Genomic DNA, 57,671 nt, shown 5'->3' on the forward strand with positions numbered 1-57,671 from the left:
GTAATACGTTTGAAAGTATCATCCTTTAATAGTTGAAAATTGGAGGGGTCAGCACCTTTATCGGTGATTTCACCAATAGCATTGCTATTAAATCCATTGGCTCTTACACCTTGATAATCGAAATCTGTCCGTTGTGCAGAGTAACCTAACAATGCAGAAATTTGGTGTTTCTCACCAAAAGTCTTGTTATAATTTAATGTCGTCTCAAGGAGCTTATCCACCTCATTTTTGGTTTTGGCATCCGCATAGGCAGCTGTGATTGCTTGTGGAGAATAAGGTTTATTATTTCCGTCAGAAATACTTGTTGGGCGGAAATAATCGTATTTTTCATCATAGGTAGACAATCCACCATTTACTTTGAGATTTAATCCATCGATAATTGAAAAGTCCGCGAAGGCATTATAAAGCCCTTTTTTACCACGGCGGTTATTTTTGACCTGAGTCACATAAGCCAATGGATTTTCGGGATTCTGGATACCATAATTATTTGCAGAAAGCCCGGCCATCAAGTACTGCGCATAAGAACCATCTTCGTTATATACGGGCAATGTAGGGAGATAGATTAGCGCTGCCATCGAGGGACTGCGGTCGTAGCGACCAGTGGTCACTTCGTTGTTGTCGTTGTAAGTAAAGGAAACATTGGCCCCGACAGTGAGTCTTTTACTAACCTTACTGTCAATATTAGCTCGGAAGTTAAATACTTTTTGATCTGTACCCAACATGATACCTTGTTGGTTTTGATACGAGCCACTTAGAAAGTAGCGATTTTTTTCATTGCCGCCATAAGTGGAGAGATTATGGCGTTGGAAAGGCGCATTACGGTAAAGAGCATCTTGCCAATCGGTATCGTATTTGGATTGTTTAGCTGCACCTGTTGCAAAATCATAATATTCTTCAGGAATACTTACAGAACCGGCATTTCCGACATTGCCGATACGGGTTTTATTATCATCATAACGGCGGCTGTCATTCCAAGTAATTCCTTTGGCTGCCAATAGGTCTTTGTAGGAGTTGTTACGACCATCAATCAAAAGGTCGATAAACTGTTCGGCATTCAAAACATCAATTTTTTTGGAGAGCTGACCAAAGCCACCCAGCACTTCATAATCGACATTGTTTTTACCTTCTTTACCACGTTTGGTGGTGATCAGCACAACGCCGCCAGCTGCCCGCGATCCATAGATGGCAGCGGATGCTGCATCCTTGAGGATATCAATGGATTCGATATCATTGGGATTAATATTTAAATTATTTCCGGCAGGATAGCCATCGATAACATAGAGAGGGTCCGAACCTGCGTTGATAGATCCCATACCACGTACGCGGATCTTGGTCCCATCATAAGGGGCACCACTTGTTTGCATTACCTGTACGCCGGCTACTTTACCAACTAAAGCCTGGGATAGTTTTGGTGCACTGAGGTTTAGTTCTTCCGCCTTGACGCTAGCAATTGCACCGGTAACATCAGATTTTCGTATTTTCTGATAACCGATAGAAATCGTTACTTCTTCAAGCGTGTTTTCATTGGTCTGTAGGACAAAGAGCTGCCCATTGGATTGTGCAATAGGTTGGACAAGATTGCTAAATCCGACATAGGAGATACCAAGTCTATCACCGATCTCCGCATCGATCTGAAAATTTCCTTTTTCATCGGATTGAACAGACTTTTTACTCTTCAGATTTTGGATCGTCGCCCCCGAAACTGCATTGCCCTGCGCATCGACCACACGGCCTCTAATGGGGTTTTGTACCTGTGGGAACCGAGCTTCGGTTAGTGTGAGAGGTCTGGCTTGAACAGCTGGTGAGCTTGCTGCAATGGCACATAACAACCAAAAGACATTGTTGGCTTTAATTTTCATAAGTAGTGCATTTGATTTATGGGTACAAGGTTACAAATGCAATATGAAGGTAGTATCAATAAAAGGTTAATAGTTTTTAACTAAACCGAGTTAGCAAACAATATAAACTTAACAATAGGATAACAATAATGAAAGCACTTAGCTCCTCTTCTTAGCAAAGCGCGCGCGAAGCAACAACCGCAACAGCATATACACAACGACAGCAAAAAGGATATTACCGATCAGTTTGAGTGGTTCAAAATTTTCGAAACTGGCATATTCATCGCTTTCGACATTGTATCCTGTCCCGCTTGAATAAAATTCCCAAGGAAATCCTATTGTTAATTTGCCATCCACAGGTAGATCATTCTGATAAGAAATGACAGTCAAAACGACAAAAATAAAAATCGTACCAGCCACCCCTTTTAGGATGGCTGGTAATATTAATCTTCTATTGCCAGGAATCATTGTATACATTGGGATAAATATAATGATTGTTTTTTTTACTAAACGCCAGCCATTTAACAAATACTGTTTGTGGATATCTTACTGAAAATCAGCCAAGAAGAAAGAATAGCTATTTTCGATATTTCTGACAACGAGTTTGTTTTGTTGAATAAAGCTATACAGGACATTTTTGAGATGTCGAGGGAAAATCTGTAAATGAACAAGACCGGTATGTTCGACCTGCCGAAACATTTGCAACGCTGTGGCACCATTTTCAAAGTAATTATTCTCCAGTAATGCTTCTAGTTTTTGTCGGATATGGAGCATGGCATCCGATTCAAGTTGAAGATCTTTCTCAGCTTTCCATTCTTCAAATTTTAATTCTGGCGCAGGTGGCTTTTTTTCACCCGTTAAAAAGGTCCAAGGCACCTCAATGGAATAACTCCATTTCACTTCATCCTCTTCGATTTTAAGACGCACCAGACGTTCTTGAGAAACTTCATATTCTTCTCGATGGAATTCCATCGCTTCGATCCATGAGCTTGCATATATCCGATCGAGACGAGGCGATTCTTGTGTTAAAAAATTTCGGACTTGAAACATTTTCTCAAAATCGAGATAGGCATGATCGGGCTTGCCCAGTAAGAATGAAAGCTCTTCGGGTCGCCACTCTTTTTCTATCCGCCGCTTGAGATAGGTATACCAAAGTTGGAAATCATGTGAATACATCATTCCGGAGCAGGAAGTTTTTATTGTAGATTCGGTATTCATAAATTAAGTTTATAATTGGTTACTCAAATAATTTAAGCAGTTCTTCTTTACTAATAGACTTCATCAGGTTGGCTTCATCCAAAATCACTCCTTCTGCCACTCGCTTTTTACTTTCTTGAAGTTCCAAAATCCCTTCTTCGACAGAATCCCGGCAAACAATCTTATAAGCCATCACATGTTTCTCTTGACCAATGCGATAACAACGATCTATTGCCTGAGCTTCAGCCGCTGGATTCCACCAAGGATCCAAAATGTAAACGTAGTCCGCAGCAGTAAGATTTAAGCCCGTTCCACCAGCTTTTAGGCTGATCAGAAAAACACGGCATGCATCTTCATTTTGAAATGTTTCAACCGCTGATTGCCGTTGCTCCTGGTTCATCCTACCATCGAGATAGGTGTACCCTATATTGTACTTTTCGATCCGTTGACCGGCGAGTTTGAGCATAGAAGTATAGGATGAAAAAAGAAGAATCTTATGATTGGGAGCTACTTCTTCCATGATTTCATCAATAAAATCCAATTTGATAGATTCATTGGCTAAACCGCAATCTTTCATTAATACGGGTGAATTACACAGCTGTCTTAATTTCTGTAATGCCTCTATAGCCAAGAATTTGGATTTTGAAGAGTCTTCTCGGTTTAAATTCTCTTCAATTTCCTCTCGATATTTTTTACGATAGTTATCATAGATTTTCCGTTGTCCCTCTTGCATATCCAAATACAGAATAGTCTCCGTTTTATCTGGTAAATCTATTGCGACTTGCTTTTTGGTTCTCCTCAGAATAAATGGAGCAATCATCTTTTGCAAATTCATGAGTGGCGTATCCACTTCCTGCCCCTCTCCCATAGACTTAAACATTTTATTAAAATTTCTGTAATTCCCAAAAAAGCCAGGATTAACCATAGTCATTTGTGCATAGATGTCCTGGATACCATTTTCAATTGGCGTGCCCGTCATCGCAATTCGAAATAACGCTTTAATGGAGAAAAGGTATTCGAACCGTTTAGAATTTCGATTTTTTACCAGCTGAGATTCATCCAAAATCATATAACTGAATGATTGAGATTGAAGAAAGGAAAAGTCTGTCATCGCTGTTCCATAGGTTGTCAGCACAATTGATGCTTTTGCTAATGTCTCTTGGTCCTTTCTTTTCATACCATAATAAACAGAATAACTTCGTTCCGGAACAAATTTTTCAATTTCATTTTGCCAATTGAATAACAATGAGTTAGGAACAATAACAATGGAAGGGTCTGCTTCTGGATTATTTTGATAATAGTATTCCAATAAAGTAATTACTTGTAATGTTTTTCCAAGTCCCATATCATCCGCCAGAATACCACCCCATTGAAATTCTTGGAGGAATCCCATCCAACTAAAACCAACCCTCTGATAGGGTCGCAACGTTGCTTTGACAGTATCCGGAACATCTAATAAAGGAATTTCGGTCATATTGGCTAATTTATCTCGCCGTTCTCTTGTACTATCATTAATAATCTTGGGATCTATTTTTTCTAATTTTGTCTGAAAAGATATCAATTGTGCCGAAGTCAAAATAATGTATGGATCTTCTACGCGTGCTTGGGCAAATAAGGGAATAAAAAGGGATTTCAAAGAATCGCTGATATAGATATGATCCCCATTATTGATCTTGAACCAATTTTTCTTTTCAAATAAATACTGTTCAAACTGACTCGGTTCTAATACTAATTTCCCCAGTTTAAATTTTATGTTGATATATATTAAATTTGATTGAGACTTCAGTTCTACTACTTCCCATTTTAAAGGGAAAGGATAGTAACTAGACCCTTTAATTAATCCCGTGAGTTTAAGTGTTATCTGATGATCTTGACATGCCTTTCGAAGATTATTTATCCAATTTGTTCGGGAAATTAGGGATGTTCGCAGCTCCCAAGTATGAGCGGAAACCTGTTCTTCAAAAGATTCGTGTTGATTTTTGATAAAATTGCTAAAGATGAGTTCCTCTTCTACATTTCGCTCTTGAACGCAAATTTCATTATGATCATAAGTTAAAACTGTTGTACTCGGCATCTCAACAATGGGCAGGCTAACTGTCCCAAAATCTATGGATGCTTTCAAGAGCAGTAGATCGTCCTGAAGCGACACCTCTAATATTTTCGTCTCCTCAATTGTCTTTTTAGTTACGGCATGATCTGTAAGCGTTTCATTTTTATAGGTTATCGGGAAGTGCTGAGCAATTGGACACAATAGCTCTTCGTAGAATTTAGGAATGTCTTGGCGCAACACAAAAATTTTGAATGCGGAATGCCTAAATTGATTCAGCAATTTTCCGACTTGCATATCGTCAATAAAAAGTACATTTTTGGAACCTAATTCCACAAAGAAGCTATGCACATCACTCAAAAACTTGATTTTCTTTAACAAATTACCTTTATAATAGGCCAGTACCTCCATCAATAAACCTTTTTGATTCTCCACGACTTGAATCTTAAGCTTAAAGTCGCCATTCGCAATTTTCAATTTATATGATTGATTGAAGGCAGAGCTATATCGGAATTGGTAGTGTCTTAGACCGAAATTATTTGTATGGGAATAGAAAAAGGTCACTTCATCGCGACACAATTGATTTGAAATGAGATCCCTCCATAAATCCATTATTTGATAATCCCGTTCATTTTGTTCAACGCCTGAAAGTTCATTTGGTCTGATCCTGTCAAATGCAGAAGATCCGAGCTGCAACAACTTCTTTGCGACTGCATCAAGCATCATCTCATGGCATGTAAGACGTCCGGGATGCGGCATGTCATCTTTTAATAGATAGCTTTCTTTAAAAACATCTTTTTTCTTTTCTCCACTTAAAAATGGAAGAAAAAAAGGTAACTGATCAATCGTATTATTAATCGGAATTGCAACAATAAATTTGCCTTCCGATTTACAAATTGGAGGCTCGATTGAAGATATTTTATTGCTAGCCACGTGACATAATTCCGATGCTGCATGAAAACCATAGATGCTCCCATATTCGGCTGTCGCTTTGATTTCAATTTTTGTTATTCTCTTATGTTCATCCTTAAGAGATAGACCAAATAATTCACGTTGGTCAGGATGGGGTAAAAACCATTTGGGATCGTATAAATGAGCAAAATAATATTTATTCCCACCTAATTTTTCACGCAATAAACCATAGACATGTTCACATAATGTCGTGTCCATTTTCCCACATGAACAATTTACTTTCAAATGATCGGCGGTCAACGTGATCAGGACACGAATATTTCCCTTACACAAACTCTCGAGCACATACCTATTATTAAATACACTTTCTTCTAGAATTATTTTAAAATCCCAAGTTAATCTTGCAGATTTTTCGTTAAAAAATCTTTTCAGATAAACGATAGACAGAGATTTTTCTTGCTTATTTTGCCATGGTATCGTTACATCTATTTCATTTTTCATTGGTTTATATTTAGTTATAATGGTTTATTTTATAAGTCTACCATACCTAGATGAGCATCTAGCCTTTTATTGTGAGCTTCAATTTATTCCCCGATTTCATTTCCATATACCTTAAGCTCTGCTCACATAGGTCAGCAAAAAAGGCTACAATCCGACTAGCGTTGGATTTAAAGTACTCCATTTCCAGCTGGTCTAATTCAGGAGGCAGCTCATGTACCCGCCCTTTCATATCTTTTAATAGCGCCTGATACAAGAGGGCTTCGGAAGGTTCTTCTGAGGTAAAAAAATCGCTTACCTTTTTATCACAGATACAGCTCCATTCCACCAACTCCTCCAATGTTGCATTCATTGGCGTGTAACCGATCCGTAGGTAGAGGTAGCTATGTATTCCGATCAGGACCAACTGATTTAACAACAGCACCGCCAATTGCTTGCTCGAAGGACGAGCATCAGAAAATATGGCCAGCAGATCGTGCATGAGCTTTGCATTACGTGTCCAGACATTTGTCGTTTTCAATAGGGTGTCGGGCCAATTTACAGGAGTTAGCGAATACGTCGGCTTATAGGCCGGATTGCGGTAGAGGACAACAGAGTCATTCCAGATCGTGTGCGAAAAGCGACTTCCTATATTTAATTTCGCTGCGATAAAGCTGCTGCTTAAAAATGAAATAACTGCTGTCGCCCGACCAAAAGAAACTTTACGGAAGTAACATTGTCCAACCCATTTTTTAATAACAACTACATAAATGCTGACATTTCCTACATCTTTTGGGGGATAGTCGAATAATCCCTTACCATGAGTTTTACTTACATAATAATTGAGCAACATGATCTGTTCAGCCTGATTATCCCGACGGATCTGATCGAGGAGCTGCTGTATATCCGACTGATACTGTTCAGGCCAGGGGAATGCGTGAAAAGTGGATGCAGCGACGAACGTTTCCTGGTGTACAATTTTAACTTTTTCTTCTTTCGCCAGTTTAGCCTTTGCAAGCTCCGCCTGGATAGCAGTTTCAGTCGCCAAATTCTTTTCGTATTCGGCCTGCAATTCCTCCATAAAGTAACGGAAGAGTTTTTCTATCGCCGTCTGCATAACGCCACAATGATCGTATAACTGAGAGGCTGCTATAGCGGAAATCTCCAAATCTTTATTTTGATTGACGGCATTAAAGGAAGTATCCAATAAGCGGAAGCGCTCTTTCTCTTCATCTTCTTCACCCATAAATACTTTTTTAAACATCGAGAAGTGTGTATCGAGGCTTCTTATCCTACTGTCCAGACTGTGTACATTATTTCCTTTCCCCTCCACCATCACTTGCAGCAATTTTAAATGGCTTTCCAGACTTTGATGGACCATAAATAATGCACGGAGATAGTTTGCCGTATCGGCAAATGTCTGTGCCGCCTGTAAAAATTCAGCGGAAGCAGCCAGCACTTTTTGATAATGTTTATCGGAGAGATCCAGTATACCCCTAATCTCTTTCGGTTTACTGATTGCGGTATTGTTTTCACCCGAACTAAAAATCTCGTGCTTGGGCAAAGCCGCATAACAATAGAATAAACTTCCCATCTTGATCTTATTTTTCAGTTCAGGGGTAAAAATCAACTCAAAAGAGATACGTTCCTGATCCAACAGACATAATTCCACAATAGGTTTTAATATCTTATGCGAAAGGCCGCTCACAGGCTTAAGCGTTAAAACCAGGTGCTGATATTCCTGATCCAAAAATTGATATTTAACGAGATAAACACGATCGAGATCCATACGTTGAACTAAACGGTCGATGATCAATTGGCGATTAATTTCCATAATAATGACTTAATGAACATAAAATTTTACAACATACAGCCTACTGAACAACAAATGGTTAGAACCTATTATTGTAAAAAAACAATAGCTATATTGGAAAAAAAATAGAAGTGACTACCAAGGTGATTAAATAGAAAATCAACAGGTAACATACATTTGCGTTTGCACCTTGGTTTATTTTAGGAAAGGTCAGCAATCAACATAAAAAATCGTATTGAAATTTCAAATGCGCTGGTGAAAGATAACTATCTGTTTGCCGACAAAGAGACAGATAAGTTATTCGTGCTTTATAATATTCAAAAAACACTATTACAATACAATAATATAGTTTATATATACAAATGTAGTAATTAGAAATATTTTATACAAATATTTTTAGAATAATATAACTTCTCTGCAGATAGCGCATATCACTTTCACTATGAGGGTCACTACTAACCCTTTATCGGCCCATTAGTGTATATGTAACATCGCTCAATTATGATATCCGTACCTAATAAGATACTTTATCGATACCTAATCAATACTTAATGTATACTTAGCCAATACATTTAGCCTGCTTTATACGGTTTTGGTAGTCCCTTTTTATTTCCCTCCTTTGAACAGGAAATATGTGTTCATTATTGTTATGTTTGAGTGTAAATCTCGAACGCGGGAACTTAAGCTCATGAGGTTTTTCTATTTATCGTAAACGAATCATAAATAGCCATTGGCGAATCGTAACCCGCTATTGAATGCGATGTCAATGTATCGTATTTTTATAAGAGATTAAAATAGTACCATTATGAAAAAGTGTAGCCTCTAACAAGCCGGAAAATGACCTTAAAAAACATATTTTTATTTCTTTGCGTTTCATTTCTGACCCACCCCATATACGGTCAGACCAACTGCAACTGTTCACAGGCACTCAAGCAATTAATCAGTAAAATCGAAACAGAATATCCGGGCTTTCTGGAAAAGGTAAAACAGCACAGCGATTTGTACCAAGCCAAAAAAGGTATTCTGAATAAAAAAAGTCTCCATGCAAACGACGAAGTATGCATTGCTCTTTTGCAGGAGTACCTTGACTTTTTTCAGGATGAACATATCGTGATAAGATCCTTGGCAGCAACCCGGAAGAAAACTGCTCAGAGCACAGAAAAACTAGCCGAAGCCGAAGAAGAGGTGGTGGCTAAAGCCATTAATCCAGACGTTTTTTATATTAAAATTGCCAGCTTTGCTTATGAAAATATTGCTTCCGTAAAGGATTTAATCAGCAAACATAAGGAGCAGATTGAAAATAGTAAGGGCCTTATTATCGACATCAGGGATAACGGTGGTGGCACAGACGACGTATATCAACCCATCTTACCTTATGTTTTGACAAACCCGATAAGGATTATGAGCGTCGAATTTTTTGCAACCCAGACCTTGATCAACGGACTACGGGAGTACGCCCTTAAAAATATGAAACCGAATGCGGACGCTATTTCCGAAGCGAAAAAGATAGAGGACGATCTAAAAGAATACAAGGATAATATCGGAAAATTTGTACTTTATGGCGATAAAAAAGTACTTATCGATACGATCACCCTCCATAAGAAAAGTCCAAGCCATGTCGTTATTCTAGCCAACAGAAATGTGGCAAGCTCAGGAGAAAATTTCCTATTCAGCTGTCGTCAGAGTAAAAAGGTAAAAATCATGGGAACCCCAAGTATGGGAGCCCTGGACTATGGATCCATACGGGAGTTTAAATTTGGCTGCGATAATTATCAACTGTATTTGCCAACCTACAGGTCGGCACGGCTACCGCAATACCCCATTGACAATATTGGCGTACAGCCAGATATCTATTTGGATGAATCCGTCCCTGATTGGATTGACTTTGCTGTGCATTATATCCAGGAGTAGGAATACATCATCAGGGAGCAAATCATAGTAAGGAGAGTATGAAAAATATTTTTAAAATGGGAATTATCAGCACATGCATTGGCTTGTTCTTCTCCTGCAAAGAGCAGGTCAGTCCTTTGTCTGAAGACTACTATAAAAAAAGTGGAGCAATCTATTTTATCCCCGGAGGCAATGGTTTTGAACGTGGCTCAAGAAAAACGGAGGCAGATGTAAATAGTTTTTCTGTGATCAAAGGTGTCTATGCACGTGATAAAGACAATATCTATGTTATGGGCTGTCCACAACAATTTGTAGATACAAAGACTTTTCGATTGAAAGGTAATATTCCCGTCGACCAGTCCCATGTATTCGTTTTCGATGGATCGACGACTTCAACTACACGAAAATGTAGCGAGCAACAACTCATCGCCATGAAGGGTGCTGATCCCGAAACGTATACTACGCTGTATGATACCGTCGCATCCCTATCTAAAGATAAATCACATTATTTCTACAATGCCCAACCATTAGCGGTTGACTATGCTTCATTTAAAATTTTGAATGAAAATTTTGTAAAAGACAAAAATGGGCTCTATGTAGTCACTCAGAAAAGTATCAATCCGCTCGATTATACAACGGATAAGATTGATGTGCTCAATGACGAATACATCATTTTGGATGGCAAAAAACTACTTTATTATCAACCCTATCAGGGTATCGGTGTGCTTGAAACAGCCTTACCTTCGACCAATAGCATCAAATTACTTGATAGAAAAACGGTCATTATTGATCAACTGGTTCTCATTGAAGGAAAGAAATTTGAATTCGCTGATGTTGATGCCGACAGTTTTAAAATATTGGAAGGAATTGGTGGAAACTCTTTTTGGTCCAGAGACAAAAATCATATTTATTATAATGAACAGCTCCTGACAGAGGCAGACCCAAAAACGTTTGAAGTTCTTAGGCGCGCTGTCGCCAAAGATGCCAGACATATTTTCGTCGGTGATAAAATCTTTGAAGGCCCCGATGTCAAAAGTTTCAGAAGTGTAGATAAAGCAGAAGTAAACCACGATTTTGAAGATGATCTGGGTCATAAGTATTGGTATCGGCCCAAGGAGGGGGGTGCAGAACTCATTCCGGTAGAGAAGAAATGATGCTATCGCTTGAATCTATTATTTGAAAATTGGTCGTCTAACGAAGTATAAGTTTATAATGTACTGATCTTCCAAACCCAATTTGTTCTAATATACCTTGCTCCTGCAGGTATTGTAGATCCCTTGTTGCAGTAGCTTTTGAGGTCCTCGCAATAGCCATATACTTTTTTGCGGTCACACGCTTATGCCAATTTCAAATTCTAATCGGCTCATCGAAAAAATAACACACTGTCAAAAGGCCCCAACTTCCTAATATTACAATTGATCAAGTCGCTTCATAATCACTGAATTCGGCTATTTTTCCAAAGGCTATTTTCGTCTACTTTAGCCTCAGGATCACAGCATTTTGCATGAATCCTATCATAAAGCGTTGCATTGGCACAATGAGCATATACGAAACTTTTTGTTGCTCCTTTAACAGTGAACGCTTTCAATTAAAAAGAAAAAAGATGATCAAATCAGTATTAGTAGGTTTAATAACTATTCTTTGTATGACAGCCTGTGCACAAGAGTCTACCATAAATCCATCCTTGGAATCTATCCATTGGATTCCGATGCAGACCCAGGACAGACAATTCGTCTATGTGGACAGCTCGCTCCAGAAGCAACTGACAAAAAAATTTTATGGAGCCGAACCTTTTACTCCTACAGGTTACGCCATCGTCTCAAATGAACAGAACCAACAGGCTTTAATTAATTCAAAGGGAGATTTTATCGAAAATTATTCCGATACAGATCTTGGGTTACAACCATTAGGCCACGTGACGCTACTTATGAAACGTCGGGAGCATGAGAAAAAACTACCTTTCTGGAATTGGAACTGGAATATCCTGGGTGGTGGTGTAAAAAAAACAGCGACCTATGTTAAGATAGAAATACGTGTGCTTGAGACCGACCAGATCCTGTTGGACAAAGATGTTCCCTATGACGAAAACGAGTACAATTCGGCCGCATACCCGCTAGATGACAAACATTTCGTCCTGAACGGAGACCTCTATCAGCTAAAAAATCAGTATTTAAAAAAGCTTCGTACAAAAATTGACATGCTTTTGGAAAATGGCCGATTTATTCCTCCTGCTGAAAATCGTTTTGAAATCTACGATATCAAACAAAAGCGGCCTATTTTTTCCAATCTGGTCGGTGTCGATAAAATAGATCTGAGCTGGAAAGGTCAGACCCTGCAATTGGACTCCATCAATCAGGACCGCTACGCACCGACCGTTCCCAAATTATTAAAAGACAATCGCTCCGGTGCGATCTATGCTTTCCCACAATATGATAAAGCACTGCCAAAACAGATCAAAGAGGCTACTACTGCACAGATCGCTTTCTTGAAAGAAGTTTCCCTTGTATATTCCGTTAACAACTCACCTTACTTTATTCTGGGCAGGTTCAATTACGACCATGAGGTCTGGGCCTATGACTGGCTGTATATCGACACAGATGGCCATGTATTGGATCAAATTAAAGTCAACGACTTCTTTATTTTAGATCAGGTAGGTTATTTGGTCTGGCCGGATAAGCCCATACTATTCACAAAGAGTACCCTTGAAAAAGGTTGGAAAACGGGAAAAATAAAATATGTTTATCAAAGCGAAGCATTATACCTCGTAAACGTCAAAAAAGGCGAGCAGGAGCCAACCATTGGGCTCTGGAATGCATTCGCGAAAACATGGGATTTACCCCCGAATTTTCAACACATAGCGATCTTGGATGGCAAGCAACAGATCTTTGCCTTACAAACACAAAAAGATGGCCCTTATACGCTGTACAACAACAAGACAAAACAGCAAATCGGAACAAAAAGTTATCACACGATCAGTCCGAATGGCCTGGTACGAGTGAGAGAAAATGAAAATGAAGAGAATTACTTTTACATCGATATCTATACCGGAAAAGAATATAAGCAATAATGTCATGTTTCTTAGCAGCGTCTGATTATAGTTTTAACATCAAGAAAAACCCCGTTGTGATTTCAAGCACAGACGGGGTATGAAAATGTAAAGGAAATTAAACTTTTTATTTCACGGCTTCCAGGAGCTTGTGGAAAATAGCAGTATTATCGTATACTCCACGGAATAAGAATGAACGGGCTCCATAGGCAAATACAGGAACGAAAGCATTCGTATGATCGTTGCTGCTAAAATTAACCATCACCCGTCCTGATTTACGGTCGGAATCGAGCAACGTCAGCCCGCCGGTTTCATGATCTGCCGTTACAACGACCAGCATGTCGGGATCCCGGTCTGCTAAGCGCAGAGCTTCCGCAATCGTTTTGTCAAGATCCAATGTTTCCATGACCGAATATTTGAGGTCATTCGCATGGCCGGCATAGTCAATCTGCGCAGACTCTGCCATCAGGAAAAATGGCTTCTCATCACGAGATAGAAATTTTATGCCATCCAACATAGACTGTTTTAAAACTGCCGGCCGACCGTCTTTAACGGGCTTTAAAAGCTCCTCCGACAGAAACACAATTTGCTTACCACCAGTTTGATTGATCTGATCCTTTACGATCGAAACACCCGCATATCCTTTCCAGTTCGTTTTTTTCTGTAACCAGTCTGGAGTTCCTCCCAAAATGAAATCCATTGTAGCATGTTGAAACTGCCCTAAGATAGATTCACTCTCATTCCGTTCCTGCTGGTGCGCATAGAATACAGCCGGCGTAGCATCTGTCACATCACCGATACTGATCACACCTGTTTTCCATCCCTGATCAGCCAGCAAAGCAGCAACGCTAGGAAGCGGCTTGCCATTCGCGTCGACAGCAATTGCACGGTTATTTACTTTCTGCCCTACAGCGATGGCCGACCCCCCGGCTGCGGAATCCGTATTATCCGAATTTAATGCCTCAGTCTGTGACAGTCCGACTGTCTTGATCTGTGTCATAGTGAGTGCACCGCCATTGGCCAGTGTTGCTGCTTTTACAGCTGCTAATCCCATTCCGTCTCCGATTAAAAGTAGAATCCGCTTCACCTTGCGATCCTGACCATCATATTGGAAACTTGGGATATAAACGGGCTCCGGTTTCGCCAATTGAAAAGATGACCGTTCATGTTGATCGAAAAATAGTTCTAAAGTCTTGGGATGATCAGTATTGATCCAGTACACGCCGAGATTAATAAGCTGTTGCCAGGCATTGGGACTATCGTGTGTTCCATAAAAACGAAACCGGAGCCCCAGCGAATCAGCCTTGGCGATTGCGTTCTTGATCGCTGGAATATTTTCGGGTAATCCCTTACCATTCCAATCCGTGTAATCCTTTAGATCAGCACTGATTAATCCGGTCTGTGCCAGGCTTGCAGCATCGTAGTTCCAATTGACTTCGCCATCAAAAAACAACCATTTGGGATAATCCTTAAATCCATCTGGTTTGGGTCTCCCACCCGTCACGATTACTTTAACTGCATTGGTATTTTTAAGCGGATTGAACAGATCACCATATTGCTCCAGTGCTTTGACAAGAACGGGTAATACCTGTTTATAGTTTTCTTTAACGTCGATGAGCAATTGTAGCTTTTTTGCTTTATCATCAAATGCACTTCCGCCATTTTTGTGGTATAGTTTAGCAACAGGATCCAAATAAAGCGTATTGAGCGTGTTCTCCATTTTGATTTCCTTTGCGTCATGCGCAACCATCAATTTACCATTGCGCAGAAAAATATCCGCTTCAATGGACTCCATTCCTGCGTAATAGGCTGTATAGAAAGGCTGGCTCTGCCAATAATCATTGTGACTATGTCCGGCATAGCTGATCACACTCTGTTTTTCCTTATCCCGGCTGAACATGAGTTGTTCAAACTTGTCATTCAGCGTTTGTGCAGAGGACCAGAGAGGTCCTCCACACAAATACGTCAGTATCAATATTCCTCCCAATTTACTTGCAGAGGTTTTTGGAAATCTTACCATCCTTCATTCTGTTTTATCACCCCGGCACTATTATCTACCTCTTGCTGAGGTACCGCCCATACATGATGAATTTTCGGGTCAAACTTACGACCGGCAAACTCAATTGGTTTACCTGCTCCATCCACCATGGCATAGGTATGAAGCGGCTTGGCATAGGTTACCTCGGCATCACCCCAGCGTACCAGATCACGGTGACGGTCTGCAAATTCACCCGCCAGCTCATTGCGGCGCTCACGTTTCAGATCAGCCAAAGTCATGCCTTGCTTTTCAGTAAGTTTGGCGCGCTTACGAATCATATTGAGTTCTTTGTCACCAGCTCCAGTCCCATTCAGCATAATTAAAGATTCCGCTTTAATCAACAAGATCTCCGCAAAACGGATCAAGGGCACATTTAGATCCGTCGCCATATGATCTCCGTTTGGACTCACATGTGTACCAACGGGATTGGAATGTGAAAACGGCTCCATATATTTATTAAACTGCATGTCACACGTCGCCGAGCCTGCTGGAGTAAACGTTCTTTCAACACCAAAAAACATAAATTTGTCACCAGGCTTCAAAATGGTGGCTTCTCGGCGGACATCGCCAGCCTCATAAGAATCGTAAAGTTCCTTAGTAGGCATATAATACCCCCATCCATTATAGAATCCCCAAGCTCCATTAGTCAGCATAACTCCTGGTAAAATAGATCCCCATCCATCTTTTCCAGTCGGTGTACTTGTAACCGACCAAATATACTCTGAACCCCAGTTATTTGCTGCTTTAAAGACATCCGCAAACGAAGATTCAAGTGAACGTTTACCCTGATTCATCACTGAGTCAGCATACAGAATCGCATTTTTATAATCCTTTTTATACAGATACATTTTAGAAAGCACAGCCCAAGCTGCGGCTTTGTGTGCACGTCCATAATCCACTTTATCTAACTCCTGAAAATAAGGCAGCTGATTCGCAGCAGTTTTAAGCAATTTTTCAATATGAACATAATTTTCCCCAATATTTGCTGCTCTTGGAGTCGCTTTGATATTATCCATATTTTCAACTGTAACTATCGGCACTCCAGCGCGATCATCAGCATAATTGGCTGCTAATTGAAAATACATATAGCCAGCATTGAAGTTGGCCTCTCCTAAAATTCTATTTTTAAGTTTTCCGTCCATCTCAATCGCAGGCACCTTCCGCAAAATCTGATTTGCACGCCTAATAATTGCATAACGAAATTGCCATTGCGGCTGAGTGTACCCCCCGCTAATATAATTCCGGTTGAATGTCCGAATATTTTCTGCCTGTGCATTGTTACGTCCCGTAACCATATCATCACTAGCATTAATAAACCAAAAGAATCCCCGGCCATAGAACTCTTCCTCATCATAATTGCCATATAATCCATTGGCACCTTTAATGGCATCCGCAGATGTTTTCCAGAAATTAAGTTCTGACGGTTCCCCTTCAGGAACTATATCCAATTTATTAGTGCAGGATTGCATCGAAGCACTCATGCTACAGGCCAATATGGATAATGTGATATAATGTGTTATCTTTTTCATGTATTATAAATTTTATGCAATAGTTATGAAAATATCCTTTTTTCTCCATCGTTGTCCAAGGAATTGGCTCCTATAAGAAACGATCCCATTTAACACGGGAGGATAGTTCATTTTTAGTCCATAGTTATTATTAAAAAGTTAAAGCCGCTCCAACGATGAATGTACGTGATTGCGGATAACGGCCTGAGTCCACTCCGTAATAGTCCATACCTACTTCAGGATCCATTCCCGTATACTTGGTCACTGTAAACAAATTGCTTGCTGTTGCATACACACGTAATTTTTGAACCTGGTATTTCTTTGTCCACAATGCAGGCAAAGTATAACCTAGCGTTAGATTTTTCAATCGCAAATAAGAGCCATTTTCAACATAGAAATCTGATACATTGGAGAAATTACCATTTAGGTCTTTTGTCGATACACGTGGGATATCTGAATTTGGATTGCTTTCCGAATAAGCATTCTTGATGCCCTCAAACATATTATAAGGCTGTCCAGAAGCAGCGTTTAAGCCCGTATATTTTAATGCATTGAATAATTTATTCCCTTGTACTCCTTGGAAAAACACATTGATATCGAAATTCTTATAGCTACCGTTAAAACTTAAACCATAATTAAATTTTGGATAAGCACTTCCCAAAAAAACACGGTCCTGGTCGTCAATCTTACCATCTCCATTTTGGTCTACAAACTTCATATCACCCGCTTGAGCTTGAGGCTGTATCTTTTCCCCTGCCTTATTTTTGTATTGTTCAGCCTCTTCCTTAGATCTAAAAAGACCGTCTGTTTTTAAACCATAATAAGAATACATTGACTCACCGGGCACAGTCCTCAAGGGTTTAAGTATACCACGGTAATCGACCTGTGAAGTGATAACTGGAGCTTCGTCAATAAGGGATATTACTTTATTGCTAACTTTATTTATGGATGCAGATATATCATATTGAAATGCACTACCTGATTTACTTGCATAAGTTAACCCCAATTCGATACCGCTATCACGAACAAGACCACCGTTAATTGTAGTTTTATTAATGCCCGTTGTCCCTGGTAGATCAATAGTCCAGAGCATTTTGTCTGTTTCCTTGACAAAATAGTCAACATTCATGGTCAAGCGATTGCTCAAAATCGCCGCGTCCAGTCCAATGTTCTTCTGTTTGGACTGGGCCCAGGTTAAGTTTGAATTTCCCATCACTGTACTGAAATACCCTTGAGACAAGGTCGGTGGACCGCCAAACCAAGCAGCTGCTCGGCTCATTAAAGGATTCACTGCTTCTGGGGTTATAGACGCCAAATTACCCAGAATTCCATAGCTTCCTCTAAGCTTTAACATATTGATCCAATCTACATCCCCTAAAAAGGCCTCTCTGTGTAATGCCCAAGCTCCCGAAATTGATCCATAATTCTGGAAACGATTTTGTTTCGCAACCAATGATGTACCATCTCGACGGCCAGTTAAGGTCAACATATAACGGCCATCATAATTATAATTGATACGAGCGAGATACGAAATAAGTGCAGTTTTTACGATATTATCCTTTAAACCATCCGGGTTTATACGTCCTGCATTAACCATATAACGTAAGAGTTTCGATTCATCATCAAAATCCTCTCCAACAACCTGTTGAGTTCTTGATTTTATCTCTTGATATGTATACCCCAACAACGCTTCTAAACGATGCTTATCAAAACTCTTTTCATAGTTCAACGTCTGTTCCGCCAATATATCTGTCATTCGGTAAGTCTGTTCTGTTAGCGAATTTGAGAAAACTGGCTTACCGATTTCAGGCACCTTTGTTTTAAACTCTTTAAAATCATTGAACGTTTTGGAGTACGCAAAATTCGACTTAAATCTAAGCCCATCCATTAATTTGACTTCGACATAGGGATTGATTAGTAAATTATGTACGGGATTATCTACATCCAATCGACTTAAGTATGCGACGGGATTAATCACATCGCCATAGCTACCCGGTCCATACTTAACCGGTAGTCCTGAAAATTTCCCATCTGCATCATACACCGGTACATTCTGAGGATAATGTAACGCAGATAAAATTGCTCCAGTATATCCCGAATTTGTGTTGGCGCCCTGCCCATTTGTATATCCATAAGAAATATTTTCGCCCAATTTCAGCCATGGTCTTATCTGGGTTTGCGAATTTATTCTAAAATTATATCGTTTACCATAAGTATTGATTAGAATTCCCTCCGCATTACGGTAATTGAATCCTGTATAGAATGATGATTTTTCATTACCCGCACTTGCTGACAGATTATAATCCTGTGTTTTAGCCGTACGAAAGATTTCATCCATCCAATTCGTTTGTGTAACCTGACCTTCCGGATATTTTGTCGCATCAAAAGCTGGGTCTCGCTGCACACCAGCATTATCGGCAGCTAAATTAGAAATCATAGCACGATCAGCAGCATTTAATGACCTAAGTAAATTATGCGCCTTTTGAACACCATATTTACCTTCGACATCAATTCTCAGTTCACCAGCTTTTCCACCTTTCGTTGTGATCAAAATGACCCCACCCGAAGCACGTGCACCATAGATCGAGGCCGAAGCATCTTTCAACACATTAATATCCTGAATATCGTTTGGACTTATTTGTGGTACGCCATTAATAATGACCCCATCAACAACGTATAACGGTTGCTCTCCATTGATCCCCCCCATTCCTCTTACGTTTACACGAGGAGTTGAAGTCGGATCACCACCCTCAGCTGTTACCGTAACCCCTGGAGTCTTGCCTTGAAGTACCTCACCTATTCCAGCCATCGAACGGCTGTTTGTACCTTTCAGATCTGTTGTAGCAACTGCACCAGAGACTGTGCTCTTCCGTTGTGTACCATAACCAACCACCACTACTTCCTCCAATTGACTGGCATCTTCGGTCAAGGTAACCGACAGGCTGTTTCCTGTCACCTGTTGATCGATTGATTTGTGTCCGACAAAACTGAAACGCAAGGTTTCACCTTGTTTGGCCGACAATTGAAATTGTCCCTGTGCATCAGTCATTGCTGTTTGTCCTGATTGAACGTTTTTGACTGTTACTCCTGCAACAGGCACCCCATTGTTCGCAACTACTTTCCCTCTGACTTGCTCCTGGAAGACACGACTTCCAACAGTAGACGAAATAGGCTTTTTGTTGGGAAATGCTTGTCCCTGATAGGCAATCCCAAGCGCGAGTGGTAGAATTAGAAATTTTCTCATATGATTGATAATGTGTGGCGAAAGTAAAAATTACGAGTTATCCGAATTTTAATATCATGTTAACAAAATGTGAACCTAGTCTCAGTTAGTTTAATTGGTCTATTTTTTTTGGCTTTCATAAAAATATAAATTTTATCTATGTTATCAAATGTATATACATAACATAAATTCGATTTAGCATATCTATTTTTTTACTTATCTTGTAATCAAAAAAGACAACAACCTGTATGATACCACAACTCAAAAGAATCGCGCTCTTGTCCTTACTATTTCTCAGCGCATCAATAAGACTTCTTGCTCAGAACGACCCAAAGGCAGACTGGTTTAAAGATGCCCGTTTTGGTATGTTTATTCACTGGGGACTATACAGTGCAGCGGAAGGGATGTGGAAAGGTGAACCCCTACGTTATATGAACAACTATGCGGAATGGCTACGCTACCGCAACCGGGTATCAAAAGAAGAATATGGCAGCTTGGCCAAACGCTTTGACTGGAGCAAAATAGATCCTGAACAATGGGTGCTCCTCGCTAAAGAGGCTGGAATGAAATACATCATCATTACCACCAAACATCACGATGGTGTAGCACTATGGGATACCAAAGTGGGTACTTACAGCTTACCCAAGCTCAGCGGTGCTAACCGCGATGTGATCAAAGAAATCGCAGCGGCATGTAAAAAGCATGGGATGAAGCTCGGCTTCTACTACTCACATTGGATCGATTGGGAACATCCCTATGGCTGGAACCACCAACAGGAACTCTCCGGGCATGTTACGGATGCACAGTACAACCAATACTGGCAAGAAAAAGTAATCCCCCAGCTCCGTGAGCTCATGAGTAACTATGGCGATATTTCATTAATCTGGTTCGATATGTGGATCCCCTATCAAAAATCCATCATTAAAAAAGAACAACTGCTGCAGGTCGTCAAGTTGATCCGTGAGCTACAGCCAAATTGCCTGATCAACTCGCGTCTCGGCCTTCCGACAGATGCCGAAAATGTAGATTTCGAAACGTTGGGTGACAACCAGTTCGGGAGCAACTTTATTGCACACCCTTGGGAAACACCCGGTACTATCGCCCACTCCTGGGGTTATAATGGTCAGGAAAACGAATGGAAATCAACCAGCCAGATTTTTCAGTCGTTGATCTCAAACGTCAGTCTCAACGGTGGGTTCACCCTTAATATTGGCCCCCGTGCTGACGGTACTGTTCCTTACGAAAGCGTAAGCCGTCTACGTGATGTCGGCGGCTGGCTAAATACCTATGGCCAAGGGATCTATGGCAGCACTGGTCTTTCGTTAAAAAACAACCACTTCGACTGGGGCTACTTAACCACCAAAACCGAACAGCATAATACCGTTGTCTATGCGCATGTATTTAACTGGCCGCTGGATCATAAGCTACGCATTACAGGTATTCAATCCAAACCATCCAATGTATCGCTAATAAAAGGTAATACCTCAACAACTTTAAACTATGATCAGAACCTGAGTTTAATCCATGTTGACCTACCCGCCGACCAACCAGATCATTATGTTTCAGAGGTAAAACTGGTCTTTGACGGCCCCTTGGAACTAGACAAAAATACCGTCCCTGAATCAACATTTGGCGGCTTTTCATTAAAATCAACCAATAGCCTGAATAACGACCTGAAAATCGTGCGCTATAATGGTAAAAATCCAACCCATGCTATACTAACAGGAAATACAAAGATCGACTGGGAAGTAACTATCCCCGAAGTAGGAAGCTATACCATCGACTTCTCTGCCCACAATCCGAACAAAGTGCCTATTCCGTTCGAAATTAGCGTTGCCAGTCAACAACTAAAAGGAAGTTTTGGACCTAACCAAAAAATGGTTGTCGAACCAAATGAAAACAACTACACCGAAGAATTTGTAGAAAAACGCATCGGAACGTTCAAATTTGATAAACCGGGAAAATATATCCTGACCTATAAATCCCAACAGCAGCTTCCGCTCTGGTTCAACTGGTTATGGCTGGAGAAAATAAAAAATTAAGTTCCTTCGCAGAAAACAATTTAAAAAAATCCGTAAAAACCTTTGGCTAATTGCCAAAGGTTTTTGTTATATTAACATAACTACACGCGTAATGTCTTTTATATAAAAGTTACCTACTTTAATATATTTTTATTATTTTGTAGTAAATGTTACCAATTTTGTAAATAAGGAATGGATAAATCTCCTATCTTTATACATGAGTAAATTGATCCTAAATATTGTTGATTAATGCATCTGGAACGGAACTCTTTATCTGCACCTTCCGCTCAAACGCAAAGTTCGGGATTAGAAGGATTGATTACAACTTCGGAAGACGGCACCATTTTACATATCAACGGGCGCGCATGCGCACTTTTAGCGTTAGAGATAAAGGATGCAAAAGGTAAAAAATTACATCAATTAATCACATTTTATTCATCTGAGGATGCCTCGCCTCTTACTGCAGAACAGACCCCATTTCAAATCGCTCTTAAAAACGATTCGTACGATCAAGAAACAATCTTAGGAATCGCAACAGGGGATACGTTTCGATGGTTTGTTTTCCAGATCAGCCCGTTCGCTAAAGAAAATAAGACAGGCCTCCTAGTATCTTTCATCGATGTTTCAAAAATTATCAATCAGAACCATGCCCTGAAAGATAAACAACATCAGTTGCAACTGCTGGTTGCCTCCCTCAACGATCTGGTCTTTGAAGTAACCGACACCGGAGTGTTTAAAAACTATTGGACCAACGATCCTGGTTTACTATTCTACCCTCCGGAGGAATTTCTAAACAAAAGCCTGACCGAACTCTTCCCGGCGGATCTGGCTATACCAACGACTCAATTGATCCAGAAATCATTACAGTTAAACCGGGAGTTTAAAATGGAGTTTCAGTCTCCTTCCGAACAGCATAGAGACAAATGGTATAGTCTACAGATCAAACCTATTCATCGATCGCAAAACCGGATCGCATTGGTTGTCTCTGACATTACAAAGCAGATTGAATCAACTGAAAAAATACGATTTAACGAACATAAATTCAATCAGGCCTTCCATTTCTCAGGGCTAGGCATTGCCTTGACAAATCTAGATGGCTATTGTATTGAATCCAACCATACATTGACCAAGATCCTGGGGTACACACAGGAGGAGCTTTCAACAACGAGATTCTCACACAACACACATCCAGATGATGTGGAACGCGACATCGAGCTCAGGGAAAAACTTATTCGTGGTGAAATTGAAACTTTTACCATACAAAAACGTTATCGACACAAACTCGGCCATTATGTATGGTGCTCTGTGACGATCGCAGCAGTCTTTGACAATGCCAATGCCCCCTTATTTTTGATCGTTCAGGTTCAGGATATTTCTGAATCAAAGAAAAATATCGAAATATTAAAGCGACAAAAAATAGAATCTGATCTGGTTAAAATGGATCTCGAAACCAAAGTCAGACAATTGGAAGAATTTGCGAATATCCTTGCGCATAACTTAAAAGGACCATTGAGCAATATGCCAATGCTCATCGATGAGCTGAAAGTCTCAACAGATGAAAATGTAAAGGCTGATTTTCTGGACCTTTTAAAGATCAGCACTGAGCAACTTACCGAAACGTTACACGACTTGGGTGAGATCCTTGAATTGAGGTCGAATAAATCACTTGTATTTGAAGACTGCGATTTTCTCCATGTATTTTATAAAGTAAAACAACAGTATATTGGAGAAATACAGCAAAAGAATGCCACAATTTCTGTCGAATTCAATGTGACCAATATCTACTATCCGAAAATCTATCTGGAAAGTATCCTCAGCAATCTCATCAGCAATGCACTTCGGTTTACAGCAAATGATAAAGCGCCATGTATTGAAATCAAGACTTCAATAGAGGAAAATGGAACATTATTGACCGTCAAGGATAATGGATTAGGTATCAATCTACCTAAATATAAGTCTCAGCTCTTCATGTTTAAGAAGGTTTTCCATCGTGGATTTGAAAGCAAAGGCATTGGTTTATTTCTTACCCGGTATCAAGTAGAATCATTAGGCGGTAAAATAGACGTGCAAAGTAAACCGAACGAAGGAAGCATCTTTTCCGTCAAATTTTTAGAAAGAAAATAATGAATCAGGAAAACAAAAGAAAAATCATCCTTATAGACGACAATGCGATCTTACGCACTATTTTTGGCTATATGCTCCAGGGATTTTCGGATTATCCACTTGAATTTTATCCTTTTAAAAATGCATTGGATGCGCTGGATTTTCTGGAATCACATGATATCAGCACATCTTCAGGACCAGCAATACTGTTTGTTGATATCAGCATGCCTTTTATGACCGGCTGGGAACTGATGGACGTTTTAGAGGATAAAACCGATTTCATCAATCAGACCAAGATCTTTATTATCAGCTCTTCCACCAGCCAGAGCGACCAGGAACAATTGGCAAATTACCCTTTTATAAATGGTTTTATTTTGAAACCTTTTGGCAAAGAGTTATTATATGAAATTCTGAGAGCGCCCCGTTAAAGCACATGTCTCTATGTCCCAAAACGTAAGATGAAAGGATTGTACAGAACGCCGTACCTATCATTGGCACAGCCGAACAGCGGACAGACCGACAACACTCAGCTTGTTTTTTAGAAAGTAAAAAAGGATATAGAAAGTGATAAAATACTACTTTCCATATCCTTTTTTACGTGGAATGTTAGATTGCCTTACATTTCTCTGCAAGCCAGTTCTTTTCGTCACTTGAAAGATGGGTTGATAACTGATCAAATACCCATTGATTGTAATTATTCAACCACGAAAGATGTCTTTTTTCCAACAGAGATTTCTCAATCAAGTCTGTCGCAATATAACAAATTGTCAATGTCTCAAAATCGAGGAAGTCACCGAATTCAGAGGATCCCGCTTTACGCGTCAACACCAGATTTTCGATACGGATGCCGTGTTTACCAACTCGGTAAAGACCAGGTTCAATAGAAGTAATCATGCCGGGTTCAACAGCAACGTCTATCGCGGCAGCATTAAATGTCTGCGGTCCTTCATGCACATTCAGGAAAAATCCAACACCATGCCCTGTGCCGTGTCCATAGTTACGTAATGTTTCCCACAGTGGACGCCGGGTAATGGCATCAATTTGATATCCTCGTGTACCTGCAGGAAAAATAGCCAACGAACCTTCTATCGTACCTTTCAACACCAAAGTATAATCCTCTTTTTCCTCTTGTGTAAGACCTCCCAGTGAAACAACGCGTGTAATATCCGTTGTACCTGTTTTATATTGACCGCCGGAATCGACCAATAGCAAACCTTTTGGGCGCAAAGTATAGTTGGATTTCTCATTCGCCGAATAGTGTGGCAATGCACCATGATCTAGGTATCCTGCAATGGTGGTGAAAGATACATCAACAAATCCGTCTTGGTCCTCACGAAATCCGCGCAGCTTATCAGCGATCGACAATTCGGATAGCTCTTCACTGCCAACATTTTCTTCCAACCATTTAAAAAATCTCGTAAGCGCGACACCGTCTTTTACAAAAGTATGTCTGTTATTTTCAATTTCAACTTTGTTCTTAATTGCTTTTAAGGTCGTAGAAGGATTTATTTTTTCTACGATTTTAACGGTTTCAGGCACGCTGTCAAATACGGCAAAGCAAGTACGTTTCGGATCTATTAAGATGGCCTTTGCTGTTAATGTTTCGATCTTCTGATAGATACTTTCGTATGCAGCTATTTCCACACCATAGCCTTTTAATTCAGCAATTGTTTCGGCGCTCAACTTCGACGGTTCAATGTAGAGCGTTGCTGTATCAGCTGTGATCAATACGAATCCCAAAACAACTGGATTGCAGGGTACATCCTGGCCACGGATATTAAGTAACCAAGCGAGATCATCCAAAGATGATATTAAATGTGCATCGGTACGATTTTTTTTCATTTCAGCCCGAACAGCCTCGATCTTCGCAACAGTAGATTGTCCTATAGTACTTTCTGGCAACAAGTAAGCCTGCTCCTTTGGTAAGTCTGGCCTGCCCTCCCATAAATCAGATAACAAATCGATATGACCATCCACCTGAATATCCAGAGGTTCCAAAACATTTTTGACAGACTGAGCCACCAAAAGTGACGCCAGATTACCATCAAAAGCAACTTTTGCTCCCGCATTCAATTTCTCACCTAACCAATCCGCATACTCTGTCGCTGCCTGGACTTTCAGTTTAACCAATTCAAAACCGGTTCCCTCCAATTGCTCAACAGCTTGCACAAAATAACGGGAATCTGTCCAAAGGCCAGCAAAATCTTGCGTAATAGCCAAGGTGCCTGCAGATCCTGTAAAACCTGAGGCCCAGGCAATACATTTGTAACGTTCTGGTAAATATTCACTGATATGAGGGTCTGATGACGGGATAATATATCCATCGATTCCTTGAATCTTCATCGCCTCACGAATAGCAGCTAATTTTTCGATATGCTTCATGTCGTCTATACAATTTTATGCAAGTTAGGATTTTTTAGGGTCGAATGCCTAACTTTAAGGCAAATAAAACAAACGTATAAAATGCGTATATACGCTTCTTAAAATTATAAATCCATTGGACCAACGGTTCAATATCAAAGAATCGGACAGTTCATGTTCAAAGAAATTACATGTTGATGAAAAAAATCGCCTTATATTCCATTACACTATCGACCTATGCACTTACGGCAGTGACAAGCTCTCTGTTTGCTCAGGATATCAGAACCAAGATCCAAGAAGCATTCAATCAATTTCAAAATCAGGAAAGCCTAAAGAACGCAATAAGTTCATTGACGGTATTTGATGGAAAGACAGGGCAGACCATTTATGCCGCTAACGAAAATATTGGGCTGGCCACAGCTTCAACAATGAAAGTCATTACAGCTGCTACAGCGCTGGATTTTCTGGGCAAGAACTATCAGTTTAAAACGACCTTATATTATACAGGGGCAATCGATGAAAACGGGGTCCTCAATGGAAATATCATTGTATCGGGCACTGGTGACCCTACACTGGGCAGTGACCGTTATCCGGAAACCAAAGCAGCTATTGTGCTAAACAAATGGATCCTAGCCATTCAAAACGCTGGAATACGAAGTATCAATGGAGCTGTTATTGCCGACGACCGTTTATATAATGGCAATCAGATACCAGGTGGATGGATATGGACAGATATGGGCAATTATTATGGTGCGGGCATTTCGTCACTCAACTGGCATGAAAATGCTTTTGGAATTGATTTTAGTCCGGCAGCCAAAGTGGGTGCAAAAGCTGAAATCGTCAATTACACGGCCCAAGTTCCGTACTTGCAGATTATCAACGAAACTACAACAGGCAAAGCTGGAAGTGGTGACAATGTCTATGCCTATGCAGCCCCTTATTCCACCAAAATATTCGTACGTGGTACCTATGGGCAAGATTTAAAGAAAACCATCGAACTCGCTTCCCCAGATCCAGCATATGACCTGGCCTTTCAATTGAATGAAGGACTCAACAAGCAGGGCATTATTGCTATCCAACCGCCGGCAACAGGTGCCAAAATGGATTCGATAGACCTTTCCCAAAAGCAGCCATTGGATGTACACCTATCGCCCACCATGGACAAAATTGTCTATTGGTTTAATCAAAAAAGTATCAATCTCTATGGGGAAGCCCTACTCAAGGCTATCGCCTATACCACCGCTGGAAAAACGGGCACTGATGATGGTGCCAATTATATCCAGAAATATTGGAATGCCAAGCTAGGGATCAAACCGGGCGAGATCAATAGCGTGGACGGCTCAGGGCTTTCGCCACAGAATAGAGTTACGACCTTGGCCATGAACAAAATCATGCAGTATGCGCAAAAGCAAAACTGGTACCCCGTATTCTACGAAAGTCTGCCGACCTACAATGAGATGAAGATGAAAAGCGGAACAATTGTAGGTGCCTTAGGCTATACCGGTGTTCACACCGCTAAAAATGGACAATCTTTTACCTATACATTATTGGTCAATAATTATTCGGGATCAGGGGCAAATATGCGCAGGCAAATGTTTAAATTGCTGGACGTTTTGAAATAACATATTATTGTCTATTTATAATAAGATATTGGCAAATATTTCCAAATATCAAAAAGAATGATAGATTTGTAGCCTTAAATTAATAAAATCGTAATGAGTAACACTAATCGTAAACAGGCAGCGTTAAATTACCACTCAATGGGTAGACCTGGAAAAATAGCTGTTGTTCCGACAAAACCAACAAATTCGCAAAGAGACTTATCATTAGCATATTCTCCTGGCGTAGCGGAGCCATGTTTGGCTATTGCCGAGAATAAAGAAGATGCTTATAAATATACCGCAAAAGGGAACCTTGTTGCTGTTATCAGTAACGGTACAGCTGTATTGGGCCTAGGTGATATCGGCGCTCAAGCAGGTAAACCTGTCATGGAAGGAAAGGGCTTATTGTTTAAAATTTTTGCTGACATCGATGTATTTGACATCGAAGTAGACACCAAAAATGTTGACGAGTTCGTTAAAATCGTAAAAGCATTAGAACCAACTTTCGGAGGTATAAACCTGGAAGATATCAAAGCTCCTGAATGTTTTGAAATTGAGCGTCGCCTGAAAGAGGAGATGAATATCCCAGTCATGCACGATGATCAACATGGTACAGCAATCATTTCCGGTGCGGCACTGATCAATGCCTGCGAAATTATCGGAAAAGATATCTCCAAAGTAAAAATCGTTGTCAATGGTGCCGGTGCTGCTGCCATGTCCTGTACAGCAATGTATATTTCTGTAGGCGCAAGCAAAGAAAACATTGTGATGCTAGATAGTAAAGGTGTTATCCGTGCGGATCGAGAAAATCTGGACAGCATGAAAGCACAATACGCTACGGATCGCGATATCCATACCTTAGCAGATGCAGTAAAAGACTCCGATGTATTTATCGGGTTGTCAGCTGCAGATGTCATGTCGGCAGAGATGTTGTTGACAATGGCTCCTAATCCGATTGTTCTGGCGATGGCTAATCCAAATCCTGAGATTGCTTACGATTTAGCGATGGCAACCCGTAGTGATATTATCATGGGTACTGGCCGTTCGGATTATCCAAATCAGGTAAACAACGTTTTAGGTTTCCCTTATATCTTCCGTGGTGCTTTAGATGTCCGCGCGACAGCAATTAATGAGGAGATGAAAATTGCCGCAGTACGTGCTATTGCTGACCTGGCAAAACAACCCGTTCCAGAAGAGGTCAATCAAGCCTACAATACCAGCAATTTAAAATTCTCGGAAGAATATATCATTCCTAAACCTACCGATCCACGTCTGATCACGGAGGTCTCTATGGCTGTAGCAAAAGCCGCAATTGAGTCCGGTGTCGCAAAAACAGCAATCGACGATTGGGATAAATACCGCGATGCATTGCGTAAACGCCTGGGTAAAGATGATGCGATCATGCGCAACCTAACGATGGCTGCTAAAAGAGACCCAAAACGTGTTGTCTTTGCTGAAGCAGATAATTACAAAACATTACGTGCTGCTCAAATCGTAAAAGAGGAAGGTATTGCGATCCCGATCCTATTAGGTAAGAAAGAGAAGATCCAACGTTTGATCCAAGAGTATGCTTTTGAATTGGAGGGTGTAGAAATCATTGATCCAGTGGCTGAGGTTGACGGTGAATCGGAGCGTTCAAAAAAATTCATCGAGCACCTTTATAACAAAAGACAACGTAGAGGCATCTCCCGTTATGATGCGCGCAAACTGATGTTCGACCGCAACTACTTCGGTGCTTCTTTGGTTGAGTTTGGCGAGGCAGATACATTGATTTCTGGTATGACCAAAAATTATGCAAACACTATTCGTCCGGCATTGCATGTCATCGGTGCTAAACCAGGCAGCCGTGTAGCAGGTATGTATATGATGTTAACCAAAAAGGGACCTATTTTCATGGGGGATACTACTGTAAATGAGGATCCTACTGCTCAGGAGCTGGCTGATATCACGTTACTTTTGGACAAAGCGGTTAAACGTATGAATATCCAACCGCGCATTGCTTTGTTGTCGTACTCTAACTTTGGCTCCAGTGAAGGAAAAACTCCTACCAAAGTGCGAGCAGCAGCACAGATCATTCATGACCAGCACCCTGACATCATTGCTGATGGTGACCTGCAAGCTAATTTCGCCTTAAATAGCGATATGTTGACTGACAATTTCCCATTCAGCTGTCTAAATGGACAATCAGCAAACACACTTGTGTTCCCGAACCTGGAATCAGGTAACATTGCCTATAAGCTATTACAAGAAGTCGGTGAAGCGGAAGCTGTAGGTCCAATTCTCTTGGGTATGAACAAACCGATCCATGTACTACAATTGGATAGCTCTGTACGTGAAATCGTCAATATGGTGACCATTGCCGTAGTTGATGTTCAAGCACATCTCAAAAATTTATAGAATAGCTTAAAATCTTCCTATATTCGTAGTACTATGTACGAATATTTCAATGGAAAATTAGCATATAAAGCCCCCACTCATGTTGTTATCGACGTGAGTGGGATTGGCTATTATGTTCACATCTCTCTTTATACCTTTTCCCAAATCAAGGATCAGGAAAATTGTAAATTATTTATTTCACTACAAGTTCGGGAAGATTCCCATACACTGTATGGTTTTGCCACGGAAAGTGAGAAAAAACTGTTCGAGAATCTGATCTCCGTTTCAGGTATTGGTCCCAATACGGGCCGGATGATCTTATCGTCCAATACACCTGATGAAATACAATCCGCCATTGTCAATGGTCAGGTTGCTTTAATTCAGAAAATTAAAGGAATCGGTCCTAAAACAGCACAACGTCTGATCCTGGAACTTCAGGATAAATTGAAAAAACAAGGTGTGGAAACACTTTCGACTACGATTAAATCGCAGTCTGTACCTGATGAAGCTTTATCTGCTCTGGTCATGTTAGGCTTCAATAAAGCTGCTGCCGAAAAAGTATTGAATACGATTCTAAAAACAGAGGCTAACCTCTCTGTCGAGGATATGATCAAATTAGCACTAAAGAGGCTATAAAAAACGGCGCGCTCAATTCGTTTAACAAATACAGGCCTACAAGTTTGGCCCAAATAAAGTTTCATCTGCTGTACTCCATTTGCAGGATAGCTAGAATGCATCTTTATAAATACCATAAGATTTTTATAGGGGCCTGATACAAATTTCATTCGGATTAAAGCAAGTAAAGTCCGTTTTTTATCCCTATGAGTCTCGTATAAAAAACAGACTAAACAAGAGCTAATCAGCATTTAGCTCAATCATGGAAACGAAGCATGTGCTTTTTAATGAACTGGGCTGCCCGAAACTGTAAACGCTGATAAAATAATGACTGAAATAAACTTTATTTGAAAATAAATGTGCATCCCAATGTGATAAATAATCATTATTCTCAATGGAAAGCGCAAACGATTGTCTTAGTCTAAAAACACAGAAAATCAAATTATTACAAAACATAAAGAAGAGTATTCTGTCCTATTTCAACAGGCTATTTGTTACATTAAGCTTTTGCTAAATCGTATTTATTCCTTTATTTTTAGGGCTTCTTATTTCAGTTATAATCGCACTCATGAAAAAACTATTTTCGCTTGCGCTTGCTTTAAGTATAGGAGCAGCAGTATTTGCGCAGGAAAAAAAAGAGGTCACATTGAAAATTGTGCCTCTACCGCAACATGTCCAGATCAAAAATGGCTCATTCAAAATCAATGCGAACACAAAAATTACTTTTGATAATGAAGAGGACAAAAAAGTTGCCATTTTATTTCAGGATTTTCTAAAAAGCAGCTACAACCTCAATTTATCGCTGGCAAAATCGGCGGGCAAAAACAGCATTTATTTCTCTTCTAAAGGTGCAAAATCAGCCAATACGGAAGCTTATGATCTTAACATCGCTTCTGAACAAATTACGGTCAGTGGGAAAGCAGCAGGATTATTTTATGGCATGCAATCGTTGATTCAATTGCTACCGGTCGATAAAAAAGCAGGTATTGAAATTCAGCAGGCATCCATTCAGGATGAGCCTCGTTTTGCTTACCGTGGATTGCATCTTGATGTTGGCCGTCACTTCTTCCCCGTAGAATTTGTCAAAAAGTATATTGATATTTTGGCATCCTACAAACTAAATACTTTTCACTGGCACCTGACAGATGATCAAGGCTGGCGTATTGAAATTAAATCCCACCCCAAACTGACACAGATCGGTGGCTATCGCAACCAGACATTATTGGGCAACTATAAGACTGACGGTGACTATGACAATACCCCTTATGGTGGGTTCTATACCCAAGACCAGATTAAAGAAGTTGTTGCTTACGCAAAAGCGAAGTATGTCACTGTTATTCCTGAAATAGAGATGCCGGGCCATGCTTTGGCGGCACTTTCGGCTTACCCAGAGCTAGGTTGTGGTGATAAACCAGGGCCCTATACAGCAGCGCAGACCTGGGGTGTTTTCGATGATGTATTCTGTGCTGGTAAAGAAGAGACATTCAAGCTATTGGAAGATGTTATCGACGAAGTCATTCCATTATTCCCAAGCGAATACATCCACATCGGTGGCGATGAATGTCCTAAGACCAAATGGAAGACTTGTCCACATTGTCAGAAAAGAATCAAGGATAATAACCTCAAAGACGAACATGAATTGCAGAGCTATTTTATTCAACGTATGGAAAAATACATTAATAGCAAAGGCAAACGTATCATTGGCTGGGATGAGATCTTAGAGGGTGGATTAGCACCAAATGCGACCGTGATGAGCTGGAGAGGAGACCAAGGAGCTATCGATGCGGCAAACCAAGGACATGACGTTATTATCACAGCCAACAGTTATGGGCTTTACTTTGACCACAAACAAGGTGCTGATCAAAATAGAGAGCCATTGAGCATCGGTGGACTTTCGACATTGCATAAAGTATATGCTGCCGACCCTATGCCTACCAAAATTTCAGCAAACAACAAGAAACACGTTTTGGGTGTACAAGCGAATATCTGGACAGAATACATCGGCTCTTCCAACAAAGTGGAGTTCACCATCCTACCGCGTGTACTGGCTCTTTCGGAAATTGCCTGGACGCAACCGGAGAATAAAAACTGGAAGAATTTTTCTGAACAACGTGCGGCACGCCAATTGGCAAAGCTCGATCAGACAAACACATTCTATCGTGTACCTGAGGTATATGGTATCACTGACACGACGATATACGCCTCAGAATATACCATCCGGGATTTAAAGCCATCTGTCGAAGGTGCCAAAATCTATTATACACTGGACAATTATGATCCTTCAGAATTGGACCTTGAATATACCGGGCCGGTTAAAGTGACGGTTCCAAACAGTAAAGAACGTGTATTCAAAGCCGTAGTTGTGACGCCTTCTGGAAAACGGAGCAATTACATTCGGGTAAACATTATCAATACAAAGAAATAATATCACTTCGTCCATGCGAAAGCGCTAATATTCTGTTAACTTTGAACAGATATTAGCGCTTTTTTATTGACGTGCGGTATCACTACAAGATTTAAAAAATATTTCTATGGCTGAGGATCTGTTGATTGCCAAAGGCAGCAAAGAAGAACAATATCAAAACTTGCTTCCACAGATAGGTGGATTGTTACAGGGAGAAAATAATCAGATTGCAAACCTTGCCAATATTGCGGCAGCACTAAAGGAACAATTTAATTTTTTTTGGGTTGGTTTTTATCTCGTAGACGGTGCTGAAGAGCTTGTTCTTGGTCCCTTCCAAGGCCCTGTTGCCTGTACGCGCATAAAAAAAGGAAGAGGTGTATGCGGCGGTGCTTGGGTGCAGGCGAAAACGCTTATCGTACCTGATGTGGAACAATTTCCTGGTCATATTGCCTGTAGTTCGCTGTCACGGTCTGAAATCGTATTACCTGTTTACAAACAGGGGGAAATTATCGGGGTACTCGATGTGGACAGCAGTGAATTGGATAGCTTCGACGAAATTGACGAAAAATACCTTACCCAAGTCTTGCAGTTGTTGGACAAGTAAAATTCAATCAACTCGCTGACACGAGTCGTAATCTGTCTACCAGCAAGTGTAAATCAAGCATGGCATAGTCCGGTTGTAATGGAACTGAAAGTCCGCTTTAGAAGCCAAGTCCCACCTGTAGGGTGAAACGATGCAAATGATAACGGTTTTCGTTGCTAATTAATCCATTCACATAGTCTCTGCCCGGCAGATTTGATGAAGGTGCTGAGTAGCTGTCTTCCCGCTTAAATTGCTGATATCGATACCCTGTAGCCAACGACCAATAGGATTGCGAATTTTTAAAATTAAAACGCCAGCCCAATTGCGGGCTGAACAATACACCCCCTCGATATTTAGATTTTAAATTATTTGTCTGGACCGTTTTATTCAGAAAGGCAAACCCATACCCCAGGTCTACTCCTGCAAAAAAAGAACGTTTTCGGTCAGGATATGCTATATAGTTGACTTTAGCGGATAGCGGTAAAAACCACTTTGCACCATTGTTATTTACTGGATAGCGATCCAAGCCTGTATTTAGTCCGATCGCAAATTTCTCATTCAGGTTTAACCCATGGAAGGTATGTAGCCCGAAGCCGGACTCGAGAAAAATTGGTCCATAAGTGATGACTGAAAGTTCGTTATGATTCGTGTATTTTTTTGTTTGTGCCGTGGCTGCTAAACTCGTAAAAAGGGCAAATAGAATAACCAAAAATCTTTTCATAGTGGTATACTGTTCGTTTTTTTAATTCGATTTGATTACTGGGATAACACTTAGTTCCTTCAATTTTGTCCGATTACTATAATCGTACTGGTAAAGGCCATTGCTCCCTGTGACAAGAAGCGATTTAGATCCCGCGATCACATCCATGCTTTTGAGCTCTTTTATATTTTCCAGGAGTTTATCTCCAATTTTGCTCACATCACTGGCATCGAAAGATTTGAACCCATAATCACCATCGCAGACATATAAGGTTTGGTCTGACAAGGCTAAGCCATGCGGGTTTTCCAGGGAATAAGTATACTTCAGAGTTGGATTTTTAAGATCCTGTATATCGACCACTTCCAGCAAATTCTGCTGTCCACCACATGCGGATCCGGTACGTAATGTAACAAAGGCATACTTATCGTTGACAACAACAGGATCACAGGCTCTAATATGTGCATAGCGCGATAATTCCGTAGGCTCAGATGCCGTGGATATATCAAAAATAAGCATGCCTGTATTGGAACCAATAAATAAGTTATTCTTATATGGGAATACAGTTTCGATACCAAATCCCAACTTGACATCTTTCACATATACGGGGTTACGGGAGTCTTGCACGTTAAACAAATGCAATGTGCTATGATCCACTGCATATAGATGTTTGTTGGCTAAGGTGAACCGTGCCATCGATCCACCTTGTCCCACCCCCGAGTTCGATTCATTGTATTCTAGGTACTTTTTTTCGTAGGGACTGTATTTATTTTTGTAGGCATAACTGACCAGGGAGTCACGATATCCGGTAACTACCACGTCCGGTATATTGTTGATGTAGTCCTTTTGAAGTACGGTTTTAAATACATTTTCATTGCGCGCGAGCAACCTTGGTGCAGTGGGATCCGCAAGATCGAATGTCAATAGATCCGCAAAACTATCGGCGTAGAGCCTTCCTTCCTGAACAGCCAAATCTACGTTACCCGGAATATTTAAAAAAGAGATTGCTTTAGGTTTTGAAGGGTCGGTATTGTTATAAATATGAATCCCTTTATTTGGTTCGTTGATAAATAGGTAATCCTGATAGATATAGATCTTACCAGCTTGAGTGATCGTCCTCGGAGTACTGATGGCATTGGCTTTAGCCCGAATGCTTTCCATTGTTTCAAATACAGGTACCTGAGCTAAATATTGCCCCTTTTGCTCGATTTTGTCACAGCCCAATAAGAACAGGCTTCCGAATAAAATAAGCCGAGCTTTTTTCATAAAATACATAACTATATGGTCAATTAAATTTATAATCACAATAGTGAACGATGCATTTATGATTTCGCTACAGGCGATCCTATTTTTTTACAACTATACTGGTAAGATCATAGCCTTGGGGTAAGAAATTTTTAGCTATTGTAATTCCCAAATTTTAACAAGCTTGTCATCGCTGACACTAAAGAAATATTGACCGTCTTCGGACCATATCCCTGCATTGACGGATAAATGATGACCGTCCTGCATTTTGTCACGGCTCATATTCTTCAGCAGTGCAAAATCAGCATTAGACCAAAATTTCAACGACTTATCGCGGCTTACTGTAGCAAAAAAAGGCTCAAAAGGATGCGGATAGATACCATACACCGTGAACAGATGCGGCACAAAGGAAAAGTTATTACTCAATTGATTCACATCCGAAATGATAAGCTGTGCATCACGTCCACCGCTTAAGAGTTTATTTTGAAGAAAAGCCAGAGAAGTTGTAGGCAAACTATGGAGCTTCATACGTTGGATGACATGAAAGTCCTGGCTATCCAACAAATACACCCAGCCATTTTTATCTCCCAGAGCAATCTTGGTTTCATCGCCATCCACGGCAATACTCCGTACAGTCGTTTGGGATAGCTGTAGGTCATAAATACGCGTGTATGTTGTGAGGTCGATCACATACAGCCGTCCTTCCTCTCCTACTGCGAGCAGCTCATTCTTTTGATGGATATAGGAAAGTGCAAAAATGGCCTTATTGCCGAGCTGCAAACTCGCTACCAGTTTCTGTTCCTGTACATCCACGAAAAGTAGCTTCCCCTCGCGCAGCGCAATTGCCAGTATCGCAGTTCCTGGAATCAATTTTAAAGCATATACGGAGGAGGTCACTGCACACAGAATACGTTTAAAGCCGTTTTTTTCTATATCCCATTCGACCACACCCTTATCGTTACCGCCCGTAAAAAAAGTATGTGGATAGTATCCCTTTTCCACGCAAAAAATTGGATTTTGATGTCCCGGCAATGTAGCTCTTAATTTAATATCCATAGTTGTCCATTCAAATTCTCCGGATGATAAGCGGAGAGACCCTGCTTGCAAATGAAATTCGATTGCTCGTCAGCTTATTTCGCCGATCCAAGATAAATAGTCATAAAGCAACAAAAAAGAAGTGCAGCATATTCACAAATATACTGCACTTCTAAGACTATTTTGTCATATTACCTTAAAGCCTCATCCGATTCTGCCATTCCCTCAAATTTCTTTGTGTGTATCTTCGAATTCGGTGTATATGCAGTTCAACTACACAGTCTTCATTGAAAATCGGCGCTATTGATGTCTACTTTCAAGATTTTTAGCTATTGTTTCTAACGAAAATCCTTTTTCTCGCAACAACACGATCAAATGGAACAGTAGATCGGACGTTTCATTGATAAAGTCAGTCTCGGTTTCAGTTAACGCTGCGATAACAGTTTCCACGGCTTCTTCGCCTACTTTTTGCGCAATCTTATTAATTCCTCTGGACCGCAAACGGTTAACATAGGATTCGTCAGAAGGATGTTCATACCGATGATTGACAATACGTTCAAGTTCCAGTATGAAATTCTGATTGAATTCTGTATTGAAACAGCTCCGGCTCCCCGTATGACAAGTTGGCCCCACAGGATCAGCCTTGATCAATACAGTATCTTTATCGCAATCAATATGAATGCTCTTTACGTTTAAAAAGTTCCCGCTCTCCTCCCCTTTTGTCCAGAGACGATTTTTGCTACGAGAGAAAAAAGTCACGCGCTTCTCCGCCTGTGTCTTTTGCCAAGCCTCTTCATTCATATAACCCAGCATCAACACCTCCAGGGTTTGAGCGTCTTGCACAATCACTGGAACAAGTCCGTCACTTTTTGCAAAATCTAACATGGTATTAGTATTTAGTATTGAGATATGAGTCTTTAGATCTTACTTGTATCAGCCTAGGGCTTACAAGCTTTGTTCCTACTCCTTACTCATTAATCAATTTTCTTATTCCGCAAGCCTGATAGCTTACCTAATATTATCATTACTCCTTTATCCTTACACTGTATTCTTTGCTACTTTATTCGCTACGATCTAACGACAATACCATTATGGTGTAAAGTCCGCTTAAGGTCCGGAATCAATATTTCTCCATAATGGAATACCGAAGCTGCTAATGCGGCATCTACATTGGCCTGTTGAAATACATCGACGAAATGCTGTTGATTACCGGCCCCACCAGACGCGATCAAAGGAATATGAATACGGTCGTTTACAGCTTTTAAGAACTTATTGTCAAAACCGTTTTTTGTCCCGTCATGATCCATCGATGTTAGCAGAATTTCTCCGGCCCCGCGCTCTTGCGCTTCACGGATCCAATCCAGGGTATTGATCGCGGTCTTGATACGTCCACCACTTAAATGAACCAGATCCTGCCCTTCAATAGATCTTGTATCGACAGCAACCACAACAAACTGGGCACCAAAAGCTGCAGCCATCGCATTGATCAGTTCTGGATTACGCACAGCGGCAGAATTGATAGAAATCTTGTCCGCCCCGGCATTTAATAGGATATCAGCATCGCTAATTTCATTGATCCCTCCACCGATGGTAAAAGGAATATTCACCTGCCGGGCTACCGCTTTCACGAGATCTATCGTCGTCTTGCGCCCCTCATGTGTAGCTGTAATATCTAAAAACACAAGTTCATCAGCTCCCTGCTGGGAGTATTCGTAAGCGAGTTCAACAGGATCACCTGCATCGCGCAGATCGACAAAGTTGACTCCTTTTACCGTACGTCCATCTTTAACATCCAAGCAAGGAATTATCCGTTTAGCCAGCATGTTAAAATCTGATTAATGATTTGAGATTCCAGTCTTTGACTTCATCGATAGAGATACGGTTTTCATAGATTGCTTTTCCCACAACTACTGATTCCACTCCACCCAGTTCCTGAAGCTTTTGAATATCATCCATTGAACTGATACCTCCAGAAGCAATCAACTTGATGATCGGAGAATGGCTTAACAATTTTTGATACAATTCTACACCTGCACCACCTAATTTTCCATCTTTGCTAATATCCGTACAAAGGAATCTAAAAAATCCCAGCGCCAAACATTTATCAATATACTCGATCAATTTAATTGGCGAACTTTCCAACCAGCCTGAGTATTTAATGACTTCATCCAATACATCAATTGCAATCACAATATGATCCGCGTATTTGACTTTCCCTTCATTTAGCGTTGCCAGTTCTTCCAAAAAAGAAGGATTTGTGATCGCTTGCGTACCGACAATCACACGGTATACACCAGCATCGACCAATTCCTTTACCTTATCAATGCTTCTGACTCCACCGCCATACTGAATTTTCATATCTGTTTTTTGAATGATATCAAATAAATAGGCCTGATTGCTAAAGTCGCCTTTTGCACCATTTAAATCTATGATATGAACCAACTCAGTTCCGTTTGCATGATAATTCTCGATCTGCTCTTCTAAACTTATAGCATAAGTTGTAACGTCGTTGTAGTTACCCTCTCTTAAACGGACAACTTTTTTGTCCAAAACGTCAATTGCTGGAATTATATACATAATCGAATATTTTTAGTCTACTTGAATAGTTGAAAAATTGAGCAATAACTGCTCACCTGCTTTTCCCGACTTCTCCGGGTGAAATTGTACGCCAAAGAAATTTTCTTTGGAAATTGCTGCTGAAAATGGCAATCCATATTCACATTTAGCGGCGGTAAATGTCATATCATATTCGATATAATACGAATGGACAAAATAAAAATAAGTCTGATCTTCTATATTCGCAAATAAAGGATTATTTGCTTGTACTGAAACGCTATTCCAGCCCATATGAGGTACTTTTCCCGCTATGCTGGCTTCAAAATGTAACGTTTTCAACGGGAACAACTTCAACATCTCGGCATCACCCTCCTCGGAATATTCCGTCAGCAGCTGCATCCCGACACAGATTCCCAGCACAGGTTTGCGCAAGTCCTTAATATAGGGTACTAATCCCGACTCAAGCAATTTATTCATTGCCGCCCCAGCATGACCTACGCCCGGAATAATAATCCGATCATAACAATCCATCTCCTCAGCCGTATTGATCATACCATAGGTCAGCCCTACTCGATCTAGCGCAGCAGTCAGGGAAAAGATATTCCCGGCACCATAATTAATAATTCCTATCATTTTTGAGGTTAATCTTTACTCATTTATCCCGTGGATTCTCTTTATTAAATTAAACAAAACTACAAAACACCCTTTGTACTTGGCAGTTGCATATGATCTGCATCACGGCGAACTGCTTTCTTAATGGATTTGGCAAAAGCTTTAAAAATTGCTTCAATCTTATGGTGCTCGTTATCCCCTTCGGCCTTGATATTTAGATTCGATCTGGAGGCGTCAGAAAATGATTTAAAGAAATGAAAAAACATCTCTGTCGGCATGTCACCTATTTTCTCCCGTTTAAATTCAGCATCCCATACGATCCAATTACGTCCACCAAAATCCAGTGCAACCTGTGCCAGGCAATCGTCCATTGGTAAGGTGTACGAGTAACGCTCAATACCACGCTTGTCTCCCAATACCTTCAAAAATACCTCACCCAAAGCAATCCCCGTATCTTCGATGGTATGGTGCTCGTCTATATGAAGATCGCCTTTCGCTTTGATCGTTAAGTCCAATGCACCATGTCGGGCTATCTGATCCAACATATGGTCAAAAAATGGCAATCCTGTTTCGATGTCCGATTTACCGGAGCCATCCAAGTTCAACTGAATAAAAATATCAGTTTCATTTGTCTTACGGTGATGTTCGGCAGTACGCGTGCCCAGCTTAAGAAATTCGTATACTGTCTTCCAGTCTGTTGTTTCCAAAGCCACCACTTTCGGGTCGATATCGACGTTCTCCAACACACCCAATTGATCATTGGAACGTAGCCATATCGCCTTGGCACCAAGATTTTGCGCGAGTTTCACATCATTGACACGGTCACCGATAACGAACGATTCACTTAAATTATATTTTGATGGATCGAAATATTCACCGAGCATGCCAATACCCGGTTTACGTGTATTTGCATTTTCGTGTGGAAAAGTCTTATCTATATGTTCTTTGGCAAATACTACACCTTCTGCAGCAAACGTATCTAGCACAAAATGATGGACGGGCCAGAAGTTTTCTTCCGGATGGGAAGATGTTCCCAGGCCATCTTGGTTTGAAACCAAGATCAATTCAAAATCCAGTTCCTTCGCGATACGTGGCAGGTACTGCAAAGCACCCGGATAGAATTTTAATTTCGCAAAAGAATCGATCTGTTCATCTTCTGGTTCCAAAATTAATGTTCCGTCGCGGTCTATAAACAGTACACGTTTTAAGTTATCAGGCATAGTATTATTTATTGATTTGATTGAGTTTTTCTAATAATGTTTGGTTCTCTGCAGGCGTCCCGACTGTAATACGCAAACAGCCCTCACAAAGCTCGACTTTAGACCGATCTCTGACGATGATCCCATATTGAACTAGATAATCATAAACTTCTCTCGGCTGTTCCATCTTGACCAGGATAAAATTGGCATCAGAAGGAGTGATATATTGCACATAATCCAGTTCGAGGAGCTCGCGTACCAGACGCTCACGTTCAGCTACGGTCTCTTTGATCCAGTCATTGACCTGATCCACGTTATTCAGGGCCTCCAACACGATATCCTGTGTTGCCTGATTAATGTTATAGGGCGGTTTTATTTTATTATAAACTGCTATAATCTCTTTACTTGCAAATGCCATGCCCAATCGCAGTGCTGCAAGGCCCCAGGCTTTGGACAAAGTCTGCAATACCACCAAGTTAGGATATTCAGCCAGTTCCTGTGTAAATGATTTTACGGAAGAAAAATTGATATAGGCTTCATCCACGACGACAAGCCCCTGGAAATTATTCAATATCGTTTCGATATCCTGACGACGGATAGAATTTCCGGTCGGATTATTCGGCGAACAGATAAAAATCAACTTGGTATGTGCATCTATGGCATTCGCTATTCCATCCAGATCCAACTGGTAGTCTGCCGTAAGGTTTACTTTTTTGAAAGTGACGTCATTGATATTCGCTGACACCTCATACATACCATAGGTCGGTGGAACGAGGATAACATTATCCACACCGGGAGTACAAAATGCGCGGTACAAAATATCAATCGCTTCATCGCTTCCATTGCCTAAAAAAATATTTTCTGCAGGAACACCTTTTATTGTTGAAAGTTTTGCTTTGACTTGATGTTGGAGTGGGTCTGGGTATCGGTTGTAATCATGGTTGAGTGGGGATCCAAAAGGATTTTCATTGGCATCAATCAATATGGATGCCTCCCCTTTAAATTCATCTCTTGCGGACGAATACGGTACGAGCTTCTTGATATTTTCCCGTAATAGGTTGTTTAAGTTGAATGGATTATCCATTATAAAAAAATTAGAGCCGTAAACTTAGATAAATTGTTTATCAAATGCAATATAATAAGCAATTTAAAAAGCATTTGGTGGTAGAAATGTGGTATAAAATTCACAAAAAACTAAACTAAAAACCACTTCCCTTCGACCGAAAGTTCGGTATTGGGGAATACTGTCCGGGCCTCTTCCAGCAAAGGTGCCAAATCCCGGTACCGTGCGGAGTAATGACCCAGCAATAATTTCTTTGCATGGGTTTCTTTGGCTATCTCTCCAGCTTCCAATGCCGTTGTGTGGAAAGTTTCTTTTGCCCGGTCGACCATATCATGTAGAAATGTAGATTCATGGTACATAAGATCGGCATGCTGGACATAGGGAAGGTAGTTTCCTGTGCGTACCGTATCTGAGCAGTATACGTAGCTTCTGGATTTGGGTGCGGGCAGGCTCAATTGATCTGCCGGGTAAACATCCCCTTTTTCATCCACATAGTCCATCCCTTTCTTGATAGCGGGATAATATACTGTGGGAATATTTAACGCCTGAACCACGTCACCGAGCAAGGTCCTGGCCCGTGGTCCTTCATCAAAACGAAAACCCGTGCAGGCAATACGATGTGTTAAAGGAAATGCGCTCACTTTCATAGTCCGATTTTCAAAAATAATACCGGGCCCGTCGGGTGAAATCGGATGAAAAATAAGATTATAGCGCAAGACTGTCTCCGAATGCAGAAATTGGACATCCAAAATCTCTTTTAAGGCAGCCGGTCCATATAAATGAAGATCACTTTTGCGGCCAACGAGATGCATCGAAGAGAGCAGCCCCACTAAACCTAAATAGTGATCTCCATGTAAGTGACTAATAAAAATATGTCCTATACGATTGCTTTTAATTCCATAACGGCTGAGTTGCATTTGCGTCCCTTCCCCACAGTCTATTAAAAACAATTGTTCATTAAAGTTCAGCACTTGGCTAGTCGGATGGCGATCAAACATCGGCGTCGCGGAACTATTCCCTAATATCAGAACTTCAAACTTCATATTAATCTTCAATTGTCCCCCGGTATTCAGATTCCAATTCATGTGCAAAGATCAAATCTTCCGCAACTTTAAGTGATGGAGCTATTTTTATCGATTTATCCAGATGCGACACGCGAACCATATCCATTAATTTAGGACAAAGATTAACCAAAATAAATACGCCACCAACAGACTGGCATAGGCGGTGCGCCAATATGCCCAGACGGATCCCAACTTCATCCGTCTTTTGGACATGAATCATATCCAGAACAATATTGCGTTGGCCAATTGTATTGCGCAGCAAAAATTCCCCCTTGAGTTTAGCTGCATTATCCGCATCTATCACTTCGACATGAGGCTCTATGACAATATAGCGATCGTGTTTATCAATAGTATACTTCATAAGTCTATCTCCTTAGTTTGAGGATACAATGTACTAATAATTTAGCTCTTTTAAGGCTTTTGTCACATTTCTTTCCACGCGCTCCAGTACATTTTCCTGATCAGGGTAAACAAATTTTTCGCCCACAATGTGTTCGTATAGCTCAATATAGCGTTCGGAAATTGAGGCAATGATCTCATCGGTCATCTCTGGAACCGCCTGCCCGTCTTTACCCTGAAAACCATTATCGATCAACCACTTACGAACAAACTCTTTTGACAATTGCTTTTGTGCTTCCCCTTTGTCCTGACGTTCTTGGTATCCGTCAGCATAAAAATAGCGGGAAGAATCTGGGGTATGAATTTCGTCGATCAACACTATTTTGCCGTCTTTTTTACCAAATTCATATTTGGTATCCACCAGGATCAGTCCTCTTTGTGCTGCAATTTCGGTTCCGCGTTGAAACAAAGCTTTGGTATGTTTCTCCAGTTGCACGTAATCTGCCTCACTTACAATACCTTTTTTCAAAATATCTGCGCGGGAAATATCCTCATCGTGACCAACGGCGGCTTTGGTCGTCGGTGTGATAATCGGTTCAGGCAATTTGTCATTCTCCTTCAATCCTTCAGGAAGAGATTCACCACAAACTTCCCGTTTACCGGCAACATATTCACGCCAGGCATGTCCTGATAAGTAACCGCGGATAACCATTTCAACTTTAAACGGTTCGCACATTTGACCTATGGTCACACTAGGATCCGGAACAGATACGACCCAATTCGGGATAATATCGGCTGTCGCTTTCAAAAATTTAGCCGCAATTTGATTCAACACTTGTCCTTTGTAAGGAATAGGACGAGGGAGTACCACATCAAATGCCGAAATACGGTCAGAAGCCACCATAGCCAGGTAGGTATCGGCAATCGTATATACATCACGTACTTTTCCTCTGTAAAAAGCAGTCTGATTTTCGAAATTGAAATTTGTTTCTTTTATAGCGTTCATGTTCAAAGTAAAATTCAAATAAATAATTTTGATCAGTCTTTGTTTTCATTGCTATGCCTGAAAAACAAAGACTCGGTTATTCAGCCATGCCCATTCCTAATGGCCTAAATGAACCGGTTTATTGTGCCTTTTAAAGACGATATGAATATCCAGATCCGCTTGACCGTACTGGGCTTCCGATCGGGGATATTACAACTGATCTATTTTTGCAAGGAACGATTAAATATCGCCGTATGCTTCCAAAATGCGTCGCACCAACTTATGACGAACCACATCGCCACCGCTAAGGTGGATAATATCAATACCTTCAATATTTTCCAGCAGACGGATTGATGTCGAAAGGCCCGATTGATTCTTTTTAGGGAGATCGACCTGGGTCATATCGCCTGTAACAATGAATTTTGCGGTCGGCCCCATACGGGTCAAAAACATTTTTAACTGCATATCCGTTGCATTTTGGGCTTCATCCAAAATGACAAAACAATTATCCAGTGTGCGTCCCCGCATAAATGCCAGTGGCGCAACCTCGATGGTACGGTTTTCTAAATATCCTTTTAATTTTTCAGCCGGAATCATATCGTCCAACGCATCGTAAAGAGGCCTCAAATAAGGATCTACCTTTTCTTTCAGGTCTCCGGGCAAAAAGCCAAGGTTTTCTCCAGCTTCCACCGCTGGTCTTGTCAGGATAATACGTTTGATTTCTTTGTTGCGAAGTGCCCGCACAGCAAGTGCAACAGCCGTATAGGTTTTTCCTGTTCCCGCAGGACCAATGGCAAATAAGATATCATTTTTTGAAATACTATCGACCATCCGTCGCTGATTGGCTGTCCGTGCGCGAACAATCAAACCATTGGGTCCATAAACTATGGGCTCAGAACCAAAGGCGGCTTGCTTGGCAGCAATTTCCTTTTCCTGTTGGGCAGCAGAACCTGCACTTGCCCCAAGAAGGTTCTCAAAATCCAACAAGGAAATGTTGTTAAATTTTTCAAGGTGAGCCATGACTTCCTTAAACGATTGCTCAAAAAGCTCCAACTCCTTCGCATCACCTAACACTTTCATTTCACTTCCACGAGCTACAATCCGCAGTTTTGGGAATTGCTTCTTTAAATAATCAAAGTGCTCATTGTCTGCTCCCCATAATACGGGTAAATTCAGACCATCTAATGCAATTAGTAATTCGTTCAAATTTTATCCTATTTTAGAATTAATCAGATTGTAGCTACCACGCAATAGCTCTTATGCGTAATACTATTCAAAATTAACATATTCTAACGAGAAAATAGACCATACCAAAGAGATTTTTGCAAAAAGAAAACCAAATTATTTTTTTTGCATTTTATACCTGAGTTTTGCTTTTAAAAGTGGATCTTCAGGGTGCGCAAATCGATTCTTTACAATAGAAACCGAAGCTATGTTTGTGTGTATCAACCGGAAAAAGATATATTCAAAATAAGTTCTTCAATTAGCTTTACAAATCAGCTGATAAATAGTAATTTTGCTCTCTATTTAAATAGATTTTTTAGCATCCGAACAAGTAAGCAACAGAAGATCTATTTCTATTCATTCAAAAAGGGAATTCGACAGCAATTCGGTCTACTTTAGATTATAATGGCAGTAATTACGTTAACGACAGATCTAGGACATAAAGATTTTTATCAAGCTGCGCTAAAAGGGAGCCTTTTAACGCAGTTGTCTGATGTTAATATTGTCGATATCACCCACGAGATTCCAGCATTCAATATTCCACGCGCAGCCTTTGTACTTGGTAATGCGTATCATTACTTCCCAAAAGGGACGGTTCATATCATTGGTATCAACACCTTGTTTCATGAAGAATCCAAATACATTGGCATGAAATACAAGGATCATTATTTTGTCGGAGCGGACAATGGTATTTTCAGTTTGCTGCTAAATGGAAATGAACCTCAGGAATTGTATGAACTCAATCTGATGCAGGACCTGAGATACCTTCATTTTCCGCTCGCCGATATTCTTTCAAAATCAGCCTGTCATATTGCAAAAGGGGGAAAACTGAAAGATGTGGGCACACCAATGCATCAACTGATCGAAAAAGTCACGTTACAGCCGATCTTTGATAAAGATATGATCCGAGGCAATGTCATCTACGTGGACGCTTTTGGCAATGCCATTACCAATATTTCAAAAGACCTGTTCAATAAAGTCCAAAAAGGGCGAAATTTCATCTTGTATTTCAAGCGCAACGAAACGATTACCAACCTCTCCTGGCATTACAATGAGGTCGGCGAAGGCGAAAAATTATGTCTCTTTGGTATCAGTAATTATCTGGAAATTGCCATCAACAAGGGCAATGCAAGCCAACTTTTGGGGCTTCACGATGACGATTCCAATGTCATCCGTATCGAATTTAAAGATTAATTTCATAAATTCATTCTTAGAAATTATTTGTCCACGTGTGTTTAGATCCCAAAATAAGGATAGCACATCTAGCAGTTACGCTGCCAAGGCAAAGCAATTTCAGCAAACTTAATATTGGATTGATTGGTTCATTGTTTATGAAGTCTTTAAAATACACGCTACTATCCTTTCTTTTGTTATTTAACCTGGCGTATTTGATGGCGCAGGAGAATGCAGATTCCAGTGCTTTTGAAGTACAGCGTAAACGTGTCAATAGCCTTCTTGAGGCAAGACAACAGAAGTTCGGCGCCTACGACACCAGCCTTACGCAGAAATCAGGACTTTTTGGACTGTTTAAATCCAAGGGGGATATGCAAAAAAGTATCGATATCCTCAAGGATGTTGTGATCACAGATAACAATATCTTTTTGGAAACCCAGCAGTTGCTCAAAATCAAAGATTTCGAAAAAGACAAATTCCGGCAGATGGCCACGGAATACGACAAGCAGATCTCGGCCTATATGGGCACAATTAATAAACTTCAACTTGAAAATGAAAGGCTCAGGACACAATTGGACAAAACAGGCGGAAACGGACTTTCCGGCAATGTATGGCTTTATCTGGCCCTGCTCGTCATCCTAGTGCTAGCGGTCTTATTGTATCGTAGCCGTACACAAAAATCAGTCCCCATCCCCAAAAATACAGACTAACGCTTTCTGTTTTTGCGTGTATAGCGGCGAAATATACCACGAAAATTGATCAAATGATAACTTTAGTTGATCGAAACCGGTCAAAAGCCAAAAAATTGACCAAAGTATGATAGCAAAATATTTTTAATCTCTTTACATTTGTCCTCGCAACAAAACATTGAAGTAGCGGATTATGGCAAGAGGTTTCAATAGTGGTAATAAACAAGAAGAAGATCTACCAAAACCAAAGTTAAATAAGGAGCTCCTATTACGGGCTTCGAAAATAATGACCTATTTAAGGCCTTATCGGGTTAAGTTTGGAATCGGAATGTTATTTTTGGTATTATCCAGTCTTTCCATGCTGGCTTTCCCGGCGCTATTGGGTGCAATGATTGATGCTGCCCAAGGGAAGCAAACGTACACCTGGCTGACCCCTGAAGTGTATTACATTGGTGGAATAGCCTTTATCATTCTATCATTTACCTCGGTGGTTTCTTTTTTTCGTATTCGGATCTTCGTCGAGATCGCTGAGCGGGCTTTGTCCAAAATCCGTAAAGATACCTATCATAAGCTTATCTCCTTGCCGATTGAATTTTTCGCCAATCGCCGCGTGGGTGAATTAAATAGCAGACTTTCCGCGGATTTATCCCAGGTCCAGGATACCTTGACCACTACATTGGCTGAAATTTTAAGACAATTGATCAGTCTTTGTTTTGGGGTATTTCTGCTGGTCTGGGTATCCCCAAAATTGGCCCTGATGAATCTCTGCATATTACCTGTTATCGTGGTTGCCGCAATTGTCTTCGGAAAATTTATCCGTGAATTATCCAGACAGGCTCAGGATAAAATGGCGGAATCAAATAGTATAGTCCAAGAAACATTATTAGGCATTAGCAATGTAAAAGCTTTTGTGAACGAATACTTTGAATTCAACCGTTACAGTAATCAGATGGATTCTGTTGTCAAGTTAGCGGTCAAGGGTGCTACATTCCGTGGAGCCTTTGCTTCATTTATCATATTCTGTATTTTCGGAGCCGTGATCGCCGTCATCTGGTATGGCGCCGCATTGGTTTCTATCCATGAGATGTCTGTCGGTGATCTAACAACATATATCCTTTATTCAATGTTTGTCGCCGGATCAATGGGTAGTTTTCCTGAATTATATGCAAACATACAGCGCTCACTTGGCGCCAGCGAAAGGATCCTGGAAATTCTTGATGAACCACAGGAAGATATCAAAGTTGAACCGAGCTGCAAGGAGATAGGTAAAAAGATGAGTGGAGATCTCCGCTTTAATCATGTGGCATTCGCATACCCTAGCCGTCCGGATATTGAAATTCTCAAAGACATTAATTTTACCGCCAATGCTGGCGATAAAATTGCCATCGTCGGCCCTAGCGGCACCGGGAAATCAACCATTGCTTCTTTAATCCTACAATTCTATACCAGCAATAGAGGAGAAGTACTTTATGATGGCAAGCCAGCTTCGGACTTTGAGCTGTGCGACATACGCAACCAGGTCGCCATTGTTCCGCAAGACGTATTGCTATTTGGCGGAACGATCCGCGAGAATATCGCCTATGGTAAATTAGACGCCACCGAAAATGAAATAACAGAAGCTGCCAAACGCGCCAACGCCCATCAATTTATATTAAATTTCCCTGAAGGATATGATACCGTGGTCGGAGAGCGCGGTGTAAAACTCTCTGGAGGGCAACGTCAACGCATTGCCATCGCCCGGGCTTTACTCAAAGACCCAGCGATTCTGATTCTGGATGAAGCAACGTCTTCATTGGATTCCGAATCAGAACGTCAGGTACAAGATGCCTTGGAAGAATTAATGCGCGGCCGTACGTCCGTCATCATTGCCCATCGTTTGTCGACAATAGTCGATGCAGACAAAATTATCGTGGTCGAAAATGGTGTCGTCTCAGAAAGCGGAACACATTTCGAATTATTACAGAAAGAAACTGGGCTGTACCGCCACCTCTATACCTTGCAATCCAAACAGCAGAAGGTAGATTTGTAAAATTTTGTTAATTATCGATTCTTTTTAAACAAATTGTTCCAGTGATTGTTCATTTGGTATCATACTTGATTATCATTTGAATACACAATAAAAATAGAAGAATTATGAAAAATAGCAAAAATGGATTAGTGGCATTTGCTTTGGTAGGATTGGCTGCGGGAGCTGCTGCATGGTATCTTTTAGGAACCGATGACGGGAAAAAGCAATTAGATCGTGCAAATGATGGCATCAAAAGCTTAACTAAGTCATTGAAAGATCTTTCGAAAAAAGAAGCTAGAAAAGCCCAAAAGTTAGCCAATAGAGCTTCTGCTGAGTTGGACAACTTAAAATCAAAAGCACAGGCTGCTTTCAGTAAAGCGACGGACGATGCCGATGCATTGAAAAACAAGGCAAAAGAAGCCGGTAGAGAAGCTTTGGACCATGCTAACAATGCAGCACAAAATTTAGCAAGCAAAATCGACAACACAACCGATGCTGCTAAATCAAAAATTTCTAATGCATAAGTAAAAAAAACGTTTTTTTAAGAATTGATGGTTTAGCCACCTTCGGTGGTTAAAATACATTTGTATCTTTGCGGAATATGACTTTACTGCAACAGGTAAAAACCTTAATTCTTAAAGACATCATTCTGGAATGGCGATCAAAATACGCCATCAACGGAATCCTACTATATGTCGTATCTACTGTATTTGTTTGTTACCAAGCATTCAAGTCAGTAGATACTACAGTTTGGAATGCATTGTTCTGGATTATCATGTTATTTGCATCCATCAATGCCATCAACAAGAGTTTCGTTCAAGAAAATCCCAACCGACAACTCTATTATTACTCCTTAGTCGACCCAAGGGCAATTATCCTCGCCAAAGTCATTTACAACATGTTATTGATGACCATCTTGGCCACTATCGCTTATTTCGTTTATTCGATCATATTCAAAAATCCCCTCGGGGACCCCATTCTATATTTCATTTCCGTCATTTTGGGCAGTATCAGTTTTGCCAGTGTATTTACCATGATTTCGGGCATCAGTTCAAAAGCGGGAAATAACAGCACGCTAATGGCCATTTTAAGTTTTCCGGCAATCATACCGCTGTTGATCGTACTGATCAAACTCTCCCGCAATGCGATAGAAGGCCTGGAAAGAGCAGCAAGTATGAGAGAAATAATCGTATTACTCGCAATTAATGTAATCACGATCACTATTTCTTTATTGTTATTTCCGTACCTTTGGCGAGATTAAATTTTAGGATTGAAACACATTAAATTCAATTTACCATGAGAAAAAAATGGTGGAAAATATTAGCTGTTCTGATTATTTGTGCAGTCATTATCAATGGTCTTTTAGGTCCTGTCCCTCGCCTATTTATCCTTCACGAAAGTATCCGCAATGTCTATTTCCATGTCCCGATGTGGTCTGCGATGATTGTGATGTACCTGATTTCTGTCATTTATAGCATCAAATACCTCAATACAGGTAAACAAGAATACGATTTAATGGCTATAGAAGCCGTAAATACAGGTATTACCTTTTGTTTTTTTGGCCTGGCAACGGGAATGCTATGGGCCAACATCACCTGGGGAGAGCCTTGGCCAAACGATCCCAAGTTAAATGGTTCGGCGATCGCGACATTAATGTACCTGGCCTATCTCGTGCTCCGCAATGCGCTCGAAGAAGAGCAAAAACGTGCGAAAATATCTGCTGTCTATAATATTTTTGCATTTCCGATCATTATTGTATTGCTTTATATTCTTCCAAAAATGACAGATTCTCTTCACCCCGGAAGCGGTGGCAATGCTACCTTTGGCCAGCTACAAATGAGCAACGAACTCCGTCCGACATTCTATGCTGCAATGATCGGATGGCCAATGATTGCTTTTTGGATCTGTTCGATGCGTTACAGGGTACGTCTACTGGAAAGAAAAGAGCAGGAAATCGATTCTTAAAATAATAGAAACAGGCTATAACGGTCTTAAAATAGGAATTAGGGCGATAACAAGTCCTAAGCTCATGAAATAAAACTTAAAAACAAGCATAAGCCCTTTGTTACTAATGCTTATAGCGGATCGAATAGCGATAACACTGATCAAAAATTAAATTCTGATGAAACCGGAGATTTACCCGAGTGCTCATCAGCCATTAAAAGAAAAATAATAGGATGAAAAAAATAACATTGTCAATTGCATTATTAATCTTATCAACTTTAAGCACTTTTGCTCAGGATGACGTTGATATGGCAACAGGATTACGTAGTGAGGGAAAAATCTATGTGGTTGTGCTCGTGATGTTGGTCATTTTTTTAGGCTTGGCCTTCTTTCTTTTCTTGCTCGACCGCCGCATCTCGAAACTGGAAAAAAAGAATAAATAGTCAGCTATCTATCGCATACCATGATTATAAGTCAGTTCAGAAATTATACGCCAATAAACATCTTATTTTTATCCCTTGTGGGTTTTGTATTATGCCTTGGCATATTCCTACACCTTCCGGATAAACTGGATTCTGTTATTTTTGAACCTGCACTTGGAAATCTACTGGGAGAAAACAATTTAATCAATTTATCTCCGGCAACCAACGTCTTTATCACGCTGATCCTGACCATTTTTCAGGCAACCATACTCAATCGGATCACAAGCCACTTCAACTTGCTCGGAAAACCTAGTTTTCTGGTTGCTTTGATGTACATGACATTGGCTAGTCTATTTTTACCTTTTCTAGTCCTCTCCCCTACGCTTATCTGTAATTTTATTTCGATATGGATGCTGAGCAAATTGCTCTCTTTGTATCGCCAGACCGATGTGAAAGCAGAAATGTTTGACTTGGGTATGATTGTCGGCATAGGAAGTCTGATTTACTTTCCTTTTTTGAGCATGTTCTTCCTGCTGTGGATAAGTCTGCTCATATTCAGACCATTTAATTGGCGCGAATGGATCACACCGCTTTTGGGACTGGCCACCGTATACTTTATACTGGCGGTCATTTATTTATGGGTAGGGAAAATGGAACTATTTTATACCATATGGTTGCCGTTCACGTATAAGTTCCCAACTGCCATACGGATTCAATTGTTTGATTACCTCGTATTGGTTCCGGTACTTTTTACACTGATCCTTTTCTTATTGATCCTTAAGGATAATTTTTTCAAAAGCATCGTGCACATCCGGAAATCTTTCCAACTGTTGTTTTTCATGTTGTGTCTGGCCGTTGCGTCTTTCTATTGGAACAAGAAACTAACAGAAGCCCATTTTCTACTTTGTGCCCCCCCAATCGCTATTTATATGGCCTATTACTTCACCTATGCCAAAAAGAAATGGTTTTTTGAAGTTGTTTACGCCATTATCGTCTTAACGATAATCTACTTTCAATTTTTCTAAACAACTGTACAACAAGTGTTTAACCTTTTTTAACAAAATCGGCTTAACAAGCTCACAAAAATTGAATAGTTTTGTATGCGAATAAAAGCAAAGAACATTTAATTACAGGAGTCAAAAAACTCAAAGATTTCACAAAAACTAAATAAACATTAGTTTCTCAATTTTATAGGTTGACCATGCAGAAACGCTTTATAAGCTCTCTAAGAAATAAATCACTCCAACTGTTGTTAGCAGGTGGAATTTTAGCTAGTTCTACTACCGCATTTGCCCAAAAAACAACATCAGCTTCACCATATTCTCAATTGGGAATAGGTCAGATCCGTGAAGATTTATTGCCTCAGTACAGAGCTATGGGGGGAATTAATACCGGTATTCGTACATTTGACGGTGTATACAATACCAACCCAAGCAATCCGGCGTCTTACTCTGCAGCACGAGTGAGTATCTTTGATGCAGGTCTATATGGCAACTATACGCAACTCAAATCAACTACCAGAGCCGACAATACCGCTGATTTTGCTTTTAGCCACATCACGATGACTTTTCCAATGAAAAAGTTTGGTGGTATCAGTATGGGTATATTACCATTCTCGGATGTGGGTTACAGAACAAATTCGCCGGAGGGTATTAATTCCGAAATCTATAACAAGGTGTTTACCGGTGAAGGCGGTCTGACAAAAGCTTATGCGGGATGGGGTGTACGTGTCTACAAAGGATTGAGCATAGGTGCGAATATGTCTTACCTATTCGGAACCTTGAACGACTATAGCCGTGTTGAATTTCCTGTCTCCTCCGGAGCCTTAAATCCACAACGCCAGAATAAGCGTGAAATCCAAGGTATTATCTTTGATTATGGTTTGCAGTACGAACAACCTCTAGGTAAAGAGTATGTATTGAGCTTCGGTTATTCGGGTTCCCTGAATAACGATATCAAGGAGCGCACAACAATTATCGACACCAGAACTACACCATCCTCTGATCCAGACAACCAAAATATACCTTTAGATACGACCTATATGTCTGATCGGGTCAGCCGACATTTGACCCTTCCATTAAAGCACAATGTGGGGATAACACTCGCACACAGTGGTAAATGGTTAGTCGGGGCAGATTTTAAATATGCAGACTGGTCAAGATTTCAGGTTAGGGATGGTGAAAATAGACTCCGTAAAAATTATGGTGTAGCTGTCGGAGGGCAATTGACACCCGATAGATCATCGCTTAGGTATTTAAATCAAGTTGACTACCGCCTGGGATTTAGATACAACAAAACCCAGTATTTTCATGGCGGAGAAAATATCAATGATATGGCTGTAACTGTAGGTGTAGGATTACCGTTAGCTAGAACCACCTATTCGACTGCGTTCTCCAAAGTCAATTTCTCAGCAGAATTTGGCCAGATGGGCAAAGTTTCCAATGGTCTCTTACGGGAGCGTTATATCAACTTCAATATTGGCTTTACGCTCAATGACCGTTGGTTTAGAAGAAATCAATTTGACTAAAATCATGGTACGCAAAGTATCCGCGAGATCCATATTTCAAAATATATCGCCCCTGGTAATTCAAATTTTACTAGGGGCGCTCTTATTGACTTCCTGTGAGCCGGACCTAAAAGAAGTAGACCGGATCGCTAATCTAAAAAAAGAAGAAGCCGTGGATATCTCACGTCATGTAGATATTATCTATAGCGATTCAACCCGGGTCAAAGCCAACCTCACGGCCCCCGAAATGCGGATCAAACACGATAGCACTGAAATCTATGAATTTCCAAAGAGCATAAAAATCATATTCTATGATGAAAACCTCAAGGAAACCCAACGTATTACTTCCGACCATGCCATCCGGAGAGAAAAAGAAAAAACAACGATCTTTACCAAAAATGTGGTTGTGACCATGGCTGATGGATCAGTTCTAAAAACAGAGGAAATCGTTTATGATGAAGGGGCAAAAGATCCGAATAAGACTTTTTACAATAATCTTCCTGTCACAGCATTCTTTAAAGACCAACGCGGGAACCTTTCGGGATCATCTTTTACCTCCGACAAGGACCTGCTCCATGCCAACATACAGAACGCTACCGGTGTTGTCATTATCAAGGACAACAGTTTATTTCCATCGATAGGGAGATAGCAGAATCCCTGCTGCCTATTGACATCGCCTGATCGAGAGATTTTCAATAAAAAACAGCAGCATACAAATAGTTTTCAAATTTTTTTTATTACATTCAGGAAAATATTCCGTTTTTTTTTATAAAAATTGTATCTTGCACCGCATTTTGCTATGCTATGCATAAATTAACGAAATACAAGTATTTACACAATATAAACACAATAAGCAGACTATGGGATTAATGGGCTTTTTGCGTAACAAAGCTGGTGTTATCTTGACAGCAGCCATGGCTATCGCAATTTTAGCATTTTTACTAGGCGATGTCGTTCGAGGAGGAGCTCCTTTTTGGGCTAGACATCAAAATCGTGTAGGGGAAGTCAACGGAACAGAAATTGAGTATCCTGCGTTCAGCCAACAAGTGGAACAGGCAGAAGAAATGTTCAAACAACAAATGGGCGGTGCAGTGACTCCTCAAATGAGAACTTATGCCGTACAACAGGTTTGGAATCAATTCCTATCCAGAGAGATTTTGAAAAAAGAGATTGAAAAAATCGGTTTGACAGTAGGTAAAGATGAATTAAATGATCTAGTAAAAGGACCAAATCCTTCTCCTCAGATCGTACAAGCGTTTACCAATCCACAAACAGGACAGTTTGACCATGGCCAGTTGATGACTTTCTTGAGCCAAGTGAATACTGCTGGCAATCAAGCGGTATATGACCAATGGAACGCCTTACTTGAAGGTGTAAAAGATGAACGTTTAAGCAGCAAGTATGGCGAATTGCTTTCGAACAGTGTTTACGTAACTTCATTGGAAGCTAACGAAGAATACCAGGAACGCAATAAATTGGCCAACTTCAAATACATTCTTTTAGATTACGCTTCTGTAAAAGATGCTGAAGCTAAAGTAACTGATGCGGATTTCCAGGAATACTACAATGAGCATAAAAATATGTTCAAAACACAAGAGGAAACACGTGCGATCCAATACGTTACTGTAGATGCAAAACCTCTTGCAAAAGATTCATTAGCTGTCAAAGAAGCGATCGACAAGTTAAAACAAGATCTTATTGTTGCGAAGGATGACTCACTATTTGCTTCCATCAATTCAGATAACAAATACCCATTCACCTACGTAAAAAAAGGTCAATTGAGCCCTTCGTTGGATTCTGTTGTCTTTAACGTAGCAACAGGTACTACGGTAGGTCCATTCTTAAGCAATGGTGCCTATGAAATTGCGAAAGTAGTTTCAACAGTGGTTGGTCCAGATTCAGTAAAAGCTTCTCATATCCTATTGGATGCTACGGCAGAAGGTGGTGTTGACAAAGCATTGGCAAAAGCTGATTCAATTAAAGGTTTAATCCAAAAAGGAGACAACTTCGCCGCTTTGGCAGTTCAGTTCAGCAGTGACCCGGGCAGTAAAACTAATGGTGGTGAACTTGGTACTTTTACCAGAGGCCGCATGGTACCGGAATTTGAAAAAGCAGTATTTGAAGGCAAAAGCGGAGACATTAAAGTGGTAAAATCCCAATTTGGCGTACATATTATCAAAATCGAGAAACAGATCGGTACTGCAAAATATGCTAAAGTTGCGATCATCGACAAAGTAATCAACAGCGGTAAAGAAACCTTAAACAATGCTCATAGCAAAGCGACAGCATTCTTATCTGCAGCTACTGCACAAAACTTTGCGCAAGAGGCTAAGAAACTTGGTTTAGAAGCACGTACAGCATCACGTGTTACGGCAATGGACAATGTGCTTGATGGTACTGAAGCACCACGTGATTTAATAAAATGGGCTTTTGAAGCTAAAAAAGGTGATGTTTCAGACAAAGTATTTGAAACTGAAACCTCGTATATCCTGGCAAGCTTAGTGAATGTACAACCGAAAGGAGTGCTTTCTTTGGACGCGGTGAAAAAGGACATCGAACCTGCAGTTAAAAATAAGGTTAAAGCTAAAGTCTTAAAAGAAAGATTTGACAAAGCTTTAGCTGGAGCTTCTTCAATTGACCAAGTGGCTCAAAAAGTAGGTAAATCTGCTATCCATGTGGAGAATGTGGTATTTGCCAACCCTGTTATTCCGGGTGTAGCCTTGGAAAATGCGGTAGTAGGTACTGTATTTGGGCTTCAACCAAACAAACCTTCGAAAGCCATTGAAGGAAATACAGGCGTGTATGTGGTGCAGGTGAATGGTTTCACAAACCCTTCAGCGATCTCTGACATAAACGG

Annotated in this window: 45 protein-coding genes (2 of these 45 cut by a window edge); 22 read left to right on the forward strand and 23 right to left on the reverse strand. The window is 40.5% G+C overall.

The features are described 5' to 3' along the window. From HMAT_RS22265 to HMAT_RS22285, 5 genes are all read right to left on the reverse strand, one after another. Positions 1–1,859, reverse strand: the 5' portion of a protein-coding gene (locus HMAT_RS22265) for a TonB-dependent receptor (protein ID WP_104385039.1). It extends 1,393 nt beyond the left edge of the window; 1,859 of the gene's 3,252 nt are visible here — the first part of the coding sequence; the start codon lies at positions 1,857–1,859; its stop codon lies off the left edge, out of view. A 138-nt stretch (positions 1,860–1,997) separates the two neighbouring features. Beyond that, positions 1,998–2,315 (reverse strand): hypothetical protein, encoded by a 318-nt coding sequence (locus HMAT_RS22270; protein WP_104385040.1) that lies wholly within the window; start codon positions 2,313–2,315, stop codon positions 1,998–2,000. A gap of 69 nt (positions 2,316–2,384) precedes the next feature. After that, a complete protein-coding gene (locus HMAT_RS22275; RefSeq protein WP_104385041.1) occupies positions 2,385–3,056 on the reverse strand; it encodes a hypothetical protein in 672 nt (223 codons plus the stop codon). A gap of 19 nt (positions 3,057–3,075) precedes the next feature. Continuing rightward, on the reverse strand, positions 3,076–6,495 hold the full coding sequence (locus HMAT_RS22280) for a DEAD/DEAH box helicase (protein ID WP_104385042.1): 3,420 nt from the start codon (positions 6,493–6,495) through the stop codon (positions 3,076–3,078). 58 nt (positions 6,496–6,553) lie between these two features. Then, complete coding sequence (locus HMAT_RS22285; protein WP_104385043.1) at positions 6,554–8,305, reverse strand: hypothetical protein; 1,752 nt, start codon at positions 8,303–8,305, stop codon at positions 6,554–6,556. Between the two features lie 816 nt (positions 8,306–9,121). On the opposite strand from HMAT_RS22285, the gene HMAT_RS22290 reads away from it, so the two are divergent. Together HMAT_RS22290 and HMAT_RS22295 are read left to right on the forward strand one after the other, a co-directional pair. After that, entirely contained in the window at positions 9,122–10,195 is a 1,074-nt protein-coding gene (locus HMAT_RS22290; RefSeq protein ID WP_104385044.1) for a S41 family peptidase, read from the forward strand. Between the two features lie 38 nt (positions 10,196–10,233). After that, complete coding sequence (locus tag HMAT_RS22295; RefSeq protein ID WP_104385045.1) at positions 10,234–11,328, forward strand: DKNYY domain-containing protein; 1,095 nt, start codon at positions 10,234–10,236, stop codon at positions 11,326–11,328. A gap of 37 nt (positions 11,329–11,365) precedes the next feature. Here the strand turns inward: HMAT_RS22295 and HMAT_RS27130 are convergent, their stop codons facing one another. Next, a complete protein-coding gene (locus tag HMAT_RS27130) occupies positions 11,366–11,506 on the reverse strand; it encodes a DeoR family transcriptional regulator (RefSeq protein ID WP_262508771.1) in 141 nt (46 codons plus the stop codon). 271 nt (positions 11,507–11,777) lie between these two features. Here HMAT_RS27130 and HMAT_RS22300 point away from each other — a divergent pair, with 271 nt between their 5' ends. Then, positions 11,778–13,241, forward strand: coding sequence for a hypothetical protein (locus HMAT_RS22300; RefSeq protein WP_158656058.1), 1,464 nt, complete (start codon positions 11,778–11,780; stop codon positions 13,239–13,241). A gap of 106 nt (positions 13,242–13,347) precedes the next feature. On the opposite strand, the gene HMAT_RS22305 is transcribed toward HMAT_RS22300, so the two are convergent. The 3 genes from HMAT_RS22305 to HMAT_RS22315 form a co-directional block, all read right to left on the reverse strand. Further along, entirely contained in the window at positions 13,348–15,240 is a 1,893-nt protein-coding gene (locus HMAT_RS22305) for an alkaline phosphatase (RefSeq protein WP_104385047.1), read from the reverse strand. Then, the gene (locus tag HMAT_RS22310; protein WP_104385048.1) at positions 15,234–16,787 is read right to left on the reverse strand and encodes a RagB/SusD family nutrient uptake outer membrane protein; all 1,554 of its coding nucleotides are present in this window, start codon (positions 16,785–16,787) and stop codon (positions 15,234–15,236) included. Before HMAT_RS22310 ends, HMAT_RS22305 begins: the two co-directional genes overlap by 7 nt. Positions 16,788–16,917: 130 nt before the next feature. Then, complete coding sequence (locus tag HMAT_RS22315) at positions 16,918–20,010, reverse strand: TonB-dependent receptor (RefSeq protein WP_104385049.1); 3,093 nt, start codon at positions 20,008–20,010, stop codon at positions 16,918–16,920. Between the two features lie 227 nt (positions 20,011–20,237). Here HMAT_RS22315 and HMAT_RS22320 point away from each other — a divergent pair, with 227 nt between their 5' ends. The 3 genes from HMAT_RS22320 (at position 20,238) to HMAT_RS22330 (ending at position 24,541) form a co-directional block, all read left to right on the forward strand. Then, positions 20,238–22,031 (forward strand): alpha-L-fucosidase, encoded by a 1,794-nt coding sequence (locus tag HMAT_RS22320; protein WP_104385050.1) that lies wholly within the window; start codon positions 20,238–20,240, stop codon positions 22,029–22,031. Between the two features lie 228 nt (positions 22,032–22,259). Further along, positions 22,260–24,134, forward strand: a complete 1,875-nt coding sequence (locus HMAT_RS22325; RefSeq protein ID WP_104385051.1) for a PAS domain S-box protein — start codon at positions 22,260–22,262, stop codon at positions 24,132–24,134. Beyond that, entirely contained in the window at positions 24,134–24,541 is a 408-nt protein-coding gene (locus tag HMAT_RS22330; RefSeq protein ID WP_104385052.1) for a response regulator, read from the forward strand. The genes HMAT_RS22325 and HMAT_RS22330 overlap by 1 nt, the downstream gene beginning before the upstream one ends. A gap of 178 nt (positions 24,542–24,719) precedes the next feature. Here the strand turns inward: HMAT_RS22330 and HMAT_RS22335 are convergent, their stop codons facing one another. Next, positions 24,720–26,495 (reverse strand): aminopeptidase P family protein, encoded by a 1,776-nt coding sequence (locus tag HMAT_RS22335; protein WP_104385053.1) that lies wholly within the window; start codon positions 26,493–26,495, stop codon positions 24,720–24,722. Between the two features lie 176 nt (positions 26,496–26,671). On the opposite strand from HMAT_RS22335, the gene dacB reads away from it, so the two are divergent. The 5 genes from dacB (at position 26,672) to HMAT_RS22360 (ending at position 34,074) form a co-directional block, all read left to right on the forward strand. Beyond that, positions 26,672–28,096 carry a D-alanyl-D-alanine carboxypeptidase/D-alanyl-D-alanine-endopeptidase gene (gene dacB / locus HMAT_RS22340; RefSeq protein WP_104385054.1) on the forward strand — a complete coding sequence of 475 codons (1,425 nt, stop codon included), beginning with the start codon at positions 26,672–26,674 and terminating at the stop codon, positions 28,094–28,096. A gap of 93 nt (positions 28,097–28,189) precedes the next feature. Continuing rightward, on the forward strand, positions 28,190–30,472 hold the full coding sequence (locus HMAT_RS22345) for an NADP-dependent malic enzyme (RefSeq protein WP_104385055.1): 2,283 nt from the start codon (positions 28,190–28,192) through the stop codon (positions 30,470–30,472). Positions 30,473–30,505: 33 nt separating this feature from the next. Continuing rightward, positions 30,506–31,087 carry a Holliday junction branch migration protein RuvA gene (ruvA, locus tag HMAT_RS22350; protein ID WP_104385056.1) on the forward strand — a complete coding sequence of 194 codons (582 nt, stop codon included), beginning with the start codon at positions 30,506–30,508 and terminating at the stop codon, positions 31,085–31,087. Between the two features lie 547 nt (positions 31,088–31,634). Further along, complete coding sequence (locus tag HMAT_RS22355) at positions 31,635–33,491, forward strand: beta-N-acetylhexosaminidase (protein WP_104385057.1); 1,857 nt, start codon at positions 31,635–31,637, stop codon at positions 33,489–33,491. A gap of 106 nt (positions 33,492–33,597) precedes the next feature. Next, positions 33,598–34,074 (forward strand): GAF domain-containing protein, encoded by a 477-nt coding sequence (locus HMAT_RS22360; RefSeq protein ID WP_104385058.1) that lies wholly within the window; start codon positions 33,598–33,600, stop codon positions 34,072–34,074. Positions 34,075–34,171: 97 nt separating this feature from the next. Here the strand turns inward: HMAT_RS22360 and HMAT_RS22365 are convergent, their stop codons facing one another. The 13 genes from HMAT_RS22365 to HMAT_RS22425 form a co-directional block, all read right to left on the reverse strand. Next, on the reverse strand, positions 34,172–34,774 hold the full coding sequence (locus tag HMAT_RS22365) for a hypothetical protein (protein ID WP_104385059.1): 603 nt from the start codon (positions 34,772–34,774) through the stop codon (positions 34,172–34,174). 21 nt (positions 34,775–34,795) lie between these two features. After that, on the reverse strand, positions 34,796–36,016 hold the full coding sequence (locus tag HMAT_RS22370) for an LVIVD repeat-containing protein (RefSeq protein ID WP_158656060.1): 1,221 nt from the start codon (positions 36,014–36,016) through the stop codon (positions 34,796–34,798). A gap of 135 nt (positions 36,017–36,151) precedes the next feature. Next, positions 36,152–37,051 (reverse strand): WD40 repeat domain-containing protein, encoded by a 900-nt coding sequence (locus HMAT_RS22375; RefSeq protein ID WP_104385061.1) that lies wholly within the window; start codon positions 37,049–37,051, stop codon positions 36,152–36,154. A 279-nt stretch (positions 37,052–37,330) separates the two neighbouring features. Then, a complete protein-coding gene (gene hisIE / locus HMAT_RS22380; RefSeq protein ID WP_104385062.1) occupies positions 37,331–37,915 on the reverse strand; it encodes a bifunctional phosphoribosyl-AMP cyclohydrolase/phosphoribosyl-ATP diphosphatase HisIE in 585 nt (194 codons plus the stop codon). A gap of 182 nt (positions 37,916–38,097) precedes the next feature. After that, positions 38,098–38,853 carry an imidazole glycerol phosphate synthase subunit HisF gene (hisF, locus tag HMAT_RS22385; protein WP_104385063.1) on the reverse strand — a complete coding sequence of 252 codons (756 nt, stop codon included), beginning with the start codon at positions 38,851–38,853 and terminating at the stop codon, positions 38,098–38,100. A 1-nt stretch (position 38,854) separates the two neighbouring features. Continuing rightward, positions 38,855–39,607: a HisA/HisF-related TIM barrel protein gene (locus HMAT_RS22390; RefSeq protein WP_104385064.1), complete on the reverse strand. Its 753-nt coding sequence runs from the start codon at positions 39,605–39,607 to the stop codon at positions 38,855–38,857. Positions 39,608–39,619: 12 nt separating this feature from the next. Further along, positions 39,620–40,219, reverse strand: a complete 600-nt coding sequence (hisH, locus tag HMAT_RS22395) for an imidazole glycerol phosphate synthase subunit HisH (RefSeq protein ID WP_104385065.1) — start codon at positions 40,217–40,219, stop codon at positions 39,620–39,622. A 59-nt stretch (positions 40,220–40,278) separates the two neighbouring features. Then, entirely contained in the window at positions 40,279–41,418 is a 1,140-nt protein-coding gene (gene hisB, locus HMAT_RS22400; RefSeq protein WP_104385066.1) for a bifunctional histidinol-phosphatase/imidazoleglycerol-phosphate dehydratase HisB, read from the reverse strand. Between the two features lie 4 nt (positions 41,419–41,422). Continuing rightward, the gene (gene hisC, locus HMAT_RS22405) at positions 41,423–42,481 is read right to left on the reverse strand and encodes a histidinol-phosphate transaminase (RefSeq protein WP_104385067.1); all 1,059 of its coding nucleotides are present in this window, start codon (positions 42,479–42,481) and stop codon (positions 41,423–41,425) included. Between the two features lie 110 nt (positions 42,482–42,591). After that, entirely contained in the window at positions 42,592–43,503 is a 912-nt protein-coding gene (locus tag HMAT_RS22410) for a ribonuclease Z (RefSeq protein WP_104385135.1), read from the reverse strand. Position 43,504: 1 nt separating this feature from the next. Further along, positions 43,505–43,885 carry an STAS domain-containing protein gene (locus tag HMAT_RS22415; protein ID WP_104385068.1) on the reverse strand — a complete coding sequence of 127 codons (381 nt, stop codon included), beginning with the start codon at positions 43,883–43,885 and terminating at the stop codon, positions 43,505–43,507. 33 nt (positions 43,886–43,918) lie between these two features. After that, positions 43,919–44,869: a phosphoribosylaminoimidazolesuccinocarboxamide synthase gene (locus HMAT_RS22420; protein WP_104385069.1), complete on the reverse strand. Its 951-nt coding sequence runs from the start codon at positions 44,867–44,869 to the stop codon at positions 43,919–43,921. A gap of 219 nt (positions 44,870–45,088) precedes the next feature. Next, positions 45,089–46,054 carry a PhoH family protein gene (locus HMAT_RS22425; RefSeq protein ID WP_104385070.1) on the reverse strand — a complete coding sequence of 322 codons (966 nt, stop codon included), beginning with the start codon at positions 46,052–46,054 and terminating at the stop codon, positions 45,089–45,091. 423 nt (positions 46,055–46,477) lie between these two features. On the opposite strand from HMAT_RS22425, the gene HMAT_RS22430 reads away from it, so the two are divergent. The 11 genes from HMAT_RS22430 to HMAT_RS22480 all read left to right on the forward strand — a co-directional run. Continuing rightward, positions 46,478–47,266, forward strand: coding sequence for an S-adenosyl-l-methionine hydroxide adenosyltransferase family protein (locus HMAT_RS22430; protein ID WP_104385071.1), 789 nt, complete (start codon positions 46,478–46,480; stop codon positions 47,264–47,266). A 137-nt stretch (positions 47,267–47,403) separates the two neighbouring features. Further along, positions 47,404–47,955 (forward strand): hypothetical protein, encoded by a 552-nt coding sequence (locus HMAT_RS22435; RefSeq protein ID WP_158656062.1) that lies wholly within the window; start codon positions 47,404–47,406, stop codon positions 47,953–47,955. A 172-nt stretch (positions 47,956–48,127) separates the two neighbouring features. Then, positions 48,128–49,963 carry an ABC transporter ATP-binding protein gene (locus HMAT_RS22440; protein WP_104385073.1) on the forward strand — a complete coding sequence of 612 codons (1,836 nt, stop codon included), beginning with the start codon at positions 48,128–48,130 and terminating at the stop codon, positions 49,961–49,963. A gap of 104 nt (positions 49,964–50,067) precedes the next feature. Beyond that, on the forward strand, positions 50,068–50,466 hold the full coding sequence (locus HMAT_RS22445; protein ID WP_104385074.1) for a hypothetical protein: 399 nt from the start codon (positions 50,068–50,070) through the stop codon (positions 50,464–50,466). A 77-nt stretch (positions 50,467–50,543) separates the two neighbouring features. Continuing rightward, positions 50,544–51,203: a heme exporter protein CcmB gene (locus HMAT_RS22450; RefSeq protein WP_104385075.1), complete on the forward strand. Its 660-nt coding sequence runs from the start codon at positions 50,544–50,546 to the stop codon at positions 51,201–51,203. A 35-nt stretch (positions 51,204–51,238) separates the two neighbouring features. Then, positions 51,239–51,907 (forward strand): cytochrome c biogenesis protein, encoded by a 669-nt coding sequence (gene ccsA / locus HMAT_RS22455; protein ID WP_104385076.1) that lies wholly within the window; start codon positions 51,239–51,241, stop codon positions 51,905–51,907. A gap of 212 nt (positions 51,908–52,119) precedes the next feature. Beyond that, positions 52,120–52,329 carry a CcmD family protein gene (locus HMAT_RS22460; protein ID WP_104385077.1) on the forward strand — a complete coding sequence of 70 codons (210 nt, stop codon included), beginning with the start codon at positions 52,120–52,122 and terminating at the stop codon, positions 52,327–52,329. A gap of 20 nt (positions 52,330–52,349) precedes the next feature. Then, a complete protein-coding gene (locus HMAT_RS22465) occupies positions 52,350–53,333 on the forward strand; it encodes a DUF6427 family protein (RefSeq protein WP_104385078.1) in 984 nt (327 codons plus the stop codon). Positions 53,334–53,509: 176 nt separating this feature from the next. After that, positions 53,510–54,835: a hypothetical protein gene (locus HMAT_RS22470; RefSeq protein ID WP_104385079.1), complete on the forward strand. Its 1,326-nt coding sequence runs from the start codon at positions 53,510–53,512 to the stop codon at positions 54,833–54,835. Between the two features lie 4 nt (positions 54,836–54,839). Beyond that, entirely contained in the window at positions 54,840–55,463 is a 624-nt protein-coding gene (gene lptC, locus HMAT_RS22475; RefSeq protein ID WP_104385136.1) for an LPS export ABC transporter periplasmic protein LptC, read from the forward strand. Between the two features lie 211 nt (positions 55,464–55,674). Next, positions 55,675–57,671: the 5' portion of a SurA N-terminal domain-containing protein gene (locus HMAT_RS22480; RefSeq protein ID WP_104385080.1), read on the forward strand. Its footprint extends 109 nt past the window's final position; only the first 1,997 of its 2,106 coding nucleotides appear in the window; the start codon lies at positions 55,675–55,677; its stop codon lies off the right edge, out of view.

Origin of the sequence: Sphingobacterium sp. HMA12 (genome assembly GCF_002933815.1) — a bacterium.
Classification (GTDB): Bacteria; Bacteroidota; Bacteroidia; order Sphingobacteriales; family Sphingobacteriaceae; genus Sphingobacterium.

Bases quoted from the DNA above. Each gene is read 5' to 3' on its own strand.
- HMAT_RS22270 (WP_104385040.1), bottom strand. From the start codon at position 2,315: ATGTATACAATGATTCCTGGCAATAGAAGATTAATATTACCAGCCATC.
- HMAT_RS22275 (WP_104385041.1), bottom strand. From the start codon at position 3,056: ATGAATACCGAATCTACAATAAAAACTTCCTGCTCCGGAATGATGTAT.
- HMAT_RS22280 (WP_104385042.1), bottom strand. From the start codon at position 6,495: ATGAAAAATGAAATAGATGTAACGATACCATGGCAAAATAAGCAAGAA.
- HMAT_RS22285 (WP_104385043.1), bottom strand. From the start codon at position 8,305: ATGGAAATTAATCGCCAATTGATCATCGACCGTTTAGTTCAACGTATG.
- HMAT_RS22290 (WP_104385044.1), top strand. From the start codon at position 9,122: ATGACCTTAAAAAACATATTTTTATTTCTTTGCGTTTCATTTCTGACC.
- HMAT_RS22295 (WP_104385045.1), top strand. From the start codon at position 10,234: ATGAAAAATATTTTTAAAATGGGAATTATCAGCACATGCATTGGCTTG.
- HMAT_RS22300 (WP_158656058.1), top strand. From the start codon at position 11,778: ATGATCAAATCAGTATTAGTAGGTTTAATAACTATTCTTTGTATGACA.
- HMAT_RS22305 (WP_104385047.1), bottom strand. From the start codon at position 15,240: ATGGTAAGATTTCCAAAAACCTCTGCAAGTAAATTGGGAGGAATATTG.
- HMAT_RS22310 (WP_104385048.1), bottom strand. From the start codon at position 16,787: ATGAAAAAGATAACACATTATATCACATTATCCATATTGGCCTGTAGC.
- HMAT_RS22315 (WP_104385049.1), bottom strand. From the start codon at position 20,010: ATGAGAAAATTTCTAATTCTACCACTCGCGCTTGGGATTGCCTATCAG.
- HMAT_RS22320 (WP_104385050.1), top strand. From the start codon at position 20,238: ATGATACCACAACTCAAAAGAATCGCGCTCTTGTCCTTACTATTTCTC.
- HMAT_RS22325 (WP_104385051.1), top strand. From the start codon at position 22,260: ATGCATCTGGAACGGAACTCTTTATCTGCACCTTCCGCTCAAACGCAA.
- HMAT_RS22330 (WP_104385052.1), top strand. From the start codon at position 24,134: ATGAATCAGGAAAACAAAAGAAAAATCATCCTTATAGACGACAATGCG.
- HMAT_RS22335 (WP_104385053.1), bottom strand. From the start codon at position 26,495: ATGAAGCATATCGAAAAATTAGCTGCTATTCGTGAGGCGATGAAGATT.
- dacB (WP_104385054.1), top strand. From the start codon at position 26,672: ATGAAAAAAATCGCCTTATATTCCATTACACTATCGACCTATGCACTT.
- HMAT_RS22345 (WP_104385055.1), top strand. From the start codon at position 28,190: ATGAGTAACACTAATCGTAAACAGGCAGCGTTAAATTACCACTCAATG.
- ruvA (WP_104385056.1), top strand. From the start codon at position 30,506: ATGTACGAATATTTCAATGGAAAATTAGCATATAAAGCCCCCACTCAT.
- HMAT_RS22355 (WP_104385057.1), top strand. From the start codon at position 31,635: ATGAAAAAACTATTTTCGCTTGCGCTTGCTTTAAGTATAGGAGCAGCA.
- HMAT_RS22360 (WP_104385058.1), top strand. From the start codon at position 33,598: ATGGCTGAGGATCTGTTGATTGCCAAAGGCAGCAAAGAAGAACAATAT.
- HMAT_RS22365 (WP_104385059.1), bottom strand. From the start codon at position 34,774: ATGAAAAGATTTTTGGTTATTCTATTTGCCCTTTTTACGAGTTTAGCA.
- HMAT_RS22370 (WP_158656060.1), bottom strand. From the start codon at position 36,016: ATGAAAAAAGCTCGGCTTATTTTATTCGGAAGCCTGTTCTTATTGGGC.
- HMAT_RS22375 (WP_104385061.1), bottom strand. From the start codon at position 37,051: ATGGATATTAAATTAAGAGCTACATTGCCGGGACATCAAAATCCAATT.
- hisIE (WP_104385062.1), bottom strand. From the start codon at position 37,915: ATGTTAGATTTTGCAAAAAGTGACGGACTTGTTCCAGTGATTGTGCAA.
- hisF (WP_104385063.1), bottom strand. From the start codon at position 38,853: ATGCTGGCTAAACGGATAATTCCTTGCTTGGATGTTAAAGATGGACGT.
- HMAT_RS22390 (WP_104385064.1), bottom strand. From the start codon at position 39,607: ATGTATATAATTCCAGCAATTGACGTTTTGGACAAAAAAGTTGTCCGT.
- hisH (WP_104385065.1), bottom strand. From the start codon at position 40,219: ATGATAGGAATTATTAATTATGGTGCCGGGAATATCTTTTCCCTGACT.
- hisB (WP_104385066.1), bottom strand. From the start codon at position 41,418: ATGCCTGATAACTTAAAACGTGTACTGTTTATAGACCGCGACGGAACA.
- hisC (WP_104385067.1), bottom strand. From the start codon at position 42,481: ATGGATAATCCATTCAACTTAAACAACCTATTACGGGAAAATATCAAG.
- HMAT_RS22410 (WP_104385135.1), bottom strand. From the start codon at position 43,503: ATGAAGTTTGAAGTTCTGATATTAGGGAATAGTTCCGCGACGCCGATG.
- HMAT_RS22415 (WP_104385068.1), bottom strand. From the start codon at position 43,885: ATGAAGTATACTATTGATAAACACGATCGCTATATTGTCATAGAGCCT.
- HMAT_RS22420 (WP_104385069.1), bottom strand. From the start codon at position 44,869: ATGAACGCTATAAAAGAAACAAATTTCAATTTCGAAAATCAGACTGCT.
- HMAT_RS22430 (WP_104385071.1), top strand. From the start codon at position 46,478: ATGGCAGTAATTACGTTAACGACAGATCTAGGACATAAAGATTTTTAT.
- HMAT_RS22435 (WP_158656062.1), top strand. From the start codon at position 47,404: ATGAAGTCTTTAAAATACACGCTACTATCCTTTCTTTTGTTATTTAAC.
- HMAT_RS22440 (WP_104385073.1), top strand. From the start codon at position 48,128: ATGGCAAGAGGTTTCAATAGTGGTAATAAACAAGAAGAAGATCTACCA.
- HMAT_RS22445 (WP_104385074.1), top strand. From the start codon at position 50,068: ATGAAAAATAGCAAAAATGGATTAGTGGCATTTGCTTTGGTAGGATTG.
- HMAT_RS22450 (WP_104385075.1), top strand. From the start codon at position 50,544: ATGACTTTACTGCAACAGGTAAAAACCTTAATTCTTAAAGACATCATT.
- ccsA (WP_104385076.1), top strand. From the start codon at position 51,239: ATGAGAAAAAAATGGTGGAAAATATTAGCTGTTCTGATTATTTGTGCA.
- HMAT_RS22460 (WP_104385077.1), top strand. From the start codon at position 52,120: ATGAAAAAAATAACATTGTCAATTGCATTATTAATCTTATCAACTTTA.
- HMAT_RS22465 (WP_104385078.1), top strand. From the start codon at position 52,350: ATGATTATAAGTCAGTTCAGAAATTATACGCCAATAAACATCTTATTT.
- HMAT_RS22470 (WP_104385079.1), top strand. From the start codon at position 53,510: ATGCAGAAACGCTTTATAAGCTCTCTAAGAAATAAATCACTCCAACTG.
- lptC (WP_104385136.1), top strand. From the start codon at position 54,840: ATGGTACGCAAAGTATCCGCGAGATCCATATTTCAAAATATATCGCCC.